Origin of the sequence: Pseudochrobactrum albidum (genome assembly GCF_051851455.1) — a bacterium.
Classification (GTDB): domain Bacteria; phylum Pseudomonadota; class Alphaproteobacteria; order Rhizobiales; family Rhizobiaceae; genus Pseudochrobactrum.
Genome location: NZ_JBPVTR010000017.1, coordinates 1 through 57,671, shown reverse-complemented (window position 1 = coordinate 57,671; position 57,671 = coordinate 1). Strand labels below are relative to the sequence as shown.

The 57,671-nt window shown below is 49.6% G+C and carries 48 protein-coding genes, 1 pseudogene, 1 riboswitch and 1 other annotated feature (1 of these 51 running past the window's edge); of the genes and pseudogenes, 28 read left to right on the top strand and 21 right to left on the bottom strand.

Features of this window, described 5'->3' with window-relative positions:
• The 3 genes from ACSTTO_RS02525 to ACSTTO_RS02515 all read left to right on the top strand — a co-directional run.
• A protein-coding gene (locus ACSTTO_RS02525) for an efflux RND transporter periplasmic adaptor subunit (protein WP_439271567.1) crosses the window boundary here: on the top strand, positions 1-1,065 show its 3' portion. It extends 165 nt beyond the left edge of the window; 1,065 of the gene's 1,230 nt are visible here — the last part of the coding sequence; its start codon lies off the left edge, out of view; its stop codon occupies positions 1,063-1,065.
• Between the two features lie 4 nt (positions 1,066-1,069).
• On the top strand, positions 1,070-3,040 hold the full coding sequence (locus ACSTTO_RS02520) for a MacB family efflux pump subunit (RefSeq protein WP_439271566.1): 1,971 nt from the start codon (positions 1,070-1,072) through the stop codon (positions 3,038-3,040).
• A gap of 301 nt (positions 3,041-3,341) precedes the next feature.
• The gene (locus ACSTTO_RS02515; protein ID WP_439271565.1) at positions 3,342-4,040 is read left to right on the top strand and encodes an outer membrane protein; all 699 of its coding nucleotides are present in this window, start codon (positions 3,342-3,344) and stop codon (positions 4,038-4,040) included.
• 68 nt (positions 4,041-4,108) lie between these two features.
• Here ACSTTO_RS02515 and ACSTTO_RS02510 read toward each other — a convergent pair whose 3' ends face one another.
• The 6 genes from ACSTTO_RS02510 to ACSTTO_RS02485 form a co-directional block, all read right to left on the bottom strand.
• Positions 4,109-4,789 carry an SURF1 family protein gene (locus tag ACSTTO_RS02510; RefSeq protein ID WP_439271564.1) on the bottom strand — a complete coding sequence of 227 codons (681 nt, stop codon included), beginning with the start codon at positions 4,787-4,789 and terminating at the stop codon, positions 4,109-4,111.
• A 160-nt stretch (positions 4,790-4,949) separates the two neighbouring features.
• Positions 4,950-6,158 (bottom strand): plasmid replication protein RepC, encoded by a 1,209-nt coding sequence (gene repC, locus ACSTTO_RS02505; RefSeq protein ID WP_439271563.1) that lies wholly within the window; start codon positions 6,156-6,158, stop codon positions 4,950-4,952.
• 365 nt (positions 6,159-6,523) lie between these two features.
• The gene (gene repB, locus ACSTTO_RS02500; protein WP_439271562.1) at positions 6,524-7,618 is read right to left on the bottom strand and encodes a plasmid partitioning protein RepB; all 1,095 of its coding nucleotides are present in this window, start codon (positions 7,616-7,618) and stop codon (positions 6,524-6,526) included.
• The gene (gene repA / locus ACSTTO_RS02495; protein WP_439271634.1) at positions 7,615-8,850 is read right to left on the bottom strand and encodes a plasmid partitioning protein RepA; all 1,236 of its coding nucleotides are present in this window, start codon (positions 8,848-8,850) and stop codon (positions 7,615-7,617) included. Before repA ends, repB begins: the two co-directional genes overlap by 4 nt.
• A gap of 711 nt (positions 8,851-9,561) precedes the next feature.
• Positions 9,562-10,164: an IMPACT family protein gene (locus ACSTTO_RS02490; RefSeq protein WP_439271561.1), complete on the bottom strand. Its 603-nt coding sequence runs from the start codon at positions 10,162-10,164 to the stop codon at positions 9,562-9,564.
• A 111-nt stretch (positions 10,165-10,275) separates the two neighbouring features.
• Entirely contained in the window at positions 10,276-10,908 is a 633-nt protein-coding gene (locus ACSTTO_RS02485; protein ID WP_439271560.1) for a TetR/AcrR family transcriptional regulator, read from the bottom strand.
• Between the two features lie 156 nt (positions 10,909-11,064).
• Between ACSTTO_RS02485 and ACSTTO_RS02480 the strand changes: the two genes are divergently transcribed.
• Positions 11,065-13,101: an oxidoreductase gene (locus tag ACSTTO_RS02480; protein ID WP_439271559.1), complete on the top strand. Its 2,037-nt coding sequence runs from the start codon at positions 11,065-11,067 to the stop codon at positions 13,099-13,101.
• 111 nt (positions 13,102-13,212) lie between these two features.
• Here the strand turns inward: ACSTTO_RS02480 and ACSTTO_RS02475 are convergent, their stop codons facing one another.
• The 5 genes from ACSTTO_RS02475 to ACSTTO_RS02455 form a co-directional block, all read right to left on the bottom strand.
• Positions 13,213-14,898 carry a thiamine pyrophosphate-binding protein gene (locus tag ACSTTO_RS02475; protein WP_439271558.1) on the bottom strand — a complete coding sequence of 562 codons (1,686 nt, stop codon included), beginning with the start codon at positions 14,896-14,898 and terminating at the stop codon, positions 13,213-13,215.
• Positions 14,899-15,333: 435 nt separating this feature from the next.
• Entirely contained in the window at positions 15,334-16,821 is a 1,488-nt protein-coding gene (locus ACSTTO_RS02470; protein WP_439271557.1) for a SulP family inorganic anion transporter, read from the bottom strand.
• A 64-nt stretch (positions 16,822-16,885) separates the two neighbouring features.
• Positions 16,886-16,941 (bottom strand) — a sequence feature (sul1 is cis-regulatory element that is thought to sense ions involved in sulfur or methionine metabolism; They are found in Alphaproteobacteria).
• A gap of 89 nt (positions 16,942-17,030) precedes the next feature.
• Complete coding sequence (locus ACSTTO_RS02465; RefSeq protein ID WP_439271556.1) at positions 17,031-18,182, bottom strand: O-antigen ligase family protein; 1,152 nt, start codon at positions 18,180-18,182, stop codon at positions 17,031-17,033.
• Positions 18,183-18,376: 194 nt separating this feature from the next.
• Complete coding sequence (locus ACSTTO_RS02460) at positions 18,377-19,720, bottom strand: ATP-binding protein (protein ID WP_439271555.1); 1,344 nt, start codon at positions 19,718-19,720, stop codon at positions 18,377-18,379.
• Between the two features lies 1 nt (position 19,721).
• Positions 19,722-20,381 carry a response regulator transcription factor gene (locus ACSTTO_RS02455; RefSeq protein WP_439271554.1) on the bottom strand — a complete coding sequence of 220 codons (660 nt, stop codon included), beginning with the start codon at positions 20,379-20,381 and terminating at the stop codon, positions 19,722-19,724.
• A 204-nt stretch (positions 20,382-20,585) separates the two neighbouring features.
• Here ACSTTO_RS02455 and dsbD point away from each other — a divergent pair, with 204 nt between their 5' ends.
• From dsbD to ACSTTO_RS02435, 4 genes are all read left to right on the top strand, one after another.
• On the top strand, positions 20,586-22,460 hold the full coding sequence (dsbD, locus tag ACSTTO_RS02450; RefSeq protein WP_439271553.1) for a protein-disulfide reductase DsbD: 1,875 nt from the start codon (positions 20,586-20,588) through the stop codon (positions 22,458-22,460).
• Positions 22,461-22,503: 43 nt separating this feature from the next.
• On the top strand, positions 22,504-23,136 hold the full coding sequence (locus tag ACSTTO_RS02445; protein ID WP_439271552.1) for a DsbA family protein: 633 nt from the start codon (positions 22,504-22,506) through the stop codon (positions 23,134-23,136).
• A 122-nt stretch (positions 23,137-23,258) separates the two neighbouring features.
• Positions 23,259-23,921 (top strand): L,D-transpeptidase, encoded by a 663-nt coding sequence (locus ACSTTO_RS02440; protein ID WP_439271551.1) that lies wholly within the window; start codon positions 23,259-23,261, stop codon positions 23,919-23,921.
• A gap of 92 nt (positions 23,922-24,013) precedes the next feature.
• Positions 24,014-24,457, top strand: a complete 444-nt coding sequence (locus ACSTTO_RS02435) for a DsrE family protein (RefSeq protein ID WP_439271550.1) — start codon at positions 24,014-24,016, stop codon at positions 24,455-24,457.
• 276 nt (positions 24,458-24,733) lie between these two features.
• Here the strand turns inward: ACSTTO_RS02435 and ACSTTO_RS02430 are convergent, their stop codons facing one another.
• Positions 24,734-24,880: a DUF1127 domain-containing protein gene (locus tag ACSTTO_RS02430; protein ID WP_439271549.1), complete on the bottom strand. Its 147-nt coding sequence runs from the start codon at positions 24,878-24,880 to the stop codon at positions 24,734-24,736.
• Positions 24,881-25,134: 254 nt separating this feature from the next.
• Positions 25,135-25,563 (bottom strand): Lrp/AsnC family transcriptional regulator, encoded by a 429-nt coding sequence (locus ACSTTO_RS02425; protein WP_439271548.1) that lies wholly within the window; start codon positions 25,561-25,563, stop codon positions 25,135-25,137.
• Between the two features lie 222 nt (positions 25,564-25,785).
• Between ACSTTO_RS02425 and ACSTTO_RS02420 the strand changes: the two genes are divergently transcribed.
• From ACSTTO_RS02420 to thiD, 10 genes and pseudogenes are all read left to right on the top strand, one after another.
• Complete coding sequence (locus tag ACSTTO_RS02420) at positions 25,786-26,865, top strand: saccharopine dehydrogenase family protein (RefSeq protein ID WP_439271547.1); 1,080 nt, start codon at positions 25,786-25,788, stop codon at positions 26,863-26,865.
• 145 nt (positions 26,866-27,010) lie between these two features.
• Positions 27,011-27,772 (top strand): ABC transporter substrate-binding protein, encoded by a 762-nt coding sequence (locus ACSTTO_RS02415; RefSeq protein WP_439271546.1) that lies wholly within the window; start codon positions 27,011-27,013, stop codon positions 27,770-27,772.
• A gap of 148 nt (positions 27,773-27,920) precedes the next feature.
• Positions 27,921-29,162: an NAD(P)/FAD-dependent oxidoreductase gene (locus ACSTTO_RS02410; RefSeq protein ID WP_439271633.1), complete on the top strand. Its 1,242-nt coding sequence runs from the start codon at positions 27,921-27,923 to the stop codon at positions 29,160-29,162.
• A gap of 83 nt (positions 29,163-29,245) precedes the next feature.
• Complete coding sequence (locus ACSTTO_RS02405; protein ID WP_439271545.1) at positions 29,246-29,806, top strand: hypothetical protein; 561 nt, start codon at positions 29,246-29,248, stop codon at positions 29,804-29,806.
• On the top strand, positions 29,803-30,393 hold the full coding sequence (locus ACSTTO_RS02400; protein WP_439271544.1) for an RES family NAD+ phosphorylase: 591 nt from the start codon (positions 29,803-29,805) through the stop codon (positions 30,391-30,393). The genes ACSTTO_RS02405 and ACSTTO_RS02400 overlap by 4 nt, the downstream gene beginning before the upstream one ends.
• Positions 30,394-30,416: 23 nt before the next feature.
• A pseudogene (locus ACSTTO_RS02395) lies at positions 30,417-31,409 on the top strand (NAD(P)-dependent oxidoreductase); the annotation flags it as partial.
• 183 nt (positions 31,410-31,592) lie between these two features.
• Positions 31,593-32,876 (top strand): glycerate kinase type-2 family protein, encoded by a 1,284-nt coding sequence (locus ACSTTO_RS02390; protein ID WP_439271632.1) that lies wholly within the window; start codon positions 31,593-31,595, stop codon positions 32,874-32,876.
• Between the two features lie 43 nt (positions 32,877-32,919).
• A riboswitch (TPP riboswitch) is annotated at positions 32,920-33,015 on the top strand.
• A 57-nt stretch (positions 33,016-33,072) separates the two neighbouring features.
• On the top strand, positions 33,073-33,885 hold the full coding sequence (gene thiM, locus ACSTTO_RS02385; protein ID WP_439271543.1) for a hydroxyethylthiazole kinase: 813 nt from the start codon (positions 33,073-33,075) through the stop codon (positions 33,883-33,885).
• A complete protein-coding gene (gene thiE, locus ACSTTO_RS02380; protein ID WP_439271542.1) occupies positions 33,872-34,516 on the top strand; it encodes a thiamine phosphate synthase in 645 nt (214 codons plus the stop codon). The genes thiM and thiE overlap by 14 nt, the downstream gene beginning before the upstream one ends.
• 3 nt (positions 34,517-34,519) lie before the next feature.
• A complete protein-coding gene (thiD, locus tag ACSTTO_RS02375) occupies positions 34,520-35,353 on the top strand; it encodes a bifunctional hydroxymethylpyrimidine kinase/phosphomethylpyrimidine kinase (protein WP_439271541.1) in 834 nt (277 codons plus the stop codon).
• 21 nt (positions 35,354-35,374) lie between these two features.
• Here the strand turns inward: thiD and ACSTTO_RS02370 are convergent, their stop codons facing one another.
• The 5 genes from ACSTTO_RS02370 to ACSTTO_RS02350 form a co-directional block, all read right to left on the bottom strand.
• Positions 35,375-35,785 (bottom strand): DUF6691 family protein, encoded by a 411-nt coding sequence (locus tag ACSTTO_RS02370; protein ID WP_439271540.1) that lies wholly within the window; start codon positions 35,783-35,785, stop codon positions 35,375-35,377.
• 12 nt (positions 35,786-35,797) lie between these two features.
• Positions 35,798-36,223 carry a YeeE/YedE family protein gene (locus tag ACSTTO_RS02365; protein WP_439271539.1) on the bottom strand — a complete coding sequence of 142 codons (426 nt, stop codon included), beginning with the start codon at positions 36,221-36,223 and terminating at the stop codon, positions 35,798-35,800.
• Positions 36,224-36,235: 12 nt separating this feature from the next.
• Complete coding sequence (locus ACSTTO_RS02360; RefSeq protein ID WP_439271538.1) at positions 36,236-36,577, bottom strand: ArsR/SmtB family transcription factor; 342 nt, start codon at positions 36,575-36,577, stop codon at positions 36,236-36,238.
• A gap of 5 nt (positions 36,578-36,582) precedes the next feature.
• Positions 36,583-37,458: an MBL fold metallo-hydrolase gene (locus ACSTTO_RS02355; RefSeq protein WP_439271537.1), complete on the bottom strand. Its 876-nt coding sequence runs from the start codon at positions 37,456-37,458 to the stop codon at positions 36,583-36,585.
• Between the two features lie 187 nt (positions 37,459-37,645).
• Positions 37,646-38,656, bottom strand: coding sequence for a Tim44 domain-containing protein (locus tag ACSTTO_RS02350; RefSeq protein ID WP_439271536.1), 1,011 nt, complete (start codon positions 38,654-38,656; stop codon positions 37,646-37,648).
• 319 nt (positions 38,657-38,975) lie between these two features.
• On the opposite strand from ACSTTO_RS02350, the gene ACSTTO_RS02345 reads away from it, so the two are divergent.
• The 5 genes from ACSTTO_RS02345 (at position 38,976) to ACSTTO_RS02325 (ending at position 47,288) form a co-directional block, all read left to right on the top strand.
• A complete protein-coding gene (locus tag ACSTTO_RS02345; protein WP_439271535.1) occupies positions 38,976-40,283 on the top strand; it encodes a metallophosphoesterase family protein in 1,308 nt (435 codons plus the stop codon).
• Positions 40,283-43,819, top strand: coding sequence for an AAA family ATPase (locus tag ACSTTO_RS02340; protein ID WP_439271534.1), 3,537 nt, complete (start codon positions 40,283-40,285; stop codon positions 43,817-43,819). Before ACSTTO_RS02345 ends, ACSTTO_RS02340 begins: the two co-directional genes overlap by 1 nt.
• A gap of 331 nt (positions 43,820-44,150) precedes the next feature.
• Complete coding sequence (ahpC, locus tag ACSTTO_RS02335; RefSeq protein WP_439271533.1) at positions 44,151-44,714, top strand: alkyl hydroperoxide reductase subunit C; 564 nt, start codon at positions 44,151-44,153, stop codon at positions 44,712-44,714.
• A gap of 80 nt (positions 44,715-44,794) precedes the next feature.
• Complete coding sequence (gene ahpF, locus ACSTTO_RS02330; RefSeq protein ID WP_439271532.1) at positions 44,795-46,363, top strand: alkyl hydroperoxide reductase subunit F; 1,569 nt, start codon at positions 44,795-44,797, stop codon at positions 46,361-46,363.
• Between the two features lie 13 nt (positions 46,364-46,376).
• Entirely contained in the window at positions 46,377-47,288 is a 912-nt protein-coding gene (locus tag ACSTTO_RS02325; RefSeq protein ID WP_439271531.1) for a LysR substrate-binding domain-containing protein, read from the top strand.
• A 16-nt stretch (positions 47,289-47,304) separates the two neighbouring features.
• Here the strand turns inward: ACSTTO_RS02325 and ACSTTO_RS02320 are convergent, their stop codons facing one another.
• The 3 genes from ACSTTO_RS02320 to ACSTTO_RS02310 form a co-directional block, all read right to left on the bottom strand.
• The gene (locus ACSTTO_RS02320; protein ID WP_439271530.1) at positions 47,305-48,963 is read right to left on the bottom strand and encodes an ABC transporter permease; all 1,659 of its coding nucleotides are present in this window, start codon (positions 48,961-48,963) and stop codon (positions 47,305-47,307) included.
• Between the two features lie 152 nt (positions 48,964-49,115).
• Positions 49,116-50,138 carry a Fe(3+) ABC transporter substrate-binding protein gene (locus ACSTTO_RS02315; RefSeq protein ID WP_439271529.1) on the bottom strand — a complete coding sequence of 341 codons (1,023 nt, stop codon included), beginning with the start codon at positions 50,136-50,138 and terminating at the stop codon, positions 49,116-49,118.
• 183 nt (positions 50,139-50,321) lie between these two features.
• On the bottom strand, positions 50,322-51,428 hold the full coding sequence (locus ACSTTO_RS02310; protein WP_439271528.1) for an ABC transporter ATP-binding protein: 1,107 nt from the start codon (positions 51,426-51,428) through the stop codon (positions 50,322-50,324).
• A 104-nt stretch (positions 51,429-51,532) separates the two neighbouring features.
• On the opposite strand from ACSTTO_RS02310, the gene ACSTTO_RS02305 reads away from it, so the two are divergent.
• From ACSTTO_RS02305 to ACSTTO_RS02285, 5 genes are all read left to right on the top strand, one after another.
• Complete coding sequence (locus ACSTTO_RS02305) at positions 51,533-51,901, top strand: DUF488 domain-containing protein (protein ID WP_439271527.1); 369 nt, start codon at positions 51,533-51,535, stop codon at positions 51,899-51,901.
• 297 nt (positions 51,902-52,198) lie between these two features.
• Positions 52,199-52,978, top strand: a complete 780-nt coding sequence (locus ACSTTO_RS02300) for an acetoin reductase (RefSeq protein ID WP_439271526.1) — start codon at positions 52,199-52,201, stop codon at positions 52,976-52,978.
• A gap of 160 nt (positions 52,979-53,138) precedes the next feature.
• On the top strand, positions 53,139-53,489 hold the full coding sequence (locus tag ACSTTO_RS02295; protein WP_439271525.1) for a hypothetical protein: 351 nt from the start codon (positions 53,139-53,141) through the stop codon (positions 53,487-53,489).
• Positions 53,486-56,305, top strand: a complete 2,820-nt coding sequence (locus ACSTTO_RS02290) for a response regulator (RefSeq protein WP_439271524.1) — start codon at positions 53,486-53,488, stop codon at positions 56,303-56,305. The genes ACSTTO_RS02295 and ACSTTO_RS02290 overlap by 4 nt, the downstream gene beginning before the upstream one ends.
• Positions 56,306-56,307: 2 nt before the next feature.
• A complete protein-coding gene (locus tag ACSTTO_RS02285; protein ID WP_439271523.1) occupies positions 56,308-57,243 on the top strand; it encodes a GGDEF domain-containing response regulator in 936 nt (311 codons plus the stop codon).
• The last annotated feature ends 428 nt before the right edge of the window (positions 57,244-57,671 follow it).

Here is a 57,671-nt window from a genome sequence, read left to right as displayed (position 1 = left end):
GAGACCACGGTTCTTGCCACCGGCATTCTCAAACCCGCGCGGCTTGTGGCTGTTGGTGCGCAGGCTTCAGGCCGAATCCTGTCACTTAATGTTACCGCAGGGCAGATTGTTAAAAAAGGCGATTTAATCGCACAGATTGATGCCACCACACAAAATAACGAATTGCGCAAGGCAAAGGCCGAGGAAGTGCGCAACAAAGCCGAACGTGAGGACAGGCTGGCAAAGCTGGAGCTTGCCAAGCAGGATCTGAAACGCCAGCAGCAAATGATCACTAAAAATGCCATATCCCGCGCCGATTATGACAAGGCGGTCAGTGCTGTTAAATCGGCTGAGGCGCAAATTGCCCTGAGCGATGCGCTGATTGTGCAGTCAAGAATTGCCGTGGAGACAGCAGAAGCCAATCTTGGCTATACGCAGATCCGCGCACCGATTGACGGCACTGTTCTTGCCACTGTGGTGCAGGAAGGCCAGACGGTGAATGCCGTGCAATCTGCCCCCACCATCGCAATTATCGGCCAGCTTGATACAATGTCGGTTGAGGCAGATATTTCTGAAGCCGATATTATTAATGTACGGGTTGGGCAAAAGCTTTACTTTACCATTCCGGGGCAAAACAACAAACGCTATAATGCAACGCTGCAGATCCTTGAACCTGCTCCGCAATCTATTGTTAATGACAAAAGCTTTGGCAACAATAATGCTGTAAGCAGCAGCAACACATCTTCTGCAATATATTACAAGGGCATTTTCAACATTGCCAATCCGGACGGTGTTTTAAAAACCTATATGACGGCAGAGGTGCATATTATTCTCGGCCAGGCCAGCAATGTGCTGCTGATCCCCTCCTCTGCCCTTCAGGATACAGATAGCGATGGCAAAGCAACTGTGCACGTGCTGGAAAAAGACGGTGAAATTACTGAAAGACAAGTAGAAACCGGTCTTAATGACAAGGTTATGGTGGAAATCCGCTCGGGGCTGGATGAGGGGGAAAAAATTGTCACCAGTAACAATATTGAGGGGCTTACTGTTCCGCGCAGCAAGCGCGGCCGTTCCATAAGGTTCTGAGCCGATGAATAAACCACTGATCACGCTTGAGCATATTTATCGTCACTATCCGGCAGGTGATGGCCTTACCACGGTACTTAAAAATATTAACCTGACGATCAATCGCGGGGAATTTGTGGCCATTGTCGGGGCTTCCGGCTCGGGAAAATCAACCCTGATGAATATACTTGGCTGTCTTGATCAGCCATCTGAAGGTAAATATTATATATCCGGCCGTGAAACGTCCAAACTTGATGCGGATGAACTGGCGCAATTACGGCGTGAGCATTTCGGCTTTATTTTTCAGCGTTATCATCTTCTTAATGAGCTGTCTGCCGTCGGCAATGTTGAGATTCCGGCAATCTATGCAGGCCAGAACCGTGATATCAGGCAAGAAAAAGCCATAGAACTTCTTAAGCGGCTTGGTATGGGTGAACGTACCCATCACCGGCCGGGGCAACTTTCCGGCGGACAGCAGCAGCGCGTCTCGATTGCCCGCGCTCTGATCAATAATGCCGATGTGATCCTTGCCGATGAGCCGACCGGCGCATTGGACAGCCATAGCGGTGAAGAAGTTTTGAAAATTCTCGAAGAGCTGCATCATGAGGGTAAAACCATCATCATTGTTACGCATGATCGTAATGTAGCTGCCCGCGCACAGCGTATTATTGAGATCAGCGACGGTGAAATTATTGCAGACAGCAAAGATACCGCCGCTAAACAGCAAACAATAATGCCTGCCCCAATCGCTGCTGCCGATGGCAAGGCAACACACCGTTCCGTTATCAGTACCGTGACGGACCGGTTTAATGAAGCGTTTCTGATGGCATTGCGCTCTATGAACGCGCATCGTCTGCGCACATTTCTCACCATGCTCGGAATTATTATCGGCATAGCTTCCGTTGTATGTGTGGTAGCCCTTGGCAAGGGCTCACAAAAACAGGTTCTTGACCAGATCAGCAGCCTTGGCACCAATACGCTGGAAATTTTTCCCGGGCGCGGTTTTGGTGACCGCACATCAGGACGCATTACCACCCTGACGATTGATGATGCCGATGCGCTTGCCAAACAGCCTTATGTTATGGCCGCCACGCCAACTGTTTCCACGCTCTCCACAGCCCGTTTTGGCAGGCTGGAGGCCAATGCACAGGTCATTGGTGTCAGCGATCAATATTTTGTCACCCGTGGCAGCAAACTGGCCAAGGGACGTTTCTTTGATGCCCAAAGCGTTAATGATATGGCGCTTGATGCAGTTATTGATGAGAATACCCGCAAAACCCTGTTTGCAGATTTTTCCGGCAGTCCGATCGGGCAGATTATTCTTCTGAAAAATATGCCTGTGAGAATTATCGGCATTATGCAGCCTGAGCAAGGCGGATTTGGATCAAATGATACTTTGTCGGTTTATCTGCCTTATACGACTGTGCAAACACGTATGACCGGATCGCGTGTTCTGCGCAGTCTCACCCTGCGCATCAAAGATGACACAGCGCCGGATCTGGCGGAAAAAGCGGTGACTGCTTTTTTGATTCAGCGCCATGGCGAACAGGATTTTACCATTCTCAACACCGATGATATTCGCAAGACCATTACCAATACAACACAGGCGCTGGCTCTGCTCGTCTCAGCGATTGCGTTAATATCACTTCTTGTTGGTGGTATTGGCGTTATGAATATTATGCTGGTTTCTGTTTCTGAACGTATTAATGAAATTGGTGTGCGTATGGCGGTAGGAGCAAGACGCAGCGATATTTTACAGCAATTTTTGATCGAAGCTGTGCTTGTTTGCCTGACCGGCGGATTTTTAGGTATTTCTCTTGCAATTGGTTTTGGCGTGTTATTTCAGCAGTTTAACACACCGTTTCAACTGATTTACTCGCCCTTCTCGATTGTTGCCGCCTTTATCTGCTCCAGCCTGATCGGCATTGGCTTTGGCTTTCTGCCTGCCCGCAATGCTTCAAAGCTTGATCCCGTGGCCGCACTGACACGTGATTGATGCGAAAAGTACAGTCTGCAGCTCTTCAGGGCTCTATGACTGGTAAAAAGAACACAGGCTCAGATTTTATTGATGAAAAACAGATTTCAACAGCTTTACGAATAAAATAAATACTTATATTTACAGAGAATAAAAACAAAATTATCGATATAATAATTGAAAATACAAACAATATTTAATTTAAAAAAATCACCATCAAACATAAATATATGTAAAACGCATATTCATGTTGTAATTTTACTACATCAAACAATGCAGAAATAGAATATATTCATAAAAGTTATTTAAAAGGAGAGCTTTTGTGAAAAATAAATTTCTATTATTAGCTTCAGTATTTATTATCTCAAACGCAGGTTTGGCACAAGCCGCCGATGTTATTTACCACCCGCCATCTCCACCGGTCTATGATGAAGCAGCCATTTGGGACGGATTTTATATTGGCGGTCAGGTTGGCTATACCTGGGCCAAAGCAAAACTGACTGTTGATAGTTTTGACGATACAATCGGATTAAAACCAAGAGGATTTATGGGCGGTATCTATGCCGGCTATAACTGGGAATTCTCCAATTCCTACCTGTTTGGTATTGAAGGTGATATTAATTATTCCAGCCTGAGTGACTCAGCAATATTAACAGCGGCAAATGCGCAGCTTGAATATACATCACGCATTGAACTTGAAGGGGCAGTTCGTGCCCGCTTTGGTATTAATTATGATCGTATTTTACCTTATATTGCGGGTGGTGTTGCTTTCGCAAGAATAAAAGATACAGCAACAATTATTAATAGTAATCCTGTTGTTACTGCAGATGATACCGATGGTCGTGTTGGCTTTACAATCGGCGCCGGTGTTGATTATGCGATGACGAATAATCTTATTTTGCGTGCAGAATATCGCTATACGGATTATGGCAAAAAGAGCTTCGATCAGGCTTTCTACAATGATTCCAGAAACAAGCTGACAACAAATGATGTAAGACTTGGTATTGCCTATAAATTTTAAACTCCTGTAAATTCAAATAATCTCTCCGGAATATATGATATATGTTCCGGAGTTTTTTATTTTGCAATTCATCTGTCTTTTAATTCATAACGAATGAGAAACACCGCCATAACCAGCACCATTACCGCCAGTAAAAACCATGTTATGGCATAGGAAAGATGATTATTGGCAAATTTAACGACTGTCAGCCCGCCTTCCGGCCGGTCTTTTCTGTTTTCAGCTTTATCCGCATCAATAAAATAAAGTGGCGTATTGTGAATATTCATTTGTTTTGCAAAAGCTTCAATATCCCGCGCATACCAGATATTTTTTTCCGGCTCATTCTGGCGCAGGAAAAACCCTTTTGGTTCTGTCAGTCTGAGCAAACCGGTTACACGGGTTTCGCCTTCAATCTGCCCGCTTTTGCGCTGTGCCGGGTCTTTTTGCGCTGTGCTGACAAATCCGCGATTAATGAAAATTATTTCACCGTTATCGCGCTGCAAAGGTGTTATAATCCAATAACCTGAACCTTTCTCTGTTAAAGCGCCAACCGCGATTTCTTTATTATTAAGATAATGTCCAGCCACGGTGATATGCCTGTATTCCATGGCTTTTTGATCAGCTTTTTGCCATTGTGCAATATCAGGCGCTGAAATTGCCTGCGCATGTATATTTTGCTCCACACGGGCGATTAAATCCTGTTTCCAGGCAAGGCGATGAATTTGCCAAATACCAAGCTTTACTAACCCGCCGGTTAAAAACAATGCCATGATGAGAATGCATGTGACACGTATTCTTATATTTTTTGATTTAACGCTTTGACTATCAATCATGTTTTTAGCTCAGCCGATAATTTGGAACGGTTATTTATATTTTAAAACTGTCTCTTTAAAGGCAGAAAATTATTCCTTTATTGATTTTTATATTTAGCTAATGTCTCGTATTTGCAAGTGTTTTAAGAACAGGACTGACTGAATATTGGCCATAATTGGCGCGTTCTGTCAGCTTGCGGAGATATCCTCCGGCGCAGCGAATTGAATCTGAGCGTTCTAATATTGCGGCCATAGTGATTGCTGCATTTATTTCTCCCATTATGTCACAGGCTTTTTGCCACGCCGATGCTGAAACACCGAGCATGTTGCTTATATGATTTGCTGTTTTGATAAAATCAGCCCAGTTTCTAATTCCATGCCGGGCATATTGGATTATTTGCGGACATATTTGTAAAACTTCATCAAGCTGAGATTGCAGAAAACAGTTCTTGTTATTCTGCGCTGTTTTGATTGGCTCTTTTGCTTCTTTATTTTCAATTATAGATTCTAATTCTGAATTCTGAATGTGGTGCTCATTCTGAGATACACTGGCGCTCATTTTTAGTACAGAATTGTTTGAAAAATAAAGATTTTCTACATTTTCGCGTAATGCACATAAAGCTTTGTTGCGCTGGCTTAGATCTTCGATCGTGCCATTGCGCTGAACACGGCCGGAGAGCTCTTGCAAGCGTTTTAAAAGATGTGTCCATTCGCCTTGTTTATCGTCCTTGATCGCAGCATCAATCATTTGGGCAATATCTCTTAAGTGAATGGTGATGCTATAGCGCAATTGCTGACGCAACCGGTTCTCTTCTTGTGCTTTTTGCGCGTTTTTTTCAATCTCTGCGGCCTTGAAAGCAAGGGGAGCAAGATCAAAGCCAAATGCCATGGCAATTTCACCATTGCTATTGCGGCGTGCAAAGCGTTTGCCGTTAGGGCTATCACGGCGCAGAATAAAGCCAAGGGTAACAAGGCAGGCAATATGGCGGCGAATGGTTGGCGCGGACATACCACGCAGGCGCATGGATAATTCGTAATTGGAAGGAAAGACAATTAATGGTTGTCCATCAAGCTGTTTATCACCGCAAAAGCTTAGCAGAGCCTCCAAAACAACAATGGTACGATGGGATAATTGATAGGCTTCGCGCGCTTCCGTGAGGGCACGTAATAACTTCCAGCGGTCAATGGTTTTTACCGCTGCAGATTGATTGTTGTTTTGTAAATCGCGCAATTTTAGCTGTTTTTGACGAAGTTCTTCATAGCTTAAAAAATGCGCAGCATTCATCATTCGCCCGCAAAAGGGGGACGTAGCAAAATGCTCAGTCATGTTTTACCTCATTTGAGGCAAGCAAAAACACTGCCGGAACAGCACCGACTCTTGACTTTTGGTTCCGAAAGTGATTCTCTCTAATTGCTACATTGAAGAGGGCTTCCGGTTCGGTAACGTTCAGGGGGCCTTTTTTCTTGCCGTTTTTTCAATCTTTAATTTTTAAGGCCGTTTGATCATTTATGATACAAGCCTGTTTGGTGTTATCCTCATCTGTGTTCTTGTTGTTAAGACTGCTGCCAAGCGTCAGATCTTATTGTGACGTGACAAATAGTGATGTTGCGTGCTCCTTTCCCTTTTAATTATTTATATTCCAACGCTCTGTTACGCAGACTAAATGAAAAGAAAAGGACGGGGATAGATTCTTATCCTTTTTCTTTTTTTTGCCGGAATTCGTCATAAAGTGACGGAAATTTATCGGCGATAAATTGTGCAAAATCCTCAGCATCGTGGTGTTGCAGCTCAAATTGCGCCCTGCCTTGTTGCACACGAAGCAAGCCCAGACTTTCCCCATTATGGCTGTGCAGATTTTGCTCTGCAGGCCGTTGCGGTTCAGTCTTGTTGATTCTTGTGAGCTTTTGCAAAAGTTGCTGAAAACGCAAATCTGTTTCTGCATCTTTAAATTCCGGCTCATTGATCAGACGCTGCGCTTGCTTGAGTGCGGATTTGTCTTTTAATTGTTCTGCCAGTTGCAGCCAGCGCGGCCGTCCGACTTTGGGCGCAGGACCGATGGCGCGAATAATTTCCTCCGGTATAGCGGCAGCAACTTGCAGAAAACGGGTCATTTCCGCTTTATGCAGCGATAAGGCATTTTGTACGGTTGAGCGGTCAAAACCACGCTCGATTAGAGCCTGTGCAAATAATGCGCGTTCAATAAAAGACAGATCGCGACGTTCGCTGTTTTCCTTGCCCTGTGCAAGAACCAGTTCGGCATCTGTAAGAGGTTTGATCAGAGCTTTGACGGGAAGGCCGAGACGCGCTGCCGCACGCATACGGCGATGACCATAGGCGGCCTGAAAGCGACCTGTTTTCTCCGGATGCGGGCGCACCAGAATAGGCACTTGCTGGCCATGCTGATGAAGGCTTTGCACAAGATTGAGAAAATCCGGATCGTCCGTCTCCTGTCTTGTGAGGCGATCTTCAACAAAAGAGCCGTCAATCAGGGATGCATCCAGTTCTACAACCTGATCAGCCTTTGCAAGACTTTCAGATAATTGCTTGGCTGTTTGTATCTCCCGCGACATATCGGCAAGAGAAAGCCCCATAGCCTTAACAGCCCCGGAGCGGCTTGCTGCATTGCGCAAAGCCTGACCGGGTGATGGCTCTTGTTTGTTTTGTGCATCCTGTTGTGGATGCTGTGCTGGCAAGGGAGCAGTAACGGGCGTATTCTGCTCTGCAGCCGGCTGAATTGATGCCCCGAAAAGAGCTTTCAACTGGTTTTTACGGCTTGAATTATTCATGTTTTACCTCCCCTCACCTGACGGTTCCAGGCTGTATAGATCAGGGATTCAATTTCACTGTTGACAGCTGTCAACGATTCCATTGCGCGATCATATGTGGTGCGGCTGAAATTCTCACGGCCAACCTCATAAAGTGTTTGCTTGGTAAGACCGGCGTCAGAAACCGCGGTTGATTTGAGCATGGGTGCAGTTAAAACACGATCGCCAAATTGGGCACGTAAAAAACCTGCAATCTGCGCCTGCGGGCCGTCATTTGGTTCATAACGGGTTATAAGATAGCGCAGGAAGTCAAAATTGAGTGTGCCGCCCGCTTCCCGCACAACAGAAAGCAAATCTGATGTCATGAATAAAAACTGGCTCATAGATGCCACATCAAGCATTTGCGGATGGACAGTCACAATAACTGATGTTGCGGCACATAGTGCGGAAAGGGTGAGGAAGCCAAGCTGCGGCGGGCAGTCAAGCACAACAACATCATAATGATCGGCCACAGATTGCAAGGCTGCCTGCACGCGTGTGAAAAACATATCAGCTGCAGGCCCGCGGCGCTCAGCAAGAACACGCGGAGTCGTATGTTCAAATTCCTGCAATTCCAGATTGCCGGGAACCAGATCAAGTCCGTCAAAATAGGTTTTGCGAATAATATCACTTAAAGGCCGCTGTGCCTCATCATAGCGAATGGCCCCGTAAAGCGTATCATTGCCGCTCAAATCAAGTTCGGGCTGATAGCCGAACAAGGCGGACATAGAAGCTTGCGGATCCAGATCAACCGCCAGAACCCGTAAACCTGAAAGGGCAAGATGTTGCGCAAGATGGGCTGTAGTGGTGGTTTTGCCTGAGCCGCCCTTGAAATTGGTCACCGCAATAATTTGCAGATGCTCTCCGCGCTCTTCATCGCGCCAGGGCAGGTAATTGCGATTTTTATTGGTGCTCTGCTCATTAAGTAAATGGCGCAATGCATTAATATCTCCCAACGAGTAAAGCCTGCGGCCGCCGCTGCCGGTTTCCGGTTGCGGGCCTTCACCGGCAATGGAGAGTTGTCGCAGATAGCTATCGGATACACCAATTAGTTTTGCAGCTTCACTGCTGCTGAATTTGCGTAAGGTTTTATTGGAGGCGGGGGCAAAGAGCCGCTCGCGCATCGCCTGCAACTGTGCAGAGAGAAGCTCTGCATCAGCTGCAATTGCGCGGTCGGCAGCAAGCGGCACTTCTGCCTGATGTGTAGCTGCCAGATGTTGCTGCGCATCAGCAACGATTTCTGCCCAATTTGTTGTCACGTCTTTAAAACCCTTATAGACCGATCGCAACTATGCGCCAGTTACGGATTACAATGCTACGATTCGTAGGAAATTACGAATCTGTTAACGTCAGCGTCAAAATTGACACTGGATAACGTTGTTAACAGAGAGCAAAATCAGTAACGGAAAAATGGCGAATATTGAATAATAATCGTTACTATGGTGAGAAATTCCGTAATAAATGTCAAATGATTTATGGTTAATCAAAATTAACCATTCTGCAACCGCCAATGTTCAGTATACTTCTGCTCGGATGCAAATATTTTAGTTTAAAACGCTATTCGCATTTTGTGAAATTTGTTTGCGCACACCAATGTTTTTATTTGGTTTTGACATTCATATTTTGTGCAAAATGAATAACAGAGTTGTCTGCTTCTTATTGTGATGTTTTTCAAAAAACAGGCTGTCTTTATGGCTCATCCAGCTCTGTGTTAAGGATTGCGTTTTGAAAGGGAAAGGTAGCGCTGCGGAGCGTTGGCTGGCATGGTGAAGCCGCATTGTTGACAGCTGTCAACAACAGGAAGTTGTCAGGATCTGAACCTGAAGCCGCGCTGCTTATAAGAGTTTGTTCGGGGGCGTTGTCGTGATCTGTTGGTTATAGTGATGGATGCCAACAGATTTATAATTTCAGCTTGCTATTCATTTTTAAAAGCTGAGCTCATCGGCGCTATCGGCAATCTGAATGCGTCCATGAGTGAGATCTGTAAGCAGACGCAGGATATTGTCTTTTTCGCTGACAGGAATTTCCAGTTTCATATCAGCGCCGGTATTATGAAAATTCTCAGACAGGATATTGAGATGGGCAATAGCGGCAAGGCGTGATTTGATCAGCGCAAGATCAGAAAAATGTGCACGTATGAAACTTATTTCTGTTGGTATCAGCTCAATAAGATTTGCAGCGCGAAGACATAATGCGGCAGTGCCGCCATAGGCGCGGATCAATCCGCCGCTGCCAAGCAGGGTGCCGCCAAACCAACGTGTCACCATAACCACAACATGATCAAGCTCAAGCCCGTCAATTGCCTGCAAAATGGGTTTGCCCGCAGTGCCGCTTGGTTCACCGTCATCATTAAAACGATAATTTTGCCCGAGACGCCATGCCCAGCAATTATGTGTGGCATCCTGATGGCTGTGCCGGCTGAGAAAGGCTTTTGCTTCATCCTCATTGGCAACCGGTGCTGCAACAGCCAGAAAACGGCTGCGTTTAATCTCTTGTTCAAAAACCTCAGTCTTCTCAAGGGTAAACATTTATTCTAGCATCCGGTAAAAATAACCCGATCTATAAATCAGGGCGTGGTGGGCATTGATATTGTCTGGCGCGTGATATCAGAAATTTGACGCAGCGCAAAATAAACGCATTTATCCGTCAAAATCGTGCCGGCGGTGAAAGCGCGCCAATTCTGTCGCATGAGGATAAACACCGGAAAATATGCCGGCATAGGCAGGAACCCTGCGCATACGTGTTGCCAGATCTTCTGTGGTGTTCATGCTGATATAGCCGATCTGGGTGAGATAAAGCGCGCGGGAGCGCACATCTGCCTCAAGCGGTGCGCAGCCAAAACGGATAAACATAGCTTTTATGGCATTGAGACGGAGTTGATCTGCCTCGTTCACAGCCTGAGAAACCTTTTGCGATTGTATACCCCAACTGCGCACAGCATGTTCAAATTGACTGTCAAATATTGCCGGATCAAGCCAGCAGTCAAAAAGATTCAATGTCGCCTCAGCCAGAGTGTGTGCATAGGCCTGTGCTTGACGCAATAATGAGGCTGTGTTTTTTTCCTGCCACAGGCGGAGCAGATCCTCAAGCAAGGCATCGCGATCTTTAAAAAACCAGTAGAAGCTGGTACGTGATAATTTGAGTCTTTTAGCCAGTGTCAGAATACGGACATTATCCACTCCGCTCTCAAGAAGAACCTGATAGGCAGCATCAAGCCACAGTTCTTTTGAGCCCCGCCAGCCATTATCTGTTGCTTTTTCTGCCTCTGACATATGCCCTCATTTCTAAGTTTATCTTTATATTTCAGTATATTAATTCATGCCTTTATGCATAAAGATAGCTGATATCTGATAAAATGTACATTACTGTATATAAAATTGACACTATTGTACATTTTAATTAAGCTCTCCCAAAAAAAGGGAACGCTTATGCAAAATGATCCGCTCTTGCAGCCATATCAGCTCAAACATCTCACATTACGCAATCGTATTATCACCACGTCTCATGAGCCTGCCTATGCAGAAGATGGCATGCCAAAGGAGGCTTATCGTGCCTATCATGTAGAACGTGCAAAGGCAGGTGTGGCCCTGACAATGACAGCAGGCTCGGCAACCGTATCACGCGACAGTCCGCCGGTTTTTAACAATGTTCTGGCCTATAAGGATGAGGTGGTGCCATGGATGAAGGCGCTTGCCGATCAATGCCATGAATATGGTGCGGCTGTGATGATTCAGCTCACACATCTTGGCCGCCGTACCCGCTGGGATAAAGGAGACTGGCTGCCGGTTCTCACTTCATCCCATGAAAGGGAGGCTGCACATCGTGCTTTTCCAAAACGCCTGGAAGATTGGGATATTGAGCGAATTATCAAGGATTTTGGCGATGCTGCCGAGCGGATGCAGGCTGCCGGACTTGATGGCATTGAGTTGCAGGCCTATGGCCATTTGCTTCAGCAACTCTGGTCACCGGTAACCAATGATCTTGCCAATGCCTATGGCGGATCGCTGGATAACCGGCTGCGTTTTACCTTTGATGTTCTGGCTGAAATCCGCAAACGCGTGGGGTCACAATTTATTGTCGGGATTCGCTATACCGGTGATGAAAGGATGGCCGGCGGCCATGGCAGGGAAGAGGGGATTGAAATTTCCCGCCGCCTTAAAGATTGCGGCATGATTGATTTTCTCAATGTGGTGCGCGGTCATATTGATACGGATCCGGCAATGACAGATCTTATACCCATTCAGGGAATGGCCGGCTCACCGCATCTTGATTTTGCCGGTGAGATACGCGCGGCAACAGATTTTCCGACCTTTCATGCTGCAAGAATTCCGGATGTGGCAACGGCACGCCATGCAATAGCTTCCGGCAAACTTGATATGGTGGGTATGACGCGCGCCCATATGACGGATCCGCATATTGTGCGCAAGATTATTGAGGGCAGGGAGGAAGATATCCGCCCGTGTGTTGGTGCCAATTATTGTCTCGACCGGATTTATCAGGGTGGCGCTGCCTATTGTATTCATAACCCTGCAACAGGGCGTGAATTGACTATGCCCCATCATATCACCAGAGCGGGAACCAGAAAAAAAGTGGTGATTGTGGGCGCAGGGCCGGCGGGAATGGAGGCTGCACGTGTTGCCGGTGCGCGTGGCCATGATGTGGTGGTTTTTGAAGCGGCGGACAAGGCAGGGGGGCAGATCCGTTTAGCCGCACAGTCCGGCCGCCGCCGGGAAATGATTGGCATTATCGATTGGCGCCTTGCGCAATGTGAGCGGCTTGGTGTGCAATTCAGGTTCAATATCTGGGCAGAACAGGCAGAAATTGATGCGCAGGATCCGGATGTGGTTATTATTGCTACTGGCGGCCTGCCGCATACGGAAATCCTGTCTGAGGGTAATGATCTTATTGTTTCTGCATGGGATATTCTCTCAGGCGATGTCAAAGCGGGCAGCAATGTGCTGATTTTTGACGATGCGGGCGATCATGCTGCATTGCAGGCGGCGGAGGTTCTGGCCAAGGCCGGCGCTAAAGTGGAGGTGATGACACCGGATCGCAGTTTTGCACCGGAAATCATGGCGATGAATCTTGTGCCTTATATGCGCGCCCTGCAAAAGGATGGTGTTATTTTTACCGTGACCTATCGCCTCGGTAAAGTATCAAGACATGGCAACTGTCTCATTGCCCATATCGGGAGCGATTATGGGGGTGTGGATAGACAGCAGCAGCATGATCAGATTGTGGTTAATCATGGCACAAGGCCGCTTGATGAATTGTATTTTGCATTAAAGCCGCAATCAACAAATCTTGGCGCTGTGGATTACGATGCCCTGATTGCAGGGCGGCAGCAGGAAATGCATAAAAATGCACAGGGGCGCTATCAGCTCTATCGTATTGGCGATGCGGTGGCAGCACGCAATATCCATGCGGCAATTTATGATGCGCTGCGGTTGATGAAAGATATTTGAACACGGTTTCAAAGTTTGAGTGCGCGAAAGGCGGGCAGAAATTCAAGGTGTGTTTAAAAAATCTCCCCTTCCCCTAATTTTAAAGGGAAGGGGAGGGGAGACAAACGGCGATCAGCCTTTTTGTGCAGCCAATGCCTGTTCACGCATGGCGCTGAGGCTCATTTTGGGTGTAATTGCTTCCTGATCGATACGGATTTCAATCAGTGCCGGCTTGCCGCAGGAAATGGAACGTTCAAAAGCCGGTGCAAATTCTTCTGTTTTTTCAACGGTCTCGCCATGCAGGCCATAAGCTTTTGCCAAGGCTGCAAAATCAGGATTAGCCAGCGCAGTGCCTGATACGCGCCCCGGATAGGTGCGCTCCTGATGCATGCGGATTGTGCCATACATGCCATTATTGATCACAATAAACACAACATGTGCATCATATTGCATGGCTGTTGCCAGTTCCTGACCATTCATCAAAAAACACCCGTCACCGGCAAAGGCAATCACTGTGCGGTCACGTTTGGTGAGTTTGGCGGCAATTGCAGCGGGCACACCATAGCCCATGGAGCCGTTGGTGGCACCAAGCTGGGTGCGGTAGCTGCAATATTGATAAAAGCGGTGTGGCCATGCGGTATAATTGCCGGCACCAGTGGTAATAATCGCATCTTCAGGCAGATTGGTGCGCAGCCACTGCATGATTTCGCCCATCTGCACATTTCCCGGAATTGGCGCATGTTGCAGATTGTCCTGATAATTTTTATTCAGCTCAGCTGTCCATGCTGCCCATTTTCCGGCGGCTATTTTACCCAAATCACGCAATTGTCCGGCAAAGGCTGCCATAGTGGCATTGACCGGCAATGCAGGATAATAAACACGGCCAAGTTCTTCCGCACCGCTATGGACATGAATGAGTTTTTGATCGGGAACAGGAATATTGACCATTGTATAACCGGCACTGGTCATCTCTCCGATACGTGCGCCGATCACCAGCAAAAGATCACTGTTTTTAATGCTTTCAATCAGCTTGGGGTTTGCGGAGGTACCAAGTTCTCCGGCATAATTGGCAAGTTTATTGTTATAAAGATCCTGACAGCGGAATGAGGTGGCAACCGGCAGATTATTAACAGTGCAGAAAGCCTCCATATCGGCCACGGCCTGTTTGTTCCAGCCGCTGCCGCCAAGCATGACCACGGGACGCTCTGCCTGTTGTAAAAGAGTTGTCAAATCCTGTAATTGTTCTGCGCCGGCAAAAATCTCTACCTTTTTATGTGCAGGCACATCAGCAATGCTGGCATGGGCAGTCAGCATATCTTCCGGAAGGGCAATCACAACCGGCCCCGGGCGGCCGTTGACCGCGCGATGAAAAGCCTGGCTGACAAGTTCCGGAATGCGTGCCACATCATCAATCTGCACAACCCATTTGGCCATCTGGCCGAACATGCGGCGGTAATCCACTTCCTGAAATGCCTCGCGCTCTACCTGATCGCTGGCAACCTGCCCGACAAACAAGATCATCGGCGTGGAATCCTGAAATGCAGTGTGGACCCCTACAGAGGCGTTGGTGGCACCGGGACCACGGGTTACAAAGGCAATGCCGGGCTTACCGGTCAGCTTGCCATAGGCTTCAGCCATATAGGTTGCGCCGCCCTCCTGCCGGCACACGATCAGCTCAATATCCTTTGCATCATGCAATGCATCCAGCGCCGCCAGATAGCTCTCGCCCGGCACGCAAAAAGCTCTGTCCACCCCGTTAATGCGCAAGGCATCAATCAGGATCTGGCCTCCCGTGCGGTGATTCTTGTTATTTTTCATAGCTGACATTTCCTCAATAATGTTACCGCATTAACCACAATCATATGAGCATCTCCCCAGATTGCCCTGATTGCAGTTAACTCTCGTCCGGAGCGGTTGTTCTCCTCATTGCGCTCCTGCCTGTCTTCCGCAGATATAAGACCATAGAAATACAGTTTGAAAATTGAGCATAGTCAACTCCGGCCTTGATCATTTGTGATGATTGCTGATCATATTGTGCAGGCAATTCATTATGCAGTGAAGTAATTCCGGCGTTCCGGCCAGCTTGGCAGTGCCACTATGCCTTCTCAGCGTTTGATATTCAGGGAAGAATAAGCATATTAAATATGTCAAGACAGGATAAATATATCTAAACGGCTGAAAATAAGCTAAAAAAGAAAACCGGCATTGCAGTGATGGCAATGCCGGTTCAGCTATTCATTGGTGAGAACAGGCCTAATGCAATGCAGAGCTGGCAGCTTGTCGCTCGGCTTTGTCGTGTAGTGCGAATTTGTCTACCATATCTGCGCTGGCGCGGTTAAACCCATAGACATCGGTTTTGACGCCGAGACGACGAAACTTGATGACAACTTTATCAAGCGCGCCAACGGCAGTAATGTCCCACAAATGTGCGTTGCTGACATCAATGATAACTTTTTCTGCTGTGGGCGAAAAATCAAACGCGTTAATAAAGCTCTCGGCAGAGGCAAAGAAAATTTGTCCCTCAACCAGATATGTAATAATTTCTGATTGTTCATTATGCTGTTTGGTGACAGTGAAAAGCCTGGCTACTTTGCCGGCAAAGAAAATACCGGATAATAGCACGCCAGCCAATACGCCTTTAGCCAAATCATGTGTTGTCACCACTGTGAAAACTGTTGCCAGCATTACCACGGATGATGAATAGGGATTGCGGCGCAGATCCAGCACGGAACGCCATGAGAATGTGCCGATAGATACCATAATCATGACAGCTACAAGTGCTGCCATTGGTATGATTTTTACCAGGTCGCTCAGCGCTACTATTAAAAATAATAAAAACGCACCGGCAACAAATGTTGAAAGCCGGCCACGGCCACCGGACGAAACATTGATCACTGACTGACCGATCATTGCGCAGCCGCCCATTCCGCCGATGAGTGCTGAGGCAATATTGCCTGCACCCTGACCATAGCATTCTTGATTTTTATTGCTTGGCGTATCCGTCATATCGTCCACAATCTGGGCGGTGAGCAGGGATTCCAATAGGCCGACTGCAGCCAGAGTTATCGAATATGGCAAGATGATTTGTAAAGTCTCAAGTGTAAACGGTACTTGTGGCAGGGTAAAAACCGGCAATGTTGCTGGCAGTTCACCTAAATCACCGACAGTGCGTAAATCCATCCCTGTCCACCATGCAATACAGGTCAGGGCGATGATTGCCACAAGCGGTGAAGGGATTGCTCTGGTGATGTAAGGAAAGAGATAGATGATGGCAAGCCCGCCGGCAATCATCCAATATGTTTGGACTGGCACATTGATGAGCTCGGGTAACTGAGCCATAAAAATGAGGATTGCGAGTGCATTGACAAAGCCGGTTATCACGGAGCGGGAGACGAAACGCATGAGTCGTCCGAGTTTTAAAGCGCCGGCAATCATCTGTATGATACCCATCAGAATAGTTGCGGCAAACAGATAGTTTAATCCATGCTCCTTGACGAGGGACACCATCACAACAGCCGTTGCTGCGGTTGCCGCGGAGATCATGCCAGGTCTGCCGCCGGTAAAGGCTGTGACACAGGCAATGGCAAAAGAGGCATAGAGCCCGACTTTGGGATCAACACCGGCAATGACGGAAAAGCCGATTGCTTCCGGGATTAATGCAAGAGCGACAACAATGCCGGACAGAATGTCAGCGCGAATGTTGGAAAACCATTCTTGACGGTATTTTTGAAAAGAAGTCACAGGATAATTCACACAATAATGCAAGGAACCGAAAGTACTCTATTTGACAGTGGTTATTTTGCTGTGTTGTCTGGCGGATAAGCGGCCAGAAGAGCCACCCGGAATTTCACCGGATCCATATGTGTGCGGCTTGTGTAATTAAAAACCGGCATAAATGCAATGTCAGTTTGCACATGTATCAGCGCATATTGAAACCATTATATTGCAGGTTAGCGCAAATGAGTGCGGGCATGCAGGCGCAGGGCAAAAATTGCAGTGAGCAGTGAAAACCAGACTTGCCCCCGCGGTGCAAAAAACGGCGATTCAAGATTGGCATAAAGCAGCATAAAAACCCATATCCGCAGATACATCAGCCCCAATGCCGGATCATTGCGTGTTTTTTGCGAGCGATGATAATCAATAAGCGGGCAGAACAATATCCAAACCGCAAACAGGCTGACCCCGATTGTGCCGGTCAGGATAATGAGCTGCAAATAGCCATTATGCGCATGGCCGGCTCTGGCGGCCCATGTTTCAATGTCATACCCGCCATTAACCAGACGCGACATATTCCAGAATGTTTCATACCCATAGCCGATCCAGGGATGTGCCTCCAGCTGGCTGACAATAAATGTCCAGATAGAGGTGCGGCCGGTAAAGGTCGGATCGGAGATGAGGCTGCTGACAAGATCCTGCAGGGATTGATTAAATATGGTGCCCACAGTGAGTGATGCCATCAGGATAAGCGGAATGAAGGCGATAATGATTTTTATGGGCAAAAGGCGCGTATATTTTATGGCCTGCGCAATAAGAAGTGAAACGATAATCAAGCCGATAGAGGTTTTATTATTTGAATAATAAAGAAAAATTGTCGAAAGAATTATATTGGTCAGCGGCAGGTAAAATTGATCCCGGTGCAGCAAATAGAGATTATAAATGATCAGCACGATCATTGCGGGGCCTGCAATATTTTTGTGAACAAAATGGCCGCGCCATGAGCCGGCATTAATGAGCTCGCGCACTTCAGACATATTATGGATCGATACGTCCGGCATAAAAATGACGCCAAAATAAGCTAATCCCAATATAAAGAGGCTTAAATATTTGATCATACGCTGAAAAGACAGCTCATCTTCAGGCAAGAGCACCCAGGCCATAGCCATGATAATGAGCGTGATGCTGAAAATATAACGGCGAAATGCAATATCAGGATAATCAGAGGTAAAAACCGTTATAAATTGCCAAAAGAGCACCATAAGAAATAAGGGAGACAGCATTTTCTGCGCAACAGGTATATTTGCCAGAAGATACAGGGCGGCGATCAGGCAAAGCAGTAGTGAGACCAGTTGCTGAAAGATGCTGCCTTGCTCCTGAGCAAGCAAAACTGTCGGATCCCGCAAATCCAGAAAAGGGGTAAGGGTAACCCAGAACAGACAAAAAATGAGGATGAATAGAATATTTCTACCTGCCAGAGTCACACTTGATTTCAAGCCCCCGTTTTATGCTTAATTAAGAAAAATATATTATTTGAAATAGCTTATATTCCAAAAATAACATCTTAAAATTTACATAAAATTTATTTGCGGGCAACAATTTTTTCATTCCAGCTCAGAATAGCTTCCAGGCCGTTTTTGTCTGTGCGGTTACGCAAAGTCAGTTCAGCATTAATATGTCTTGCAGCAGTCTCTGCAATGGTAAGCCCCAGCCCTGTGCCGGTCGGGTTTTTATTGCTGCCACGATAAAAGCGTGTGGTGAGCAATGGCAGTTCCTCTTCGCTGACACCGGGGCCGTTATCGCAAATTATCAAACCTTTGCCGTTTTTCAGGCCTTTCCAGCAGATCGCCTGATCTGGCGGTGAAGAGTGCACGGCATTTTCATAAAGATTTCGCAAAATGAGCGCCAGATTATGCCGGTCTGTTGTAATCTCACTGGCATAAAGGGCAGGATCAATATCATTGATCACCTTACGATTTACGATCGGGTTTTGCGCAATAATCTCTTCTGCCAAATGCCCGAGATTAACCTGTTCTTTTGTGCCTGCCTGTTCACCGGCATCCAGCCTTGCCAGTGCCAGCAATTGGCGCACAAGCCGTGTGGTACGGTCAACGGATAAAAGAATTTGCTGCAAAGCGCCTTCCTTTATAGCCGGATCTGTTGCTGCCAGTGCAATTTGCGCCTGAGTTTTTAAACCTGCCAATGGCGTGCGCAACTCATGGGCGGCAAAAGCGGTCACTTCACGTTCATGGCGGCGCGCAGCCTCAACCTTGCTGAATAAGCCGTTAAGCGCATTGGCCAGCGGCTGCACTTCTGCAGGAATATTGGTTGTTTGCAAGGCGCTCATATCATCAGCATCCTTTTGGCGAACAGTATCGGCAAAAAGATGCAAAGGGCGCAGCCCGCGCCCGAGACTGACCCAGATGAGTACGCCCAAAAGCGGTAAAATCAGGAGGACGGGGGCGATAAGACCCTTGACCAGATCACTGACCAGCCGGTCGCGCAGGGCAAGCCGGTCGGCAACCATGATTTTTACAGCTTTTTCTTCATCAATAATCGTATAGATACGCCATAATTCCCCTTTGACCATCTCGTCAGAAAAGCCGGTATGACTGCCAAAAACCTTCAATTCCGGTGCGCCGGTGGAACTGCCGACCAGCTTGCCGTCCAAAGACCATATCTGGCAGGAAAGATAGCGTTCATAAGGGGTATATTCATAAGGCAGATTGGCAGTTTTGGATGTGTTCATGCCGGATGCATCACCAAGCAGTGAATGCACCATGCGTGCTGCCTCCTGCAGGCGGGTATCCAGCACTTTTTCCAGCTCATTGCGGCTGCTGAAATATGTCCAGGCCACAGCCGAAGCCCAGATCAGCCCGGTGGCTGCAACAAGAATGATAAAGAGCCTTTTATGCAGGGAGAGCATATTATGTTATCCGCATTCTGTAACCAAGGCCGCGCACCGTCTCAATTGCCTTACGGCCTATTTTATTGCGCAGATTATGGATATGCACTTCAACCGTGTTGCTTTCTACCTCTTCCTGCCAGCCATAGAGGCGCTCTTCAATATCGCTTTTGGAGCGGATAACGCCCGGCCGCTCCATAAGTGCGGAAAGCACGGCAAATTCCCTGCGGGAGAGAGAGACATGTTCATCCTTCACTTTTACATGGAGGTTGGAAGGATCAAGCTCCACATCGCCGGCAATCATAACCGCCCGCGCACGGCCTGCGCCACGGCGGGCGATTGCCCTGATCCGTGCTGCCAGCTCATCAAGATCAAAAGGCTTGCCCATATAATCATCCGCGCCGCTGTCAAGGCCGGCAATCCGGTCGGCCGTATCATCCAGTGCCGTCAGCAACAGAACCGGTGTCTGATCCTGATGTTTGCGCATTGTTTTCAACACATCCAGCCCCGAACCATCCGGCAGCATAAGATCAAGCACAACAGCATCAAACCGGCATGCTGCCAAAGCAGAGAGCGCATCAGTGCAATTGGCAACCTGATCAACCGTTGCTCCGGTTAACCCCAAACCAACCTTGAGGCCGTTGGACAAAACCGGATCATCTTCCACAACAAGAATTCGCATTTCGCTTCCGTCAGAATTTTTGCAGATATTTATATACAGCAAAATTACAACCTTTTTCTGTGTAACAGCCTGAATGCACTGCCTTAAGGCTGACTTAAGGTCGTAAGCTATTATAAGCTTATATCCTCTATGCTGTTACAGGCACACAGAATTACAGGCACACAGAATAAAATTGTCTATTTGAAGGATACAATGTTTCAGCAAATGAACAGACAGATTTTCAGCCTTGTTTTTGTCAGTTTGACGGCGCTGGCGCTATCGGTATTTTTCTCTGTGGCACAGGCGCAACCTGTGCGCAGTGTGGAAGAGGCGATGCAGCTTACTGTTGCGCGGGATGACAAAGATGCATTGCAGCTGCGCTGGAATATTGCCCCAAAAATATACATGTATCGTGATAAAATTCAGGCCGAAACGCCGGATGGCACCTTGCTGCCTATGGATGTGAATGAGGGCCTGATTAAAGATGATATGAATTTTGGCAGCACGGAGGTGCTGTATAATCAGGCTTTTGCAACAATTGCGCGTAAAGACCTGCCGAAAGACGGCAAAATCCTGATACGCTGGCAGGGCTGCGAAGAAGACAGTATCTGTTATCCGCCCGTGGCAAAATCGCTTGATCTGCAAACATTGGCGCTTTCCAAAGTGGCATCAGGATTGGGCGGCGCCATGCAGGCCGGTCTTACCGCACCGGATCTGTCATTGACGGACAGTGATGAGACCGCCCAAAATGCTCTGTCTGAAGATAAGACTGTCGCCGCAGGCAGTGTCGGTGATGCGGCGGCGGATGATGTTAATGCATGGCTTGCATCCAGCTTTGTGTTGATGCTGGCCGGGTTTTTTGGCTTTGGCCTGCTCTTATCATTGACGCCTTGCGTATTCCCGATGATTCCCATCCTCTCCGGCATGCTGGCGCGTTCCGGCGAGAAACTCTCAGCCGGACGCGGATTTGTGCTCTCCTTTGCCTATGTGCTGGCAATGGCTGCTGCTTATGCGGTGCTGGGGCTTGCCGCCTCATGGTCAGGCTATAATTTGCAGGCAGCTCTGCAAACACCTTATGCGCTTGGTTTCATGGCGCTGATTTTTGTGCTGCTGGCTTTCTCGATGTTCGGATATTATGAGCTGCAGCTGCCGCAAGGCTGGACCGATTTTTTCAGCCGCCATACGGCAGGCACCAATAGCGGTGCAGTTACCGGCGCTTTACTGCTCGGTTTTGGCTCTGCCCTGATTGTGGGGCCTTGTGTAACACCACCGCTTGCCGCAGCCTTGCTCTATGTGGCACAGACCGGTGATGCCGTTCGCGGTGCCTCGGCTCTGTTTGCACTGGGGCTTGGTATGGGGGTGCCGCTGATTATCTTTGGCACATTTGGTGCAAAATTTTTGCCAAAATCCGGCCCCTGGCTCAATCATATCAAGCAGATTTTCGGCGTCGTGTTCCTTGGCCTTGCGGTTTATATGATTATGCGCCTGTTGTCTGATGAAAATGCCATGTTGCTGCTGGCGCTCACCGCGCTTGCCTGCGGGGTGTTTCTTGGTGCGTTTGACCGGATCAGCGGTCAGGCCACAGCGCTGAAACGACTTGAAAAAACGGCAGGCCTTGCTGCTCTGGTTTATGGCATTTTGCTGATGGCGGGTTTTGCCGGCGGTTCCAGCGATCCGTGGCGTCCTTTGGATTTTCTGCATGGCAATGGCACAGAGATTACGCACAACAAGGCTGAGCCTGTGGTTAAAACTGTCAGAACCGCGGCTGAATATGATGAGACCTTGCAACAGGCTCTGGCCACCGGCAAACCCGTCCTGGTGGATTTTACAGCAGATTGGTGCACGACATGCAAAACCAATGACAAGCTGATGAAAGAGCCGGACTATGCAGAGAGGCTTGGCAAGCTTACGCTGATTAAAGCAGATCTGACGGAATATAATGATGCCAGCCGTGATTTGATGCAGCGCTTCAATATTGCAGGCCCGCCGACATTGATGTTCCTTGAGGCAAACAGCGCCAGAGAACAAAAGCAAAATCGTATTATCGGTGCGCTCACCCCGCAAAATCTAAACAGCGGTTTGCAGGCACTAGGGCTTTAAGGACCGCTTGGCATATCCCATTTTAAAATCACAGGAGAATTCCATGCATCGCCGCCAGTTTTTACAAGTTGCCGCCGGCATAGCTGTGAGCGCGTCTCTGGCTTTTATGGTAGCAGAAACGGCAGAAGCACAAGATGTGGACGTTAATGGTATTCTTTATGATCCGGAAGCGCCTGTCGGCGGTAATCCGAAAGGCGACCTGACGATTGTAGTTTTTAGCGATTATAATTGCCCGTTCTGTAAAAAATCCGGCGCAGATCTGGCGCGTGTAGTGAAAGAGGATGGCAATATTCGTCTGGTTTATAAAGAATGGCCTATCCTTACCGAGGCCTCGGTTTATGGCTCGCAGCTGGCATTGGCAGCAATGTATCAGGGTAAATATGAACAGGTTCATAAAGCTCTGATGGCTATTCCGGGAAGCAATGTTTCAAAAAAAGCCATGCTTGATGCCGTCAAGGCCTCCGGTGTTGATATGAAACGCCTTCAGGCTGATCTGAATAAAAATAATAATAAGATTACCGCGCAGCTCAAACGGGTGGCGGCTCAGGCTGATTCAATTGGCGTTGAGGGCACGCCGACACATCTGATCGGTCCGTTCCGCGCTATGGCGCTTGATTATAACAGTTTCAAGCTTGCGATTGCCGATGCACGCGCGCGTGAAAAAGCGGCCAAGTAAATTAATCAGATTTTTACCATATGGTAAGCTATAAGGGTGTTTGAGTTTCGTATAATCGCAGTATTGTTGATAAAGGATCGGCGGCTGCGGTTTTTCTTCCCCAAATAAACAAGAAAAGAATCATGCAGTTTTTTTCAAATTCATCTCTGCGCAGCCTGACTGTTGCAATGTTTTTACCATTGGCACTGGCCGCCTGTACCACAACCGGCAAGCCTGTGGCTGAAGTAACACCAAAGGTTCACCCTGCTGATGCAAAGCGTTATGCCGCAATTGAGGATGAAAAATTCTACGTACCCGCAGTATCGCTGAAGCATTTGAAACCGCAATATATGCGTCAGCTGGTCGATTATCCGACAGATGAGGTGCCGGGTACTGTTATTGTTGATCCGCACAATAAATATCTCTATCTCGTGCAGGAAGGCGGCAAGGCCTTGCGTTATGGTGTGGGGGTTGGCAAGGCCGGTCTGGAATTTACCGGTACCGCCAATATTGCCTATAAACGCCAATGGCCAAACTGGACACCTACTCAGGATATGATCCGCCGCAATCCGGAGCTCTACAAGCCATTGGCCGGCGGTTTGCCGGGGGGCGAGAGAAACCCGCTTGGGGCACGTGCCCTTTATCTTTTCAAGAATGGCCGTGACACATTGTATCGCATTCATGGCACCAATGAGCCGTGGACAATCGGTCAGGCCATGTCATCAGGCTGTATCCGCATGATGAATCAGGATGTGATTGATCTTTACGGGCGCATTGCCGATGGCGCAAAAGTGGTTGTCCTGTAAAAAACATTGATTATTTTTTTAACCGGGCAGTTTGGCAAAATAAGTCAAACTGCCCTGAGCAGGTTTAAACAGGCCTGAACAGGATAGCAGAAATGAACAATCCGCTTGCGCATAACCCCTATCACGATCTTAAGGAGCAGCGGGTTGTTTATCATAATAACGGCAGTCCGGTTAAAAATGATCCGGCGGCACAAAAAGCCTATATGACGGCGCTTCTCACTTCGCTTGCTAATCACTTAAAGGCAGTTGGCTGCATGATAGCGCAAGAGAGCCCTGTCAAGCTGGATCTGCGGGTTATATGCCACGGATCAGGGCTTGATCTGTTTGATATTGTGCGGGCAGATGAAATATTGCAGCAACGTTTTGCGGCACTTTGTGCGCAGGGCGTGGTTTTTTGTGTTTGCGCCAATAGTTTGCAGATGCGTGATGCGGATTGGCTGAAGCGCAATAATATCACAACGACCATGATTGTGCCGAGCGGCGTTGCAGAACTGGCATGGCTGCAATTGCAGGGCTTTGCCTATATTCATCTTTAAGATGTTTTGCAGGTATTCTGAATTCTCATAAAAAGCGTTGAAATGCGCTCATGGCCTTTGCAAAAGCAAACGCCCGATGCTGGGAGGTGCATCGGGCGTTACAATGAATGACCGGTTGGGAGGAGGGAGACCGGTCTTCAATCAAATCTGAGTTGGGAGGAGGAGGGAGGCTCAGATTTGATATTTTTCAACACATAGCCGGCAGGAGGTAAGCCGGAAAATGCGTAATCTCGTATAATATGCGCCGGATCCTGTTACGGCCAGCGCATGAAATTCTTAGCGCTGAGCAGCCTTACGGGCTACAAACGGAATATCTGCAGGCAGAATGCCGAGATCGTTCAGTTCGCGGGTTGAGAGGCGGTTCAGTTCGTTAACAGTGCTGCGGTAACGGCGCCAGTTGTTGTAAGAGCGGATCAGATTCATGTTTCTCACCTAGAAAATTTTATGTCGTTGTTTGTTGACTTGTATATAGCCCTGATCATGCCAAATGAGCAGAGACAAATTTGCATAGCTGCCTTGCTTATTCAGCCGGCCAAAACGCCTGTTGGGGCATCAAATAGCCATAATCATTGTTTTAAATCAAAAAATTGCGCAAATTGCTCTCTATGCGGCCTTGTCGTGGCCACAAATGCCCTTTGAAGGCCGCAGGCGCATCGTTCCATGAAAACTGAAATGCTCTAGCGTTCAATCCGCGTGGAGAGAATGATGGATGACATGGTGCGTTCCACGCCCTCCAGCGCCCCGATCTGATCCAGTATACTGTCGAGTTCTCCGATTGAGGGGGCTTCCACAACAACAATCATATCAAAATTGCCGCTGATGGAATGAACCGTGCGCACGGCCATCATGGATTTTAGCCCTGCTTCTACCTTTGGTGAAAATTTGGGCAGGGCAGTGACCAGCACATGGGCACGCACCAAATGGCTTTCATGTTCCGATGATAATTTTACTGTATAGCCGGTAATGACACCACGCTTTTCCAGCCTGTCGATACGGCTTTGCACTGTTGTGCGCGATACACCAAGCCTTCTTGCCAGGGTTGCGGTGGAGGCGCGGGCATTCTCGCGTAAAAGAGCAATCAGCGCCATATCGGCTTTTGTCGTCATTTTGCACCTCACAAACGTCATTACGTATAAATATATAGCGTCATTTCGTCATTTTAGATACTTCTTTTTGACGAAAATTCTGCGACTCTATGCCATCATTTTTGGGGCATGAATCAAGATGTCCGGAAAATAAGACAATATTATTAATGTGTTACATTTTTCTTGCCGGTCAGCATGGTCTGAAGGCGCGGAATATGCAACGCAGATGCAAAGAGTGAAGGGTTGATTATGAAAGACGTCGTTGTCGTTGGTGCCGGTAAAATCGGTGTTACTATTGCACAGCTTCTGGGTAATACCGGTGATTATAATGTAACGGTAACCGACCGTTCGGAAAATCAGCTGAAAGCCCTTGCAGGCAAAAAAAACATCTCCACAAAGATCGTGGATATTACAGATGCGGCTGCGCTTGAGGCTGTTCTGGCCGGTAAGTTTGCTGTTCTGAGCGCCGCACCTTATCAGATGACTATCCGTATTGCCGATGCGGCTGCAAAAGCAGGCGTTCATTATCTTGATCTTACAGAAGATGTTGCCAGCACACGCCACGTCAAGGAACTGGCCAAGACCGCAAAAACAGCTTTCATTCCGCAATGCGGTCTGGCTCCGGGCTTTATCTCGATTGTTGCCTATGATCTGGCCAAAAAATTCGACAAGCTGGAATCCATCGGCATGCGCGTTGGCGCTCTGCCACAGTTTCCGACCAACTCCATCACCTATAATCTGACATGGAGCACGGACGGCGTTATCAACGAATATATTGAACCATGTGAAGCGATTGTTAACGGCAAGCTGACACTGGTTCCTGCAATGGAAGAGCGTGAAGAATTCTCGCTTGAAGGTGTTCAGTATGAAGCATTCAATACATCCGGCGGCCTTGGCACGCTGGCTGAAACCCTTGAAGGCAAAGTGCGCAGCCTGAATTACCGCACCATTCGTTATCCCGGTCATTGCGCTATCTTCAAGACTTTGCTGAACGATCTTGGCCTGCGTCATCGCCGTGATCTGTTCAAGGATATTCTTGAAACCGCAGTTCCCGGCACCCAGCAGGATGTGATTGTGATCTTTGTTACCGTAACCGGTTACAAGAATGGCCGCCTGACACAGGAAACCTATGCAAATAAGGTTTATAACCAGACACAGGGTGATCTGGAAATGACCGGTATTCAGGTTACCACAGCTTCCGCTATCTGTGCTGTTGTTGATATGCTTGCAGATGGCAGCATTCCTGCACAGGGCTTTATGAAGCAGGAAGATATTGCACTGGACAAATTCCTGGCAAACCGCTTTGGCAAGGTTTATGCTTAAAACCAAGCTGTATTCCTGCATTTTGTTGTGATGCAAAATCGGAATATCTTTATGCAATGAGAAACGGGGCAGGGGCTTTCCTTTGCCCCGTTTTTCTGTTTAGCTGTTGCCGGAGAATGATTTTACATCATAGGTGAGGAGACATATGCGTAAATCCGTATTATTTGCCGGTCTGGTACTGGCTGCAATTGCAGGCTCGGCCGGTGCAAAAGACTGGAAGGAAATCCGTATTGCGACTGAGGGGGCTTATCCTCCGTTCAACTTTGTTGATGCCAGCGGCAAGCTTGAGGGTTTTGATGTTGATATTGCGCATGCGCTTTGTGAAGAGATGAAAGCAAAATGTACGCTTGTGGCCAATGATTGGGATGGTATGATTCCGGGGCTGCAATCGGATAAATTTGATGCGGTCATCGCTTCAATGAGCATTACGGAAGATCGTCTGAAACAGATTGATTTTACTAATAAATATTATTCCACGCCTCTGGCGATTGTGGTGCCGAAAGACAGCCCGATCAAAGATACAAAGACAGAAAATTTTAAAGGCAAAACTGTAGGCGCACAGGGCGGAACCACCCAGTCGATTTATGCAGAAGATGTGCTGGCCAAGGGTGGCGCTGATATCAAGCTTTACCCAACCAATGATGAAGCTGTTGCTGATCTGGAAACCGGCCGTCTTGATGCTGTGATCTCTGACAAGTTTCCGATTGCTGAATGGGTAAAGACAACCGGTAAAGATTGCTGCCACATGCTGGAGGATGTGCCGGGTACCCAGACAGAAACGGCTATTGCCATTAAAAAAGGCAATGATGACCTGAAACAACAGTTCAATGCCGCGATTGATGCCATTCGTAAAAACGGCACCTATGACAAGATCATGAAAAAATATTTCGACTTCGATATTTATTGATCTGCCCGTATGGGGTTAAGACTAAATGAGCGCGCAAAAATTGCGCGCTCATAATCCTTTTGCAGATATTTTCTCTTTCCTTAAGCTGTGGCAGTTTTCTCAGGCAATGTTCTGTTACTGGGAAAAACCCGCTTATTCCGGCCAAAACATGCGTAAATTCGATACGATTATTCTTGGTGCAGGCATTATTGGTGTCAGCACGGCTCTTCATTTGCAGGCGCGTGGCCATGCGGTCTGCCTTATTGATAAAAAAGCCCCGGGTGAGGGCACAAGCTATGGCAATGCGGGGTTAATTGAGCGATCAAGTGTTATCCCCTATTCCTTTCCGCGCGGTTTTGCCAATCTTGTTAAATATGCGCTCAATAATCGTTCGGATGTGCGCTATGATATCAGCTATATGCCAAAACTTGCGCCCTGGCTGTTTCAGTTCTGGCGCAATTCCGGCTCGTCAGGGCTTGAAAAAGCCACGGAAGCCATGCTGCCTTTGGTGGAATCTTGCGTAAAAGAGCATGATTTTTTGATTGAACAGGCCGGTTGCCGGCATCTTGTGCAGGATAAAGGCTGGCTTGAAGCATTTTGCAGTGAAAAGGCTTTCAATGCTTTTGTTAAAAAGCTGCCGGCGCTGGATCGCTTTGGCCTGAATTATAAAGTGCTGGATCATGCGGGTTTTGCAGCGACTGAACCATCCATGCGCAATATTGCCGGTGCGGTGCATTGGCTCGACCCTAAAACAGTCAATGATCCGTCTGCTTTGGTTAAAGCCTATGCGGCTTTGTTTATGAGCCGCGGCGGTGTGTTTTTGCATGGGGATGCAGCAACCCTTCAGGAAGAAAATGAAGGATGGTCGCTGCCTGCGGCAGAGCCGGTATCCGCGCGCCATATTGTTGTGGCGCTCGGGCCGCAATCAGCTTTGTTATTTCAAAAAGCGGGCATTACATTGCCATTGGCGGTCAAGCGCGGCACGCATCTGCATTTTTCACTTGAGGGCGATGCGGCACTTCATCATCCGGTGGTTGAGGTTGAGGGCGGCTATGTGCTGGCGCCAATGCGTCAGGGGATGCGCCTGACGACAGGCATTGAATTTGCATCACCGGATGCACCTGTTAACCGTATTTTGCTGGATCGTGCAGAAAAACGCGCGCGTAAGGTTCTGCCATCTCTTGGCAGGCCGGTTGAGGCACAACCATGGCTTGGTTTGCGCCCTTGCATGCCGGACATGCGTCCGGTTATTGGCGCGGTGCCTAATAAAAAAGGGCTGTGGTTCAACTTCGGCCATGCCCATCACGGGCTGACACTGGGGCCGGCATCTGGCCGTTTATTGGCAGAGCTGATAACTGGCGAGCAAACATATATTCCTGCAAGTCCTTATTCTGTCAGCCGTTTTTTATAACAAGCAACCTTGTCAAGAAAAGCAAGAGGGTCAAGCTTGACAAGCACCCTGCGCAGTATCATCTTTAAAGACAGGAGATGATCATGGCACAGATAACGCATCAGATATCAGGGCATAAGAAGACAGGGCGGGATAGCACAGCAAATGCCAAGTCGCATGGCATGGCAAAATTGCGGGCTGTCAAACGCAAGCCTGTTCAGGCGCCGTCTGGCAAGGCTGTTGCTGGTGATGCCTACCGGCCTGATGCGCGCGCCATGGCCTTGCTGCAGGGGGTGAAAATTGCCCAGCAGGATCTGCGCGAGGCAGGCGGTGCCTATACACTGGAGCAGGTGCGCCTGTTATTGCAGGGTATTTCGCGTCAGGCGGTGGATAAGCGTGTGCAGGAGGGGACCTTGCTTGCGGTGCCGGGCCCCGGCAATCGCCGTGCTTATCCGACAATTCAGTTCTTGAATGATGGCCGTCTTGTAGACGGGCTCAAGGCGGTGCGTCAGGCTTTGGGCAGTTCAAATCCGTGGCTGATGCTCAATTTTCTCAGCAGGCCTGATCCGCGCCTTGATAACAGAAAACCGATTGATCTTTTGCGCGGCGGAGAGATTGAGCCGGTGCTGGAAGTTGCGCGGCTGATTGGTATGCAGGGCGCGTGAGCGGGCCGCAGCCGCCTCATAATCTGCAGAACCGCCAACCGGAACAGATTGTTCTTGAGGCGGGCAGTGAGCTTTTTCGTTTTTATACGGCGGCTTTTGACCCTGTCTATTATGACCGCTCCCGAGCGGGCAGGCTCAATGCGCCTGATGCAACTTATGGCGTGCTTTATACGGCCGCGACGCGGGAGGGCGCCTTTGCGGAAACGTTTCTGCGCGAGCCCGGCCGCAGCCTGATTGATCTGCAGCTTTTGAAAAAGAAAGCCCATATGGTGCTGGAAAACACCGCACCGCTGAAACTGGCAAAACTTGCCGGACGCGGCCTTGCCATTCTTGGCGCAACAGCAGAGGTTCTCCATAGCGGCCTGCCTTATGATACCGCGCAGAACTGGTCGAAGGCGCTGCATGATCACAGGGAAAATTTTGATGGTATTGCCTATTATGCCCGCCATGATGATGAGGAGCTTTGCTATGCTTTGTTTGATCATTGTGCGGCAAATATCGTGATCCGTGAGATACAGCGCAATCTTGATACGGACTGGTTCTGGCACATTGCCAATTATTATCATCTGGGTATCGCGCCTTACTGATATCCGGGAGGGGAAGTGAAATTATGCCGGACAAAACAGCCAAAATCCTGATTGCGGATCATCTGGAATTGCGCCTTGATGCGCAAGGTCAGCACCAATGGCATGAAATTCGCCATTATATTGAGGCCAAAGGCGGGGTCTTTCATGATCATGCCCTGCAGGAAGGGCAGGCGCTTGCAGCAGGAAAACTGCATTTTTTCTATTGCCCTGATCTTAGCACGGAGGAGGAGTTGCAGGCCGTTGCCGGACAGGGGCAATATGATGCGGTGATTGCGGCTGCAACCCGCATTCCGCCGCAATGCCTGTTTACTGAGGGCGGTGTGCGCATTGGTGCGGGCACCGGCAATATGCAGTCGCAATCCTGGGTTTCAGGCAATGCCCCTTTGATGAATACGCCCGGTATCAACAGCCGTATCACCGCGCAAATGGTGCTGAAAGCCTTGCTGCGTTTTCAGCCCGATCTGGATGTGAATGCGCTTTATATGCAGGTGCTGGAAGGCAAATTTGATACTGGCCGTGATCTGGCGCGATTTCCAAGTTCTGGTCTTGAAGGGCGCAAGATTGCCATTCTCGGTAGCGGCAATATCGGCATGGAAGTGGCAAGGCTTGCCAGCGCCTTTGCTATGGATGTTGTGATTTATGCACGGGAGCATCACCGGCAATGGATTGAAAGCCAGGGCTATATTTATGCTGCTACACCGCAGGCTGCAGCAAAAGGCGCAGATGTGCTGACTGTGCATCTGGGGCTTGGCACTTTAAACAATGAGACGGGGGTCTATAGCAATCAGGGGCTGGTGAACCATGCCGTTATGGCTGCAATGGCAAAAGGTGCAATAATTATCAATTATGACCGTGGCGAATTGGTGGATGTCGCGGCACTTGGGCATTTGATGCAAAGCGGCCACATTCGCAATGTTGCGGTTGATGCCGACCTGATTGAGAAAGACGGGGTTCTGTCGGGGCCGCTTGCGCCTTATGTATCACTGGCACAACACGATCCGCAGGCTATGTTATTGCTGCCCCATGCAGCGGCGGATACCGACCATCCTTCGCGGCTTGCCGGTGCAAAACAGGCTGTTGACCAGATTTTTGCGGCCATTTGCGAGCGGCGTATTATCAATGCAGTGGGCGCAATCCCTGCCGGTTATCGTGATGGTGGCAGCAAATTGCCTCAGGGGGTAGGGCGGCCGCAGGTTCAGTTGCAAGCGGGATGCGAGCGGGCATTTCTCGCATCCCTGTTTGATGCTGCAGTACAGGCGGCTGATCCCCTGCATTGCCTTGAACCTTATTTGCCACAGGCGCCAAAGGGCAGGACGATTGTGATCGGTGCCGGAAAAGGGGCTGCACAAATGGCGCAGGCCTTTGAAATTTTATGGCAAAAGGCCGGCAATCCTGCACCCGAAGGCGTGGTTGTGACCCGTTATGGCTATGGCGCAGAATGCAAACTTATTAAAGTGCTGGAAGCGGCGCATCCGGTACCGGATGAAGCGGGGTTGCAGGCGGCAGAGCAGTTGAAGGCTTGTGTGAAGGATCTGCATGAAGATGATCTGGTTGTGGCCCTGATCTGCGGCGGCGGCTCTGCGCTGTTGCCAGCGCCTGCGCAAGGGCTGAACCTTGCGGATGAGCAGGCGGTTAATGCTGCGCTTCTTGCTAGCGGCGCGCCAATCAGTGTGATGAATGCTATTCGCAAACATGTCTCCACCATTAAGGGCGGCAGGCTTGCGGCCCTTGCAGCGCCTGCCCGTATGGTCAGCCTGATTGTCTCGGATATTCCGGGTGATAATCCGGCATTGATTGCCTCCGGGCCGACAATTGCCGATTGTGCAACCCGCCATGATGCATTGCAATATATTGAACAATATAAGATAAAACTGCCTGAAAAGGTGATGGCGCATTTGCACAATGCTGCGGCCGATGCCCCGCAACCCAATGATGCGGTGTTTGCCCGCAACAGCCATCATATTATTGCCAGTTCTGCGCAATCATTGGCGGCAGCGGCAAAATTGGCTGAAGAACAGGGCGTTGAAGCCCTTATTCTCTCTGATGCGGTTGAGGGTGAGGCAAAGGATATTGCGCTGATGCATGGGGCAATAGCACAATATCAGGCGCATAACCGCACATCCGGCCGGCCGCTTTTGCTGCTCTCCGGCGGGGAAACAACTGTTATATTTGGCGCAGACAGCAAAGCTGGTAAAGGCGGGCGCAACAGCGAATTTATGCTGGCGCTGGCGTTAAATATTGCCGGATGTGCCAATATTTGCGCTCTGGCTGCCGATACGGACGGGATTGACGGTTCGGAAAATAATGCCGGTGCCTTTGCAGATGGCAATACAATCGGGCATATGCGGGCAATGGGGCTGGATGCGCGGCAATATCTTGCAGCGCATGACAGTTGGAGCGCATTTTACAAAAGCGGGGATCTTTTTGTAACCGGGCCTACGGGCACAAATGTCAATGATTTTCGTGCGATATTGATCAGCTGATCCTGCAGGTGTGGACAGTTACCCTTTGCTCTGCCATAATAGCCGGTAACGACAGGGGCGCCCGGATCATACCGGCTGAGAAGTACCCTTTGAACCTGAACCGGATAATGCCGGCGGAGGGAGTCAGATCAAAGGGTGCATTTTCGCAATAGCGATAACCTTCTGTATCAGACCCTCACCGCCGTGGAGGGCTGATATGAAAGATCTGCCGGATTTCGGCGCATTGCTGGCAAATATGCGCCGCTGCAATCCTCTTGTACAATGTATCACCAATTTTGTGGCGATGAATACGGCGGCCAATGTGGTTTTGGCGGCCGGCGCTTCTCCGGCTATGCTGCATGCACAGGAGGAGGCTGGTGAATTTGCACAATTATGCGGTGCTGTAACAATTAATATTGGCACGCTGTCACCGCTTTGGGTTCAGGGCATGATTGCGGCAATCACCGCGGCCAATGCGCATCAAATTCCCTGGGTATTTGACCCTGTGGCGCATTTTGCTTCAACATTTCGCCGGCAAACAGCGCAGCAATTGCTGGCGCTGAAACCCACAATCATTCGTGGCAATGCATCTGAAATTCTCACCCTTGCAGGTTTTCGCGCACAGGGAAAAGGAGCGGACAGCGGTGATGATGCCGGCAGCGCATATCAGGCGGCACAGCAATTGGCGCGGCAATATCAATGCACTGTTGCTGTTACCGGCGCTTATGATCTTGTGACGGATGGCCGCAAAACCCTGCGCATTGACGGCGGTTGCAAACTGATGCCGCAGGTAACAGCTTTGGGCTGTGCGCTAACCTGCCTGACCGGTGCGTTCATTGCCACACACCGGGCTTGCGCATTGGCGGCCGCAGCGGCCGCGCTGGCTATGTATGCGGTGGCCGGAGAACAGGCGGCCTTGCAGGCAAAAGGCCCTGCCAGTTTTCAGATGCATTTTATTGATGCGCTCTATGCGCTTGATCCGGCACAATTTCAGTCTCAGGCAAAGGTACAATTCTATGAAACAGTTTGATCTGTCGTTTTATCTTGTTCTTGATCGCGGGCTTTGCGGCAGTTTTGGCATGGTGGAGACCGCATTGGCGGCAGTGCGCGGTGGTGCAACTATGGTGCAGCTGCGTGATAAGGATGCCAGCCAGCAGGAGGTGATTGAAACAGGTAAAGCGCTTAAAACTGCCCTTGCCGGCAGCAATGTCAGGCTGATTATCAATGATAATGCAGAAGCGGCAATGGCCATTGGCGCTGACGGCTTGCATATTGGCCAGCATGACGGCCGGCCGGAAGACGTGCGTGCAAAGATAGGCCCGGATATGATTTTAGGTCTTTCTGTGCAGACTGCCGAACTGGCTGCAAAAGCAGACAGGAATGTGGTGGATTATCTTGGTATAGGTCCTGTTTTTCCGACAGCGACCAAGAAAAACTGTGCGCCTTCCATTGGTTTTGACGGGCTGAAGCGCGTCTACGCCCATAATGGCCTGCCGGCAGTGGCTATTGGTGGTATTAAACTGCCGCATGTGAATGATGTGCTGGCAACCGGTGTGGAGGGGCTTGCCGTGGTCTCTGCAATTTGCGGGCAGGATAATCCGGAGCAGCAAGCCCGTTTATTCAGTGCTGAAATTGCCGCTTTTCGCGGATCAAAAGGCTAAGACATGAAAAATGTTCTCTCCCTTGCCGGTTCTGATCCTTCCGGTGGCGCAGGTATTCAGGCAGATTTGAAAGTTTTTGCAGCGCGCGGCACATATGGTATGGCGGCGCTCACCTCGCTTACTGCACAGAATACGCAGGGTGTATCCGGCGTTTTTGCTGTTCCTGCAGAATTTGTCGCACAGCAACTTACCATGATCTTCAGCGATGTGCAGGTTGATGCCGTTAAAATCGGCATGATCGTTAATGCGCAGATTGCTGACCATGTGGCGCAGGTTTTATCGGCACAATTACTTAAACAGCCTGATTTGCAGATTGTGCTGGATCCGGTGATGATTGCCAAGGGCGGCGCTTCATTACTTGATCCGCAGGCTGTGGAAAGCCTGACGGAAAAATTATTGCCGTTGGCAAGTCTTTTGACACCCAATCTGCCGGAAGCGGCGGCTTTGCTAAGGCTGCCGGTAGCGCAAAGCCGCACGGATATGGAGCATCAGGGGCGCGCTTTGCTTGCAAAAGGCTGCAAGGCTGTGCTCATGAAAGGCGGCCATATGGCAGGTGAACACTGCCCTGATTTATTGCTGAGCGCGGATTATAATTTGTGGTTTGAGGCACCGCGTATTGCAACACGTGATACACATGGCACCGGCTGCACGCTCTCCAGTGCTTTGGCGGCAGAACTGGCAAAGGGTAATTTACTGCCGGATGCGGTGCGTGAGGCAAAAGCCTATTTGCTGCGTGCAATCAGTGCCGCATACCGGCTTGATGTGGGCATGAAGGATGAGGCCGGCTGTTCCGTCGGCCATGGGCCTGTTTTTCATGCTATTGATCAGATTGGCTGATCATTACGGCTTCCTGATATTTCAGGAAGCCTTTACCTTACGGGCAATCAGCATACCGGTTATCATTGCCGGAACAAAAATGAGTGTGCCGGTTGCAGCTATGCCAAGAGTGGTCATGGCAGGCCCCGGACAAATGCCGCCAAGCCCCCAGCCAATACCAAACAGGATTGAACCCGTGATCAGGGCTGTATCGGCCTTGCGCTTTGCAGGCACATCAAAATCAAGGCTGCATAATGGTTTGCGGCGGGTAAAAACCATGCGAAAACCGATAAATGTGGTTATAACTGCTGCCCCCATAACAAGTGCAAGTGAAGGGTCCCAATTTCCTGCAAGGTCGAGAAAATTTTGCACTTTTTCAGGATTGGCAAGGCCGGAGATCACCAGCCCGAGCCCAAAGATCAGGCCGATTGCAAAATTGATCAGTAATGACATGATCTTTCTCCTTTAGCCGATTATATGGCGCATGATGTAAACAGTAATGAAACCGGCCGCCATAAACAGCGTGGTTGCCAATATTGAACGCGGTGAGAGACGGGAAATACCGCATACGCCGTGGCCGGATGTGCACCCGCTGCCAAATACTGCGCCAAAGCCAACCAGAAGCCCGGCACTGATCATCAGCACAGGATCAGATGACACGTTAATAACCGGCAATTGCCCGCTGAAAATCATATAGATAAAAGGGGCAGTCAGCAGCCCGAGCACAAAAGCTGAGCGCGCTAAAAACCGGTTATCGCTATAGGGCGGGAAAAGCTTGCTGACAATGCCGCTGATACCGGCAATGCGCCCTTCAAACAGCATGAGCATAACGGCTGAAAAACCGATGAGAGCACCGCCGGCCAGAGCGGACCAGGGGGTAAAATTTTCCATGATTGAGAACCTTTATGAATGGTCTTGCGGGGCGCAGAATAATTGATGCATGGTGCGGATGAAGATGCTCACCCGTCCGTCAGCCAGTGAATAGAATACGGCTTTGCCTTCCTTGCGGGTGCTGACAAAGCCGGCGGCGCGCAATTCGGCCAGTTGCTGGGACAGGCCTGGTTGGCGAATGCCCAGCATATCCTCAAGCTGACGTACGGATTTTTCTCCCTCCACCAATGCACAGGCCACTTGCAGCCGATCGGGATTGGACAGAGTTTTGAGAAAGGCGGATGCCTCATTCACTCTTTCCCGCAATTCTTCGGCTTCAGGCGCTGTGGCCTTGTCTTTCACAATATCGGGCATGATTATCACCAGGGGGAGCCGTTAAAGCGCCCGAGCGGAATTTTGATATAACGCTGGCCGTTATCTTCCGGTTCCGGCAAACGCCCGCCGCGAATATTCACCTGCAGGGCATGGAGCATGAGTTTTGGCAAGGGCAGGGTGGCATCACGCGCTTGTCTGGCCGCAATAAAACTTGCTTCATCATGATGGCGGCTTAGATGGATATTCTCTTGCAATTGCTCATGAATGCTCGATTGCCAGCGCGCTTCCCGTCCGTTTGGGCGGTAATCATGGCCGGTAAACAGGCGTGTTTCCGGCGGCAGTTGCAATATGGCCTGGATACTGTTCCATAATGCTTTGGCATCGCCACCGGGAAAATCGGCGCGGGCAGTGCCGCTGTCAGGCATAAATAATGTATCATGAATGAAGGCAGCATCGCCGATTACATAGGTAATTGAAGCCAGCGTATGCCCCGGTGAGTGGATGACGCGGGCATCAATATTGCCGATTTTAAATGTTTCTCCGTCCTCAAACAGGTGATCCCATTGCGAGCCGTCACAGGGCATATCCGGCCAGTTATAGAGTTCGGACCAGATTTTTTGCACTTGTATGACTTGCGCGCCAATTGCCGTGGGGGCGCCGGTGCGGGTTTTAAGATAATGGGCGGCCGAGAAATGATCGGCATGGGGATGCGTGTCAAGAATACGCACCAGCCGGTAGCCGCGCTGCGTTATAAATTCTAAAATCTCATCGGCATGGCTTGTGGCAGTCTGGCCGGATTTCTCATCATAACCCAGAACCGGATCAATAATTGCACAATCCATGGTTTCAGGGTCGGCAACAACATATTGGACAGATCTGGTGCGCGGATCATAAAAGGCGCTGATATCTGGTTTTTGCATAGTATACCTGCTGTGATTGTTTATAATTAAATATAATTGATTGCAAAAAAATGCAATCATAAAAATTTATATGTGCTATGATCTTGTTATTTATAACTTTGTATAAAGCCTGTGTGTTGCGCAATGAAAAAGCCGCCCTGTCTTTCAGGGCGGCTTATTATAAAATTTTATATGCAAAATCAGTCTCTTATGCAGCCTGAATGGCAGAGAGTTTCCAATCTTCAACGCGGCCATTGGCAGGGCGCACAAATGTCCAGATTTCAGTGCTCTGTGAAATATCCTTTGTTTCGCCTTCCGCCAATGCGCCGCTATTGCGATCTGCCAGATAATCTATACTCTCATAGCGCATGGCAACGGTGGCGTAATCCCTGCCGTCTTCGCTCCAGCTTTCCGATATATCGCCTTGCAACAATTTTACATCGCTTACATGGTTGCGCAGGCCGTTGGTGGCATTTTCTCCAAGCTCCTCTGCCAGATAGGACATAGCCTCCGGCGTGGTGAGCCGGCGCAAAGTGCCGTAATTTTCCTGTCCGTAGGCAGATTGCACTTCTGTCAGCATTTTTTCAAAATGATCAAGATCCTGCTGTGTCACATTGAGCGGTTTTTCTTCTGAAACCGGTTTGATGCCGGCTGTTGCTCCGGAAAGCGGCACAGAACCTGCCGAACGGCTTGCTGTGTGTTGTGTCTGATAGCTGCTGGCAGATAATGGCGCGGCACGCATGTGGCCGGCTGTTGCTGTGGCCGGCCTGTTGCGATTGGCGAAAAAACGCATAGCCAGCATAACCAGCCCGCCAATCAGTGCAAGCTGCAAAATCAGGCCAAGGAAGCCGGCCATTCCGCCAAGCCCGTTGCCGAGCAACATGCCGATGAGGCCGCCAACAAGCAGGCCGCCGAGCATGGAGCGGCCAAAATTATTGAAAAAGCCTGGTTTTGCTGCATTGGCAGCAGGGGCTGCATTTTGTGCAGGACGGTTTTGCGCACCGGTATTGGGAGTCATGGAACGCTCAATAGGTGCGGCATTATTGGGCGCTGTGCGGGTTGGTGCAGGTGCCTGATAGGTTTTACTGCCACGGCTGCCAAATCCGCCCATGCCGCCTGCGCGTCTGGCATCGGCAATATCAAGGGCTGAAAGCGAGAATATAAGCGCCAGACCTAATATGGCTGTAAACTGACTGAATCGCGAGGTGGCACGCAGCATATGTGTCTCCTGAAAAATCGAATTTGCCAATATATAGGAAAGCGGGGTATTTTATAAAAGATCCGGAGACAAAAAATTGGTATAATTTACAAGAAGCTGTTTGAATTATAAGAAAATTGTAGTCTGCAATTATTTGCAGCGTCCGGCGCCTTGATTTTTCTGGCTGCGCCGTCGCATAGTCCGTTTCAGATATCGGGCAGTATTGATCACATTATGCCAATACAGGCTGGTATAAGCAGGATTTATCTATAGATCGCAGCATTCTCAAAAAACAGAAATGTTTTTAGAGAGCATGTTTATTTGCTGTGCAGGAGTTGGTTTGACTTATCGCTTTATCCATGCGGCAGATATCCATCTGGATTCACCTTTGCGTTCACTGGCTTTGCGCAACAGTGAGCTTGCCGGTTTTATCGGCAATGCGACACGCCGCGCTTTTGTGCGCCTGATTGATCTTGCGCTTGATGAACATGTGGATGCAGTGCTGATTGCCGGTGATCTTTATGACGGCGACCAGACATCAATGAAAACGGCACGTTTTCTGGCCGAGCAGTTGCGCCGGCTGGATGAGCGCGGAATTGATGTGTTTATTATTCGAGGCAATCATGATGCGCTGTCAAATATTACCAGAGAACTGGTGCCGCCGCAGCGGGTGCATCTATTTGGCAGCAAGGCCGGTTCTGTGCAGGTTCAGCGGCCGGATCATGCGATGCCGGTGGTGATACACGGCTTGAGTTTTGCCAGACCGCATGCCGATAAAAGCCTGTTGCCCCATTATGCCCTGCCTGTTGAGGGCGCGGTTAATATCGGGCTGATGCATACCAGCCTGAACGGCGCTGCGGGGCATGACCCTTATGCGCCGGTCAGTGTCAGTGATTTGCAGGCGCATGGTTTTCATTATTGGGCCTTGGGGCATATTCACAAGCGTGCGGTTTATCCGGCCACGCCGCAATGTAACAGCACAGTGGTGATGCCCGGTAATCCGCAAGGGCGCGATATTAATGAGGCAGGTGCAAAATCCGTAACCTTGGTAACCATTGATGAGGCCGGCACTGTAACAACAGAAGAACGACTGACATCAGTTGCGCAATTTGAGCGTGTGGTGGTGGATGTAAGCGGAGCGGAAGACTGGCGTAGCCTGATCCGCTTTGTTGGTGAGGCGCTGGAGCAGCAGCGCAGGCATACAAAAAGCGAGCATCTGGTAGCGCGTTTGCATGTAACAGGTAATACAGTATTGGCATGGCAGATACGCCGTGATCATGACCTGTTATTAACAGAAGCACAGGATAAAGCCGCGCAAATTGGCGATTGCTGGGTTGAAAAGCTGGAGATTGAATGCCACCCCCTGATTGGCGCATATTCTCCGGCACAAGGGCAGGATATGGCGGGGCATGATCCCTTGCATGAATTGAGCTTGCTCATCAACGGGCAGCTTATGTCCTCGCCGATATTTCAGGGCGAACTTGCAGAACAAATGGATGGGTTTTTGAAAAAACTGCCGCGGGAGCTTCGCGGCCGGTTTGGCGCAAGTGAGGAAGACACGGCAGAAATGGTGCGGGATTTGTTGCGGCAGGGCAGCGAGGATGTGCTGGCTGAGCTTGGCACTGCAAAGGCGCAGGAGCAGGCATAATGCGTATTAACCGCTTGGATCTTACCCGATATGGCCGCTTTACTGATTATGTGCTGGATTTTGGCTGTGCACAAAAAGACAAGCCGGATTTGCATATTGTTTATGGTGCGAATGAAGCGGGTAAATCCACCACGTTTTCTGCATTGCTTGATCTCCTGTTCGGGATTGAACATACAAGCCGCTATAATTTTTTGCATCCCTATCCGGCGATGAGGATTGGCGCTTCTCTGCAATTGCAAAATGGTGCGCAGGAATTGGTGCGCACCAAAGCACGGCAGAACAGCCTGCGTGATGATCAGGGGCAGGTTCTGCCGGAAAGTCTGATTGCCGCAGAGCTTGGTGATATTGATCGGCATGCCTATCGTATGATGTTCTCGCTCGATGATGACACGCTGGAACAGGGCGGGGAAGCTATTCTGGCCAGCAAGGGCAATCTGGGAGAATTGCTGTTTTCTGCCAGTGCGGGGCTTGCAGGGCTTAGTCAAAATCTGGCTTTGCTGCGTGCCCGTGCGGATCAGTTTTATCGTCATGGTGCACGTAGTGGCGAACTGGCTGATCTTAAAGCGCAATTGCAGGCTATTGAAACGCAGAAAACCGCACTTGATGCACATAGTTCCGCACAGGCCTATGCCAAACTGGCCGGGGCGCATCAACAGGCACAGGAAACCTATCAGCAGGCATTGCGGGATCATAGCAATACCAAAATCCGCAAAAGCGAATTAGAGGCGCAGCTGAAAGTATTGCCGTGGCTGCATCAGTTGCAGGAGATGCGCATAAAGCTGGAGGCTTATGCCGATGTGCCGGCCATACCTGCGGGCTGGGCTGATGAATTGCCAAAACTGATGATGCAGGATGCAGAATTGCGCACAAGTGAGCGCCTATTGCGCGACAGGTATGAGGAACAACTCAGGGAAATTGCCGCGCTTGCGCCAGATGAAAATGCCCTGCGGCTTGCTGCATCTGTTGAAAATTTGCAGGATGCGCGCGCCCGCTTTCTGACCGCGCAAAAAGACCTGCCGGAGCGTGAGGCGGCCTTATATTCTGAACAGCAGGCGATCGAGGCCCTGTTGCTGCGCCTTGGACGCAGTGATGAGAAGAACCCTCATGATCTGCTGATTAATATACAGACAGAAGCGCAATTGCGCAGCCTGATAGAAAGTCGCTCAGGTATTGAGGCTTCCCTACGGCTGACGCATGACGAATTGGCCTCTGCCAAGGAGCAACTGGCAGTTGCCCGTGAAAAACGTGATATGATATCGGGCTGTTTTGATGAGGCGCAGGCTGTGCATTTTGCTGCGCTTGACCGTTTGCTATTGCAATTGCGTCGTGAGGACCACACGGCTTTTTTGCAGCAAGCTGATTATAATGTGCGGGAAGAACAGGCCGGCCTGCAGGAGATGTGGCAGGCGTTTTCTTTCAGGCCGGCACATATTGCAGAGGGCGCGGAAACGGCCTTTCCGGAGGCGGTGGATGCACTGGCGCAACTGGATGCGCCGGACATGGCTATGGTTGAAAATGTGGATGCGGCGCTTCATGATCTGCAATCGCGCCTGCACAACACGGAAACCATGCTGGAAGCAAGCTGCAATGAGGCGGCAGAGCTGAACGCACAGCTTGCAGCCCTGCAGGACAATAATTTGCTGGTGACAGAAAAACAGGCAGAGGATTTGCGCCGTGCACGTGATGAGGCATGGCAGCAGCACCGCAATATGTTAAGTGTGGAGAGTGCCGATAAATTTGAACAATTGTTACTTCGTGATGACAGGGTTGTGCACAGCCGTTTAACACAGGCTGCGGAACTGGCGCGTGCTTTTTCTATCAGGGAAAAGCTGGCAGTCATTGATGTGAAAATCAGGGCAGCACAAGAAAGCCAGGCAAATCTTCTTATAAAAATAAATGAGCAGAAACAAAATCTGAAAGAATGGCAAAACCGGCTTTTGCCGCATTATAAGGAAGAGCTTCCTGCCCGCAGTCTTAAATATTGGCTGGAAAAACGCGAAGCTCTTTTGCAAAAACGCAGTCTTTTCCTGCGTACCTGCCGTGTGCGTGATGAGCGGCTGCAACATATGCAAAACGCCGCAAATACCTTGATACAGCAGTTTGATCTTCTTGGCATAACACCTGAGGGACAAGATCTGGCCTCTCTTTTACAGCAGGCTTCTTCTGTGAATGAACAATATCAGCAAGTGGCATCGCTGCAGGCAGAATGGGAAGAGCAATATCAGAATGTCCAGCAACGCCGTAAAAAAGCTGATGCAGCAGCAAAGGCGGATGCAGAATGGCAACAGGCATGGCAATTGGCCTGTGCCGGAACATGGCTTGGCAAGGAGACAATACCGGCGCTGGATCTTGTGCGGCAGATGCTGGATCTTGTGGCAAAACTTGCGCCGGCATTGGAGCGCCGGGATGGCCTGTGGCAAAGCATTATTAAAATGCGGGATGATCAGGCCGCTTATCGCGCGGCAGTGGAGGATTTGGCGCAGCGTCTTTCCCTGCCTTTGCAGGCAGTAAACGGGCAGGCTTTATCGCTGATGGAAATTGCCGCACAATTGGAAGATGCGGTGCGCAAGGCTGTTGCGCAGCATAAGACATTGCAGGATTTGCAATATAAGTCTGAACAAACAGAGCGGGATTTACAAGATCTGGCACAGCAGATTGCCGTGGCCGATGCCCGCAAGACAGAGATAATCCGCTATTTTGATGTTGATGATCTGGCGCAGGCCGGACAGAAAATGCAGGCGGCTAAGGAAAAAGCAGATCTGCAGGCGGCCTGTGTGGCAGAAGAGCAGAATATAACGTCTTCATTGAAAACAGACAATCTTGAGGAGGCTGAAGCCCTGCTTGCAGGGGCGGATAGTGCGGCGCTCAAACAACAGCTTGCGGAACTGACCATTTTGGATGATGCGCAAGATCAGGAAAAGCAGGAATATTATCGCCTGTGGAAAGAGGCTGAGCAGCGCTTGCGTGAAGCGCAGGCCGGTGATGAGAGCGCAGCACGGCTGGATGAGCAGCGGCATACGCTTTTGCTGGAGATTGAAGAGAAATCGAGACATTATCTGCGCCTGCGTTTTGGTATTAATGCGGCGGAGCAGGCTTTGCATTTGTATCGCGATAAGCATCGCTCCACAATGATGACAAAAGCATCTGAAGCTTTTGCCATGATCAGCCGCGGCGCTTATCGCGGGCTGACCACGCAGATTGATAAGGATAATGAAATTTTGATAGCCACAGGATCTGATGGCAGCTCCAAAATGGCCGGAGAGCTTTCAAAGGGTACACGGTTCCAGTTATATTTGAGTTTGCGCATTGCCGGATATTATGAATTTATCAGCGCGCAGCGGTCAATGCCTTTTATTGCTGATGATGTGCTGGAGACTTTTGATGATGACCGTTCCAGAGAGACTTTCCGGATTCTTGCACAAATGGCGCACCATGGTCAGGTTATTTATTTAACTCATCATCGTCATCTTTGTGATATTGCGCGTGAGATCTGCCCTGATGTGCAGATACATGCACTGCACGCTGAGGCTGCCTGATAATCCGGTTTACAGGGCAGAAAAGCAATGATGTCAGATTACCGGCATCATTGTTTTTTATTTAAAATACCGGTTACCTGTATAATTTTTTTCTGATTTTTCCTGGGCATTATTGGTAATTTTTGTAAAAATGCATATGCATAGCAGCTATGTATAAATTGCACAGTTGATAAAACTTTATATTTTTACTTTAAATGCCTGTTTTCTCACGGTTTCATTATTATTATTTTGATGATAGATACCATCTATCAATATTTAACAATTAATTGTCTTTGTAAATTATCTTTTTGCATCTATATGAAGGGCAGATATCATTCTACAGGAGTGCAAAATGGCAACCGTAAATACCCAGATTAAACCTTTTATCGCGCAGGCTTACCGTCAGGGTAAGTTTATTTCTGTTACCGAAGAGGATGTGCTGGGCAAATGGGCTGTGTTCTTTTTCTATCCGGCTGATTTTACTTTTGTGTGCCCGACTGAGCTGGGTGATCTGGCTGATCATTATGAAGAATTGCAGAAAATGGGCGTTGAGGTCTATTCAGTTTCAACCGATACGCATTTTACCCATAAAGCATGGCACGATTCATCTGAAACAATCGGCAAGATCAATTACACCATGCTCGGCGATCCGAGTGGCGTGGTGACAAATAATTTTGGTGTCATGCGTGAAGGTCAGGGTCTTGCAGACCGTGCAACTTTCATCATTGATCCGGATGGTATTATTCAGGCGATGGAAATTACCGCGGAAGGCATTGGCCGCGATGCTTCCGATCTGGTGCGCAAGGTTAAGGCTGCGCAATATGTGCGCGCACATCCAGGCGAAGTATGCCCTGCAAAATGGCAGGAAGGTGAAGCAACACTTGCGCCTTCGCTTGATCTGGTCGGCAAGATCTGATGCTCCATATATGAAATAAAGGCGGGCGGCCGGTCTATCAGGCCGCCCGTTATCTTTTTGTTTTTACAGAGGAACACAGTATGCTTGATACGAATCTGAAAGCCCAGCTCAAGGGTTATCTTGAACGTCTGGTGCGGCCGGTTGAAATTATCGCCTATGCCGGCGATGATGCCAAGTCGCGTGAGCTGCTGCAACTTCTTGAACAAATCCGCGAGCAATCGGAAAAAATCACGATCAAGCGCGGGGATATTAATGGTGCGCGTGTGCCGTCTTTTGCGCTGACCTCGCCGGGGCAGGAGATTCATCTGACCTTTGCCGGTTTGCCGCTTGGCCATGAGTTTACCTCACTGGTGCTGGCCTTGCTGCAGGTTGGCGGTTATCCGCCGAAGGTGGAGCAAGCACTTATCGACCAGATTCGCGGTCTTAAAGGCACATTCCGCTTTGAAACCTATTTTTCACTTTCCTGCCAAAACTGCCCTGATGTTGTGCAGGCGCTCAATCTCATGGCGGTGCTCAATCCGGGGATTGAACATGTGGCCATTGACGGCGCGCTGTTTCAGGATGAGGTGTCTGAGCGACAGGTTATGTCGGTGCCTTCGATTTTTCTCAACGGCGAGGTCTTTGGCTCAGGCCGCATGGGAGCAGAAGAGATTCTGGCAAAAATTGATACGGGTGCGGGTGAACGGGCTGTTGAGGCGATCAATGCGCAGGCACCTTTTGATGTGCTGATTGTCGGCGGCGGCCCTGCCGGTGCCGCGGCAGCGGTTTATGCTGCACGCAAAGGCATCCGTACCGGCATCGTTGCCGGGCGTTTTGGCGGGCAGGTGCTGGATACGATGTCGATCGAAAATCTGATCTCTGTGCCGCATACGGAAGGGCCGAAACTTGCCCGCGCGCTGGAAGCGCATGTGCGCGAATATGATGCAGAAATTATCAACGGGCAGCAGGCGGTCAAACTGGAGCGCCTGACTAAGGGTTTTAAAGTAACACTTGCCTCGGGCGCCTCGCTTATTGGCACTTCGGTTGTGTTGTCTACCGGTGCGCGTTGGCGCAAGATGAATGTGGAGGGTGAGGAGCACTATATTAACAAAGGCGTGGCCTTTTGCCCGCATTGCGATGGCCCTTTGTTTAAAGGCAAGCCCATTGCAGTGATTGGCGGCGGTAATTCCGGCGTTGAGGCGGCAATTGATCTTGCAGGTATTGTCAGCCATGTCACCCTGATTGAATATGATAAGGAATTGCGTGCAGATGATGTATTGCAGCGCAAGCTGAAAAGCTTGCCGAATGTGACTGTCCTTACCTCCGCCAAGACCACGCGGGTTACAGGCGATGGCAAGCGCGTGACCGGCCTGACCTATGAAGACCGTGTGAGCGGTGAAATCCGCTCGCTGACTTTGGAGGGGATTTTTGTGCAGATCGGCCTTGTGCCAAATACGGAATGGCTGAAAGAGACATTGGCGCTTAATGACCGTGGTGAGATTATCACCGATAATTATGGCGCAACATCTGTACCGGGTGTATTTGCTGCCGGGGACTGCACAACAGCACCCTATAAGCAGATTGTGATTGCTATGGGTGAGGGTGCACGCGCCGCGCTTGCTGCCTTTGATCATCTGATCCGCCTGCCGGCAGAGGAAAAAGCAGCCTGAGGCATATTGCGGCATGAATTTGCGTGAGCTGGAATATCTTGTTGCGCTGGCAGATCAGCGCAACTTTCACCGTGCGGCAGCATTGTGCCATGCCAGCCAGCCCACACTTTCAGCGCAAATCCGCAAGCTGGAGCAGGAGCTTGGCGTTACATTGTTTGAGCGTGCCTCGCGCGGGCTTATTCTCACGCAGGCCGGTGAGGCGGCTGTACGGCGTGCCCGGAAAATTCTGCAGGAAATTACGCAATTGCGTGATGAAGCTGCAAGTTTTACGCAAAAAGGCACCAAAAGATTACATTTGGGGGTGTTTCCCACACTCGGGCCTTATCTCCTGCCTCATGTGGTGCCGCGTTTTATACGGGATTTTGATGAGACGGAAATTCTGCTGACAGAAGAAAAAAGCACGCTCTTGCTGCAAAGACTGATTGACGGGCAGATTGATGCGGCTTTGCTGGCGCTGCCCGTTGATGACCTGCATATAACCGGGCGCAAATTGTTCAGTGAGCCTTTCCGGCTGGCAGTACCTGCAGATCATGTTTTGGCGGGAAAAAAGCGCCTGTCGCCCGAAGCTCTCTCCGGTCAGCGGCTGATGCTGCTGGAAGAGGGGCATTGCCTGCGCGATCAGGCATTATCGCTCAGCCGGCGCTATGGCGCTTATGAATATGATGATTTTCGCGGTACCAGCCTTGAAACCTTACGCCAGATGGTGATTGCCGGCATGGGGTTGACCCTGATGCCGCAGCTTGCCTGCCTTAATACGGGTGGTGGCAATCATATGGCGCTGTTGCCGTTGGAAACAACGGATTTTCAGCGCGAGATCGGCCTTTTCTGGCGCAAATCAAGCCATGTTTCTGCCCTGATGACAAAACTGGCAGATTTGATTGCGGCTGTGGCTGTTGAACTGATCGGTATTGATTTAAAGACCTGATCCCTGGTTGAGATCCCTATAGCCGCCGCCCGACGCGCGAGAGCACGATAACCGGCAAAATACCAATGGCAACAATTGCCAGTGCGGCAATGGAAGCCTCCTCATATGTGCCGCGGGCAGCTTCTCCGTAAAGATGGGTTGCCAAAGTCTCTACATTAAGGCCGCGCAGCAGCAATGTGGCCGGCAGTTCCTTGACGCAATCAACAAAAACCAGCAGCGCCGCGGCACTCAGTGTGGTTTTGGACAATGGCAGATGAATGCGCCGGAATGTGCCGGTTGCCGTTTCACCAAGACTGCGGGATGCGGCATCATATGTGACCGGAATCCGCCCGAAGCCGGCCTCTATACTGCCGGCAGAAATTGCCAGAAACCGCACCATATAGGCATAGATAAGCGCCACACCTGAGCTGAGCAGTACAAGACCTACAGAAAGGTTGAACCAGGATAATGCCAGATGGCTGATCAGGCGGTCAAAGCCGCCTGCAATAATCAGCACGCCAATGGCAATCACAGTACCGGGCGCTGCATAGCCCATGGTTGAGAATCGGAAAAGCCATTGGGATATGCGGCCGGAGCGCAGGCGCGTTGTATAGGCAACAATCAGGCCGGTGATAAGAATAAGGATGGTGGCTGTTGCCGCGAGGGTGATTGTATTGAAGATCTCGCTATAAAGCCGGGGTGAAATACCCGCAAAGCGTACCCGCTTCCATGCTTCTGCGGTAAGATAAATGGCGGGAAAAACAAACCCGATCAATATGGGCAGGCTGCCTGCAGCAAACAGGCCGAGACCTTTGATTGCGCTAACCTTGTAGGGAGAAAAACTCTGGCTGCGTTTGGCGCTGGAGGAAAAACGCTGTTTGCGCCGTGCCCGGCGTTCCAGTGAAACAAGGAAAACCACAATTGCCAGCAAGGCCAGGGCAATTTGTGCCGCCCCCGCCAGATCGGAACGGGTGACCCATGTCGTATAAATTGAAACGGTCAGGGTGCGTATACCTAAAAATTCTGCGGCGCCGATATCATTGAGTGTTTCCATCAGGGCAAGGCTGATGCCCACCGCAATTGCAGGCCGCGCCATGGGCAGCGCCACGCGCCTGAACACGGCATTGCGCGTTACGCCTAATGTGCGTGCTGCATCAATCAGCGTGGAAGATTGGGTGAGGAACATTGCCCGTGTCGGAATATAGACATAAGGATAAAGCACAAAACCGAGCAGCAGGATACAGCCGGTCATGGAGCGTATATCCGGCAGGCGAAACTCCCGCGGGCTGCTATAGCCAAGCAATGCTCTCAGGGCGCTTTGTGCAGGGCCAACGGGATGCAGAATATCAAGATAGGTATAAGCGATAATATAGGTTGGCACTGCAAGCGGCAGAAGCAGCGCCCATTCCAGTATTTTGCGGCCACGAAAATCATAGGCTGTAACCAGCCATGCTGATGATGTGCCAAGAACAGCAACGAGAATGCCAACGCCCGATAGCAGAATAAGCGTATCAACAAAGGCAATGGGCAATGTTGTGGCCAGAAGATGCGACCAGAGCCCCGCGGAGCCTTGTGCTGCCTCCATAGCCAGAGCCAGCACAGGCAAAAGCACTGTCAGTGCGATAAGTGCAGAAAAAACAAGCCAGACTGATCCGGCACGGAGCCGGTGATGCCCGATACTCAGAGTCTGTCGCATGCCACCATATCCTGTGCGCCGCTCCCGTTGCAGCCTTGCGGGTAGGCTCAGACCATTTTATGCCAGCCGCATAACCGTGATTGTTGATCAAGACTGCCAAGCAGCCATAAAAAGCGCCGGCCTTCAGCTTTTGTGAAGACCGGCGGCATCTATTAATTATCAAAGCCGGTTTTGTCTACCAGTTCGCTTGCCTGTTTGCGGTGGCTGACAATCTCGGTCAAAGGGGTCTTGTCAATATTCAGCTTGCCAAATGATTCCACAACCGGATCAAGCGGTGCACCGGCCTTGACTGGATATTCAAAATTGGCCTGGGCATAAAGTTTCTGCGCTTCATCAGAGACCAGATATTCAAGCAGTTTTACTGCGGCATCCTTATTCTTGGCATGTTTTGCCAGTGCCGCACCGCTGATATTGACCTGTGTACCGCCATTTTTGAAGGTTGGCAGAATAACCTTGATGCTTTCACCCCATTTAACCTGTTCATCGCCGCCCTTGCCGGAGCGCATCAGGCCGACATAATAAGAATTGGCAACAGCAAGATCACAAATGCCGCCGGCAATATCCTTGGCGCCATCACGGTCGCCGCCGGCTGCCTTGCGGGCGAGATTGGCTTTAACGCCTTTCAGCCATTCTTCGGTTTGTTCAACACCGTAATGAGCAATATAATCGGCAATCAATGCGGTATTATAAGGGTGCTGACCAGAACGGATGCAGATTTTGCCCTGCCATTTGGGATCTGAAAGATCCTCATAATTGATTGCTGTGATATCAAGATCCTTTGCGGCATAGACAACACGGGCACGCATGGATAATGCAAACCATTCATTACCGGCATCTCGCAGCTGGGCAGGGATAGCATCTTCAAGGGTTTTTGAAACAACAGGCTGTGTCAGCCCCTTTTCTTTCAGGTCAACAAGCTTTCCGGCATCCACGGTCATCAGAATATCTGCCGGTGAGTCTTTTCCTTCAGTTGCAACGCGCTCTGCAAGGCCGTCCTTGAGAAAAACCGTATTAACACCAATGCCGGTTGAAGCCTTGAAGGCATCCAGCAATGGCTGGATAAGACCCGGCTCACGTGTTGTATAAATATTCACCTCTTCTGCAACAGCTGTTCCGGTAAAAAAAGCGCCGAAAACAAGGGCAAGGCTTGCTTGTGCATATCCGGTTCTGGTCATCAATATATTTCCTGATTAAGAGATGTTAAATCATGACTAATACAGTCAACTATTTATGGAAAATGATTTTTCAAGTCAAGTCTTTGTGATAGGAAATCGCAATAATTCTGAGGCTGTTCATTGCCCGTTGATTTTCAGGTTTAAATACGGGGCGCAAAAGGTGTTAAAGCCTGAAATTTAAGATTAATTCTTAAAAAACAAAGCCTTATCCGTATCAAATTTCAGCCGGATTGTTTTGAGGTCAACAGGCAGGCGCAGGCATGTGCGCATCCGCAAGGGCATGTGTGCCGTATCAGCGTCAATGAGGAGGTCTTCCGTCTCACCCAAAAAATGACGGCTGATAATTGTTCCTGTCACTGTATCGGCAGGATTCTCCTCTCCGGTTACAGGATAAATATGTGTCGGGCGCAGATACATGCTGGCTTCTCCCTCAACAGGGGGCTGTGTTTTGAGGCCTAACCTGCCAAAAGCACATTCAAAGGAGCCGTTGCGAATAATACCTTTGATAACATTGAAATTACAGAAAAAATCCGCTGCATAGGGGCAGTTCGGGTGGTCATAAATCTCGTGGGCGGAGCCCTGCTGAATAATTTTACCGGATTTCATCAATACAATCTTGTCGCCGGCGGACAGGGCTTCCTCCGCATCATGGGTTACAATGATGACAGTGGTGCCAAGGCTGCGTAACAAAGCGATTGTTTCACCGCGTACTTTCTGCCGCAACCCCTGATCCAGATTGGAAAACGGCTCATCCATAAGCAGAATTTCCGGTGCGGGTGCAAGTGCGCGGGCAAGGGCTACACGCTGTTGTTCGCCGCCGGAAAGCATATGCGGATAACGTTCCGCCATATGTGAAAGGCCAACAAGCTCCAATAATTCTCCGGCACGTGCAAATGCGGTGGCTCTGGGAGCCCTGCGCAGGCCAAACAGCACATTTTGCCTGACGGTTAAATGCGGGAACAGCGCATAATTCTGAAACACAACCCCGACACGGCGCTGTTCGGGCTCAATAAATGTTGCACCGCTTACAACCGGTTTGCCGTTCATAATAACGCTGCCGCTGTCGGGCGTATCAATACCGGCGATAATTTTCAGCAAGGTTGTCTTGCCGCAACCGGAATGGCCGACAAGGCAGATAATCTCGCCGGCTGCAACGCTGAGCGTTATATCCTGAAGGGCGGTGACCGTATCAAAATGCCTGTTGACAGATGATACCTGCAATGCGGCAACTTTATTTTGCTGCCGGTTGGAACTGGTATTGTGATGCACTGTCTGCTCTGTTCGTTTCAATTCAGATTCTGCTATAATCTTTGTTACGATGATCTACTATAAAAACCTGACATTTATAATCCTGTATAGAGAGAAATTTATCATTACGTAAGCGGGGAAGGGCGATGTTTGAAATTGCCGTGAAGAGAATCTATGAACCTGCCTTGCCTGAAGATGGTTTCAGGGTGCTGGTTGATCGCCTCTGGCCGCGCGGTTTTAAAAAAGAACAGGCACAGATTGATCTCTGGCTGAAAGAAATTGCCCCGACAACGCAATTGCGGCAATGGTTTCATGCGCAGGAGCATACGGCAAAAAACCGGGCGGCTTTTCGTGAGCGCTATTTTGATGAGTTAAATAATAATTCTGCCGTTGTGGAGCGTCTTTTGGCCTGTTGTGCGCAAGGCGTGGTTACATTGCTCTATTCTGCAAGAGACACACAGGAAAATCAGGCAATTGTTTTGCGCGATTATTTGCAAAACTATTTAAAAAATTGATTATAATCAATGAATTAAAGATACGATACTATAATATAAAACATATATATGCTGATGACCTTATGAAGGCCATTTTTATCGGCCTATGCTGTGGCCACATTGTTTCCAGTTTATGTCGGGATAATGGAAATATTGCACAGACAGGCGGAATCAGCCTGACATTTGCGGTGATGTGACGATCTGAAAAAATCCAGGGTAAATGCCATAATTCAGCTGTGAATGATCCGTTCTGTGAATGCCTGCCCCATATACCCGCTCCGTATAACTGTAAAATGTTTTTAACGAAAGGAATCGGATATGACGGCACACCATAGAGTTGCTTTGGTTACTGGCGCTGCGCAGGGTATCGGCCGCGGTATTGCCCTGCGGCTTGCCAAAGACGGTTTTGACCTCGCTTTGGTGGATATCAAGGAAGACAAGCTGGAAGCTGTGGCCAAGGAAATTACCACAACAGGGCGTAAAGCCACTACTTTTGCAGCCGATGTGAGCAGGCGGGATGATATTTATGCTGCCATTGATTATACTGAAAAGGAGCTTGGCGGCTTTGATGTGATTGTCAACAATGCCGGTATTGCGCAGGTCAAGCCGCTTGCGGAAGTGACACCGGAAGAAGTGGATCGCATCTTTAAAATCAATATTGATGGCGTGCTGTGGGGGATTCAGGCGGCGGCTGCCAAATTCAAGGCGCGCGGGCAAAAGGGCAAGATTATCAATGCTTCATCAATTGCCGGTCATGATGGATTTGCGATGCTTGGCGTCTATTCGGCAACCAAATTTGCCGTGCGCGCGCTGACGCAGGCAGCAGCAAAAGAATATGCCAGTGCCGGCATTACGGTTAACGCTTATTGTCCGGGTATTGTCGGCACGGATATGTGGGTTGAGATCGATGAGCGATTTTCACAAATTACCGGCACGCCTAAAGGTGAAACCTATAAGAAATTTGTTGAGGGCATTGCCCTTGGCCGTGCACAGACGCCGGATGACGTTGCCTCACTGGTTTCGTTCCTTGCCAGCTCCGATTCTGATTATATAACCGGTCAGTCCATTGTAACTGATGGCGGCATTGTTTATCGCTGATTCGTACAGATTTATTGAACTTTTGCCCGCCGGTTTTCACCGGCGGGCTTATTATTATATATGATATTTTATTGTGTGTTTTAAAAATCGCGCTGGCGAAATGCCGGTAAACAATATAAATCCTTCCTAAATCAGCAATATTTAAATCGGGACGATAAAAATGGGGGAGCATGGCGGCGCGCGGTTTCATATCCGCGATCTTTTGCCGGCATTGGCATTGCTGTTTGTGCTGCTTGGCGGCCTTGTTGTGGCTGCGTTGCGGCCGGTTGGTAAAGATGACCAATATATCGTTATGGTAGCGCCCTGGCGCACGCTTAATTCAGTCATCAGTGCCATTCAGGGGGCTGAAGGCACCATTGTTGCGGTCGATTCTTCTTCCAGCCTGATTACTGTTTATTCCCCGCAAAAAGATTTTCTGGCCAGGCTTTATCAGGCAGGCGTCTGGCTGGTTTTTGAGCCTCTGCAGACAGAAGGCTGCTTTGCCATACAGAAACGGACAACCGGAATATGATACTTGAACTTGATGATCTGCGCTGCCGCTTCAGCCGCTTCTTATTAATATTATTCTGGCTGCATGTTCCGTTTCTGGCCATCGTTGCCGCCTCTACCGGCCACTCTCCCGTTGGTGCCGCAGTTGCAGGCATCATTCTGGCAGGTGTTTATCACATCGCATGGTGGCGGTCAGGTATTGCACCAGTAACCCGCTATATTTCCGGTGTGGCCTTAATGGGGCAGCCTGCACTCCTGCTCTATTTTATGAGCGGACATATCTGGCAGATGGATATACATATGTATTTCTTTGCCATGCTGGCGCTTACCGTTGCCTGGTGTGATTGGCGTGCGGTTATATTTGCGGCAATCGTTGTGGCGCTGCATCATCTGGTGCTGGATTTTTTAATGCCGGCGGCGGTTTTTTCAGGCGGTGGTGATTTTGGCCGGGTATTGCTGCATGCGATGATTGTCGCTTTTCAGGCGGCTGTATTGGTGTGGTTCGGTGATATGCTGGTAAAATGTTTCAATCATATTAATACCATGCGTGATGAAATCATCGCCAAGAATGAAGTTCTGGAATTGCGTACGCTGGAAGCGGAAGCCGCCAATAAATCAAAAGGCATATTTCTTGCTAATATGAGCCATGAAATCCGCACGCCGATGAATGCTATTCTTGGCTTTTGCCATTTGGTTTTGCGCACGGATCTCGATCTGCGCCAGAAGGAATATATCTCCAAAATCAATCATGCATGCACGGCACTGTTGCGGCTTATCAATGATATTCTGGATTTTTCTAAAAACGAGGCCGGGAAACTGGCTCTTGAAGAGCGCCCGTTTGACCTGCGCACTTCCCTGCAAAATCAGCTTAATTTGGCGGCAATTCATGCTGAAAACAAGGGCGTGGCCATTGAAACCGTGATTGATGACAAGGTGCCGGATGTGCTTGTTGGTGATGAATTGCGCTTCAATCAGGTACTGCTTAACCTGGTTGGCAATGCAGTGAAGTTCAGCGAAAACGGCAAGGTTATTGTTACAGTTGATTGTGCAAAACTGCAGGAGCGCCACATTATGCTGCGTGTGGCTGTACGCGATCAGGGGATTGGCATGACGCCGGAACAATTGGCATTATTGTTCAACTCCTTCACTCAGGCAGATAGTTCCATGACGCGCCGTTTCGGTGGCACCGGCCTTGGTCTTGTTATCAGCAAGCAGATTGTTGAACAAATGGGCGGCACGATTGATGTGCAGAGCGAAAAGGGTGAAGGCAGCCTGTTCACCTTTACCGTAAAAATGGCAATCGGCGAGACACAGAGCGAGACGCAAGCTCAATCTGCGGTGGGAATTGCCGGTTTGCGTGTTTTGGTGGCAGATGATAATCCCGCCTCCCGTGAGATTTTTCAGGATGTTTTCAGCACATGGGGCATGGTGATTGATCTGGTGGCTTCCGGTGAGGAAGTCCTTGGTGCGCTTGAAAATGCCTGCAAGGCTGATCAGCCCTATGATCTGGTGCTTCTGGATTGGAAAATGCCCGGAATGGACGGGCTGCAAACTGTTCAGGCCATTCATCATAATGAAAAACTGACCAGATTGCCTTATGTAATGATGATAACGGCCTATGGTCACGAGAATTTTCGTGAAGAGGCGGAGCGTTCCGGTGTGGCGGCTTTTCTGTCAAAACCGGTCATGCCGGATATGTTGCTGGAGCGGATTACGGAGCTGTTTTCACGCGGTGCAGATGCTGCTGTGACAGGTCAGACTATTCCCAAAGTGGCTGCGCATTTGCGCGGGCTTAAAATCCTCCTTGCAGAAGATAGCATGATCAATTGTGAAATCGCCGTCGAGATCTTGCAGGATGCGGGTCTGGTGATTGATGTCGCGGAAAACGGCCGCATTGCCTGTGATATGGCGCTACAAGAACCGCTTTCCTATAAGGCTGTGTTGATGGATATTCAGATGCCGGAAATGGACGGTATTGAAGCAACAAGGCTTATTCGCCAAAAATGGTCATCAGCGCAATTGCCGATTATCGCCATGACAGCCCATGCCTATGAAGAGGAGCGCCAAAAGTGTTTTTCAGCAGGCATGGATGATCATGTGGCCAAGCCTGTCGATCCGTTTTTGCTGGTTCGCACGCTTGATCGCTGGCTGAAACCGCGCCATGCAACGGAGGGTGCACAGAAAACTGCCCCCTTGGCATCTGTGGTAAAAGCACAAGCGGATCTGCCGGAAACATTGCCGCCATTTGATCTTGCAAAAGCATTGTTGCGCGTGAATGGCAAAACAGCACTTTTACGAAAATTAATCATTGATTTCGGGCAGAAATTTTCTGAAACGGCTGGTGATTTGCAGGTACAAATCCGTAGTGGTGCGCTTGATGAGGCGCGGCGCAATGCGCATACGCTTAAAGGTGTGGCAGGTTCACTGGAACTGGCAGAGCTGCACAATATTGCAGCAAAAACAGAAGCGGCTCTGGCACAGGGTGATACGCAAGCGGCACAGCAATTGCTGGCAGGGTTGGAACAGGCATTGCAAGCAGCGGTTTTTGCTGCGCAAAGCCTTGCCGGTGGTGCGCAAATGATGGGAACAGTTTCGCCTGCAATACAGCCCTGTGCAGCGCAGCTTCAGGCAGAGATTGCCGCTTTTCGTACACTTCTGGAGCGCCGAAGCCTGAAGGCGCGCAGTGGGTTTGAGCAACTGGCCGCAGCATTGAATCTGCCGCCTGCAGTCATGCAGACGCATCCGGTTAAAACCGCATTGGATGCGCTTGACTATAATCGTGCGCTAGCATGGCTGGATGAAGAACTTGCAATATATGACGAGCACATCGGAGAATAATAATGACAAGTCGTGCAGTCATTCTGATCGTAGATGATGAAGTCTCTAATATTGAGATTATGAGCGCAGTCCTTGAAGAGGATTATGAAATTTGTTTTGCAACCTCAGGCGAAGAGGCGCTCAAGGTTGCGCAGACTGTTCTGCCCGATTTGGTTCTTCTTGATGTCTTGATGCCGGGCATTGATGGCTATGACGTGTGCAGGCGCCTGAAAAAAGAACATCTTCTGGCGGATGTTCCGGTGATTTTTACCACCGGACTGAATGACCATGAGGCAGAAATACGTGGTCTTTCTGCCGGCGCGATTGATTATGTGACCAAGCCGGTTCAGCCGGTTATTCTGCGCGCGCGTGTTGCCAATCATATTGAGCTGAAGCGGCTGCGTGATCAATTGGCGCAATTGGCAGTGACGGATGCATTGACAGGGCTTAGCAACCGCCGCCATCTGGAGCAAACGCTGGTACAGGAGACGGCCAGGCTTGCTGTTACCGGCGACTGGTTGTCAGTGATCATGATCGATATTGATTTTTTTAAATTGTTTAATGACACATTCGGTCATCCGGCAGGGGATCGCTGCCTGGCGATGGTTGCGGCGGCATTGGCACGTGCTGTGCATCTGGCAACCGATCTTGCAGCGCGTTATGGCGGTGAGGAATTCGTCTGCGTGTTGCCGGGGCGTGATTATAATGGGGCTCTGGGTGTCGCACAGGAAATTCAGAGGCAGGTGCATTCACTCGCTATTCCGCATCCGCAATCAACGGTCAGTTCCTGTGTAACGGTGAGCATTGGTGTGGCTTCTGCTTATTGCCGGACGGATATGGCGCCATCGCAATGGATGGCGCATGCGGATCGTCAGCTTTATCTGAGCAAACGCTCAGGCCGCAATGATATTTTCGGCACAGTTTTTAATGCGCAGGATGCCGGCCTTATCAGCCAGTGATTACCTTTCAATATTGCTTGTATATTTATGGCTGGGTACTGCTTTATTCAGCATAGAGCGCAAAATTGTAAAAGTTTCCCGTGACGGAGCATTAACCGTTCAGCTCTTCCTTGATTATCCGGCACATTGATTCTGTATTTTTCCATGCATTTGAGTCGGATCTGTGGGTTTGGAGGCGGTTTTGGCTGCTTGATTTTGATATATGAGATGTGTTTGAGGGGGCGATTTTGGGTTTTTGAGGCGGTTGTGTGTTTGTTGCGGGAGATAAAACAGGGAAAAGAACAAGATTTGTCATAAAATATGGATAAATGGTATTTTTGAGTGTTGACAGTTTTGTTTATGGGGGTCTATATAGCGCCACAACGAGGGCGGCCTTGCTGCTAGCGGCAGGGAGTTTCGCCTCTGCGATTGGTTGATTTAAGTTTTGG

Excerpts from the sequence above, each read along its gene's own strand:
- ahpF (WP_439271532.1), top strand. The coding sequence starts at position 44,795 with ATGCTTGATACGAATCTGAAAGCCCAGCTCAAGGGTTATCTTGAACGT.
- ACSTTO_RS02415 (WP_439271546.1), top strand. The coding sequence starts at position 27,011 with ATGCGTAAATCCGTATTATTTGCCGGTCTGGTACTGGCTGCAATTGCA.
- thiE (WP_439271542.1), top strand. The coding sequence starts at position 33,872 with ATGAAACAGTTTGATCTGTCGTTTTATCTTGTTCTTGATCGCGGGCTT.
- dsbD (WP_439271553.1), top strand. The coding sequence starts at position 20,586 with ATGAACAGACAGATTTTCAGCCTTGTTTTTGTCAGTTTGACGGCGCTG.
- ACSTTO_RS02480 (WP_439271559.1), top strand. The coding sequence starts at position 11,065 with ATGCAAAATGATCCGCTCTTGCAGCCATATCAGCTCAAACATCTCACA.
- ACSTTO_RS02475 (WP_439271558.1), bottom strand. The coding sequence starts at position 14,898 with ATGAAAAATAACAAGAATCACCGCACGGGAGGCCAGATCCTGATTGAT.
- ACSTTO_RS02455 (WP_439271554.1), bottom strand. The coding sequence starts at position 20,381 with ATGCGAATTCTTGTTGTGGAAGATGATCCGGTTTTGTCCAACGGCCTC.
- ACSTTO_RS02460 (WP_439271555.1), bottom strand. The coding sequence starts at position 19,720 with ATGCTCTCCCTGCATAAAAGGCTCTTTATCATTCTTGTTGCAGCCACC.
- repC (WP_439271563.1), bottom strand. The coding sequence starts at position 6,158 with ATGACTGAGCATTTTGCTACGTCCCCCTTTTGCGGGCGAATGATGAAT.
- ACSTTO_RS02440 (WP_439271551.1), top strand. The coding sequence starts at position 23,259 with ATGCAGTTTTTTTCAAATTCATCTCTGCGCAGCCTGACTGTTGCAATG.
- ACSTTO_RS02295 (WP_439271525.1), top strand. The coding sequence starts at position 53,139 with ATGGGGGAGCATGGCGGCGCGCGGTTTCATATCCGCGATCTTTTGCCG.
- ACSTTO_RS02325 (WP_439271531.1), top strand. The coding sequence starts at position 46,377 with ATGAATTTGCGTGAGCTGGAATATCTTGTTGCGCTGGCAGATCAGCGC.
- ACSTTO_RS02405 (WP_439271545.1), top strand. The coding sequence starts at position 29,246 with ATGGCACAGATAACGCATCAGATATCAGGGCATAAGAAGACAGGGCGG.
- ACSTTO_RS02485 (WP_439271560.1), bottom strand. The coding sequence starts at position 10,908 with ATGTCAGAGGCAGAAAAAGCAACAGATAATGGCTGGCGGGGCTCAAAA.
- ACSTTO_RS02290 (WP_439271524.1), top strand. The coding sequence starts at position 53,486 with ATGATACTTGAACTTGATGATCTGCGCTGCCGCTTCAGCCGCTTCTTA.
- ACSTTO_RS02355 (WP_439271537.1), bottom strand. The coding sequence starts at position 37,458 with ATGCAAAAACCAGATATCAGCGCCTTTTATGATCCGCGCACCAGATCT.
- thiD (WP_439271541.1), top strand. The coding sequence starts at position 34,520 with ATGAAAAATGTTCTCTCCCTTGCCGGTTCTGATCCTTCCGGTGGCGCA.
- ACSTTO_RS02445 (WP_439271552.1), top strand. The coding sequence starts at position 22,504 with ATGCATCGCCGCCAGTTTTTACAAGTTGCCGCCGGCATAGCTGTGAGC.
- ACSTTO_RS02520 (WP_439271566.1), top strand. The coding sequence starts at position 1,070 with ATGAATAAACCACTGATCACGCTTGAGCATATTTATCGTCACTATCCG.
- ACSTTO_RS02315 (WP_439271529.1), bottom strand. The coding sequence starts at position 50,138 with ATGACCAGAACCGGATATGCACAAGCAAGCCTTGCCCTTGTTTTCGGC.
- ACSTTO_RS02320 (WP_439271530.1), bottom strand. The coding sequence starts at position 48,963 with ATGCGACAGACTCTGAGTATCGGGCATCACCGGCTCCGTGCCGGATCA.
- ACSTTO_RS02350 (WP_439271536.1), bottom strand. The coding sequence starts at position 38,656 with ATGCTGCGTGCCACCTCGCGATTCAGTCAGTTTACAGCCATATTAGGT.
- thiM (WP_439271543.1), top strand. The coding sequence starts at position 33,073 with ATGAAAGATCTGCCGGATTTCGGCGCATTGCTGGCAAATATGCGCCGC.
- ACSTTO_RS02430 (WP_439271549.1), bottom strand. The coding sequence starts at position 24,880 with ATGAATCTGATCCGCTCTTACAACAACTGGCGCCGTTACCGCAGCACT.
- ACSTTO_RS02370 (WP_439271540.1), bottom strand. The coding sequence starts at position 35,785 with ATGTCATTACTGATCAATTTTGCAATCGGCCTGATCTTTGGGCTCGGG.
- ACSTTO_RS02305 (WP_439271527.1), top strand. The coding sequence starts at position 51,533 with ATGTTTGAAATTGCCGTGAAGAGAATCTATGAACCTGCCTTGCCTGAA.
- ACSTTO_RS02490 (WP_439271561.1), bottom strand. The coding sequence starts at position 10,164 with ATGTTTACCCTTGAGAAGACTGAGGTTTTTGAACAAGAGATTAAACGC.
- ACSTTO_RS02285 (WP_439271523.1), top strand. The coding sequence starts at position 56,308 with ATGACAAGTCGTGCAGTCATTCTGATCGTAGATGATGAAGTCTCTAAT.
- ACSTTO_RS02435 (WP_439271550.1), top strand. The coding sequence starts at position 24,014 with ATGAACAATCCGCTTGCGCATAACCCCTATCACGATCTTAAGGAGCAG.
- ACSTTO_RS02300 (WP_439271526.1), top strand. The coding sequence starts at position 52,199 with ATGACGGCACACCATAGAGTTGCTTTGGTTACTGGCGCTGCGCAGGGT.
- ahpC (WP_439271533.1), top strand. The coding sequence starts at position 44,151 with ATGGCAACCGTAAATACCCAGATTAAACCTTTTATCGCGCAGGCTTAC.
- ACSTTO_RS02510 (WP_439271564.1), bottom strand. The coding sequence starts at position 4,789 with ATGGCATTGTTTTTAACCGGCGGGTTAGTAAAGCTTGGTATTTGGCAA.
- ACSTTO_RS02410 (WP_439271633.1), top strand. The coding sequence starts at position 27,921 with ATGCGTAAATTCGATACGATTATTCTTGGTGCAGGCATTATTGGTGTC.
- ACSTTO_RS02360 (WP_439271538.1), bottom strand. The coding sequence starts at position 36,577 with ATGCCCGATATTGTGAAAGACAAGGCCACAGCGCCTGAAGCCGAAGAA.
- ACSTTO_RS02365 (WP_439271539.1), bottom strand. The coding sequence starts at position 36,223 with ATGGAAAATTTTACCCCCTGGTCCGCTCTGGCCGGCGGTGCTCTCATC.
- repB (WP_439271562.1), bottom strand. The coding sequence starts at position 7,618 with ATGAATAATTCAAGCCGTAAAAACCAGTTGAAAGCTCTTTTCGGGGCA.
- ACSTTO_RS02340 (WP_439271534.1), top strand. The coding sequence starts at position 40,283 with ATGCGTATTAACCGCTTGGATCTTACCCGATATGGCCGCTTTACTGAT.
- ACSTTO_RS02425 (WP_439271548.1), bottom strand. The coding sequence starts at position 25,563 with ATGACGACAAAAGCCGATATGGCGCTGATTGCTCTTTTACGCGAGAAT.